Annotated in this window: 54 protein-coding genes, 1 tRNA gene and 1 pseudogene (2 of these 56 running past the window's edge); 23 read left to right on the top strand and 33 right to left on the bottom strand. The window is 31.5% G+C overall.

Annotated elements, in window-relative coordinates; genetic code table 11:
- The 5 genes and pseudogenes from BMX42_RS08605 to BMX42_RS08585 all read right to left on the bottom strand — a co-directional run.
- Nucleotides 1–596, bottom strand: the 5' portion of a protein-coding gene (locus BMX42_RS08605; RefSeq protein WP_091312347.1) for a cation efflux transmembrane domain-containing protein. Its footprint begins 199 nt before the window's first position; 596 of the gene's 795 nt are visible here — the first part of the coding sequence; its start codon is at nucleotides 594–596; its stop codon lies beyond the left edge, outside the window.
- Nucleotides 597–599: 3 nt separating this feature from the next.
- Nucleotides 600–2,762, bottom strand: a complete 2,163-nt coding sequence (locus BMX42_RS08600; RefSeq protein WP_091312344.1) for a TonB-dependent receptor — start codon at nucleotides 2,760–2,762, stop codon at nucleotides 600–602.
- Nucleotides 2,763–2,832: 70 nt separating this feature from the next.
- Nucleotides 2,833–3,147 carry a hypothetical protein gene (locus BMX42_RS08595; protein WP_143055620.1) on the bottom strand — a complete coding sequence of 105 codons (315 nt, stop codon included), beginning with the start codon at nucleotides 3,145–3,147 and terminating at the stop codon, nucleotides 2,833–2,835.
- A 106-nt stretch (nucleotides 3,148–3,253) separates the two neighbouring features.
- Nucleotides 3,254–3,697, bottom strand: a pseudogene (locus tag BMX42_RS08590) (magnesium chelatase domain-containing protein); the annotation flags it as partial.
- A gap of 132 nt (nucleotides 3,698–3,829) precedes the next feature.
- Complete coding sequence (locus BMX42_RS08585) at nucleotides 3,830–4,030, bottom strand: hypothetical protein (protein WP_091312337.1); 201 nt, start codon at nucleotides 4,028–4,030, stop codon at nucleotides 3,830–3,832.
- Nucleotides 4,031–4,267: 237 nt separating this feature from the next.
- On the opposite strand from BMX42_RS08585, the gene BMX42_RS08580 reads away from it, so the two are divergent.
- Nucleotides 4,268–4,744 (top strand): hypothetical protein, encoded by a 477-nt coding sequence (locus tag BMX42_RS08580; RefSeq protein ID WP_091312333.1) that lies wholly within the window; start codon nucleotides 4,268–4,270, stop codon nucleotides 4,742–4,744.
- Nucleotides 4,734–4,934, top strand: a complete 201-nt coding sequence (locus BMX42_RS08575) for a helix-turn-helix transcriptional regulator (RefSeq protein ID WP_091312330.1) — start codon at nucleotides 4,734–4,736, stop codon at nucleotides 4,932–4,934. The genes BMX42_RS08580 and BMX42_RS08575 overlap by 11 nt, the downstream gene beginning before the upstream one ends.
- Before the next feature lie 58 nt (nucleotides 4,935–4,992).
- Here the strand turns inward: BMX42_RS08575 and BMX42_RS08570 are convergent, their stop codons facing one another.
- The 16 genes from BMX42_RS08570 to BMX42_RS08495 all read right to left on the bottom strand — a co-directional run bounded on the left by BMX42_RS08570 (nucleotide 4,993) and on the right by BMX42_RS08495 (nucleotide 24,932).
- A complete protein-coding gene (locus BMX42_RS08570; RefSeq protein ID WP_091312326.1) occupies nucleotides 4,993–7,011 on the bottom strand; it encodes a protein-disulfide reductase DsbD family protein in 2,019 nt (672 codons plus the stop codon).
- Nucleotides 6,995–8,311: a tRNA lysidine(34) synthetase TilS gene (tilS, locus tag BMX42_RS08565; protein ID WP_091312322.1), complete on the bottom strand. Its 1,317-nt coding sequence runs from the start codon at nucleotides 8,309–8,311 to the stop codon at nucleotides 6,995–6,997. Before tilS ends, BMX42_RS08570 begins: the two co-directional genes overlap by 17 nt.
- 12 nt (nucleotides 8,312–8,323) lie before the next feature.
- Nucleotides 8,324–9,628, bottom strand: a complete 1,305-nt coding sequence (locus BMX42_RS08560; protein WP_091312320.1) for a chorismate-binding protein — start codon at nucleotides 9,626–9,628, stop codon at nucleotides 8,324–8,326.
- 3 nt (nucleotides 9,629–9,631) lie between these two features.
- On the bottom strand, nucleotides 9,632–10,045 hold the full coding sequence (locus BMX42_RS08555; protein WP_091312316.1) for a hypothetical protein: 414 nt from the start codon (nucleotides 10,043–10,045) through the stop codon (nucleotides 9,632–9,634).
- 12 nt (nucleotides 10,046–10,057) lie between these two features.
- Nucleotides 10,058–11,002 (bottom strand): NAD(P)H-dependent flavin oxidoreductase, encoded by a 945-nt coding sequence (locus BMX42_RS08550; RefSeq protein ID WP_091312312.1) that lies wholly within the window; start codon nucleotides 11,000–11,002, stop codon nucleotides 10,058–10,060.
- 130 nt (nucleotides 11,003–11,132) lie between these two features.
- Nucleotides 11,133–12,749, bottom strand: a complete 1,617-nt coding sequence (locus BMX42_RS08545; RefSeq protein WP_091312310.1) for a S8 family serine peptidase — start codon at nucleotides 12,747–12,749, stop codon at nucleotides 11,133–11,135.
- A 36-nt stretch (nucleotides 12,750–12,785) separates the two neighbouring features.
- The gene (gene mnmA, locus BMX42_RS08540; RefSeq protein WP_091312306.1) at nucleotides 12,786–13,973 is read right to left on the bottom strand and encodes a tRNA 2-thiouridine(34) synthase MnmA; all 1,188 of its coding nucleotides are present in this window, start codon (nucleotides 13,971–13,973) and stop codon (nucleotides 12,786–12,788) included.
- A 91-nt stretch (nucleotides 13,974–14,064) separates the two neighbouring features.
- On the bottom strand, nucleotides 14,065–14,841 hold the full coding sequence (locus tag BMX42_RS08535; protein WP_091312304.1) for a toxin-antitoxin system YwqK family antitoxin: 777 nt from the start codon (nucleotides 14,839–14,841) through the stop codon (nucleotides 14,065–14,067).
- Between the two features lie 81 nt (nucleotides 14,842–14,922).
- Complete coding sequence (gene proC / locus BMX42_RS08530) at nucleotides 14,923–15,735, bottom strand: pyrroline-5-carboxylate reductase (RefSeq protein WP_091312300.1); 813 nt, start codon at nucleotides 15,733–15,735, stop codon at nucleotides 14,923–14,925.
- Nucleotides 15,736–15,792: 57 nt separating this feature from the next.
- Nucleotides 15,793–17,688, bottom strand: coding sequence for a membrane protein insertase YidC (gene yidC / locus BMX42_RS08525; RefSeq protein WP_091312297.1), 1,896 nt, complete (start codon nucleotides 17,686–17,688; stop codon nucleotides 15,793–15,795).
- A 75-nt stretch (nucleotides 17,689–17,763) separates the two neighbouring features.
- A complete protein-coding gene (locus BMX42_RS08520; protein WP_091312294.1) occupies nucleotides 17,764–19,371 on the bottom strand; it encodes a CTP synthase in 1,608 nt (535 codons plus the stop codon).
- 112 nt (nucleotides 19,372–19,483) lie between these two features.
- The gene (locus tag BMX42_RS08515; protein ID WP_091312290.1) at nucleotides 19,484–19,711 is read right to left on the bottom strand and encodes a DUF3820 family protein; all 228 of its coding nucleotides are present in this window, start codon (nucleotides 19,709–19,711) and stop codon (nucleotides 19,484–19,486) included.
- A 7-nt stretch (nucleotides 19,712–19,718) separates the two neighbouring features.
- Nucleotides 19,719–20,123 carry an OsmC family protein gene (locus BMX42_RS08510; RefSeq protein WP_091312286.1) on the bottom strand — a complete coding sequence of 135 codons (405 nt, stop codon included), beginning with the start codon at nucleotides 20,121–20,123 and terminating at the stop codon, nucleotides 19,719–19,721.
- A complete protein-coding gene (locus tag BMX42_RS08505; RefSeq protein WP_091312283.1) occupies nucleotides 20,123–22,033 on the bottom strand; it encodes a LysM peptidoglycan-binding domain-containing protein in 1,911 nt (636 codons plus the stop codon). The genes BMX42_RS08510 and BMX42_RS08505 overlap by 1 nt, the downstream gene beginning before the upstream one ends.
- Nucleotides 22,034–22,184: 151 nt before the next feature.
- On the bottom strand, nucleotides 22,185–23,717 hold the full coding sequence (gene guaA / locus BMX42_RS08500) for a glutamine-hydrolyzing GMP synthase (RefSeq protein ID WP_091312280.1): 1,533 nt from the start codon (nucleotides 23,715–23,717) through the stop codon (nucleotides 22,185–22,187).
- Nucleotides 23,718–23,753: 36 nt separating this feature from the next.
- Nucleotides 23,754–24,932 (bottom strand): AIR synthase related protein, encoded by a 1,179-nt coding sequence (locus BMX42_RS08495; RefSeq protein WP_091312277.1) that lies wholly within the window; start codon nucleotides 24,930–24,932, stop codon nucleotides 23,754–23,756.
- Between the two features lie 150 nt (nucleotides 24,933–25,082).
- On the opposite strand from BMX42_RS08495, the gene BMX42_RS08490 reads away from it, so the two are divergent.
- On the top strand, nucleotides 25,083–26,537 hold the full coding sequence (locus BMX42_RS08490; protein ID WP_091312274.1) for an FAD-dependent oxidoreductase: 1,455 nt from the start codon (nucleotides 25,083–25,085) through the stop codon (nucleotides 26,535–26,537).
- A gap of 63 nt (nucleotides 26,538–26,600) precedes the next feature.
- On the opposite strand, the gene BMX42_RS08485 is transcribed toward BMX42_RS08490, so the two are convergent.
- From BMX42_RS08485 to BMX42_RS08465, 5 genes are all read right to left on the bottom strand, one after another.
- Nucleotides 26,601–27,461 carry an OmpA family protein gene (locus BMX42_RS08485; protein ID WP_091312271.1) on the bottom strand — a complete coding sequence of 287 codons (861 nt, stop codon included), beginning with the start codon at nucleotides 27,459–27,461 and terminating at the stop codon, nucleotides 26,601–26,603.
- Nucleotides 27,462–27,518: 57 nt separating this feature from the next.
- A complete protein-coding gene (locus tag BMX42_RS08480) occupies nucleotides 27,519–28,298 on the bottom strand; it encodes an OmpA family protein (protein WP_091312268.1) in 780 nt (259 codons plus the stop codon).
- Between the two features lie 41 nt (nucleotides 28,299–28,339).
- Complete coding sequence (locus BMX42_RS08475) at nucleotides 28,340–29,113, bottom strand: OmpA family protein (RefSeq protein WP_091312266.1); 774 nt, start codon at nucleotides 29,111–29,113, stop codon at nucleotides 28,340–28,342.
- 126 nt (nucleotides 29,114–29,239) lie between these two features.
- A complete protein-coding gene (locus BMX42_RS08470; protein ID WP_091312262.1) occupies nucleotides 29,240–30,061 on the bottom strand; it encodes an OmpA family protein in 822 nt (273 codons plus the stop codon).
- A gap of 104 nt (nucleotides 30,062–30,165) precedes the next feature.
- Nucleotides 30,166–32,355 (bottom strand): glutamine synthetase III family protein, encoded by a 2,190-nt coding sequence (locus BMX42_RS08465; protein WP_091312258.1) that lies wholly within the window; start codon nucleotides 32,353–32,355, stop codon nucleotides 30,166–30,168.
- A 259-nt stretch (nucleotides 32,356–32,614) separates the two neighbouring features.
- Here BMX42_RS08465 and BMX42_RS08460 point away from each other — a divergent pair, with 259 nt between their 5' ends.
- The 5 genes from BMX42_RS08460 (at nucleotide 32,615) to BMX42_RS08435 (ending at nucleotide 38,674) form a co-directional block, all read left to right on the top strand.
- Nucleotides 32,615–33,562 carry a TerC family protein gene (locus tag BMX42_RS08460; RefSeq protein WP_091312255.1) on the top strand — a complete coding sequence of 316 codons (948 nt, stop codon included), beginning with the start codon at nucleotides 32,615–32,617 and terminating at the stop codon, nucleotides 33,560–33,562.
- A complete protein-coding gene (locus BMX42_RS08455; RefSeq protein WP_091312251.1) occupies nucleotides 33,562–34,131 on the top strand; it encodes a cob(I)yrinic acid a,c-diamide adenosyltransferase in 570 nt (189 codons plus the stop codon). The genes BMX42_RS08460 and BMX42_RS08455 overlap by 1 nt, the downstream gene beginning before the upstream one ends.
- Before the next feature lie 155 nt (nucleotides 34,132–34,286).
- Complete coding sequence (locus tag BMX42_RS08450; RefSeq protein WP_022828503.1) at nucleotides 34,287–34,508, top strand: DUF2795 domain-containing protein; 222 nt, start codon at nucleotides 34,287–34,289, stop codon at nucleotides 34,506–34,508.
- A gap of 109 nt (nucleotides 34,509–34,617) precedes the next feature.
- Nucleotides 34,618–37,977: a preprotein translocase subunit SecA gene (secA, locus tag BMX42_RS08445; protein ID WP_091312247.1), complete on the top strand. Its 3,360-nt coding sequence runs from the start codon at nucleotides 34,618–34,620 to the stop codon at nucleotides 37,975–37,977.
- Between the two features lie 307 nt (nucleotides 37,978–38,284).
- On the top strand, nucleotides 38,285–38,674 hold the full coding sequence (locus BMX42_RS08435) for a hypothetical protein (protein WP_091312241.1): 390 nt from the start codon (nucleotides 38,285–38,287) through the stop codon (nucleotides 38,672–38,674).
- A gap of 253 nt (nucleotides 38,675–38,927) precedes the next feature.
- On the opposite strand, the gene BMX42_RS08430 is transcribed toward BMX42_RS08435, so the two are convergent.
- A complete protein-coding gene (locus tag BMX42_RS08430) occupies nucleotides 38,928–40,331 on the bottom strand; it encodes an FAD-binding oxidoreductase (RefSeq protein ID WP_091312238.1) in 1,404 nt (467 codons plus the stop codon).
- 214 nt (nucleotides 40,332–40,545) lie between these two features.
- Nucleotides 40,546–40,920, bottom strand: coding sequence for a GxxExxY protein (locus BMX42_RS08425; RefSeq protein WP_091312235.1), 375 nt, complete (start codon nucleotides 40,918–40,920; stop codon nucleotides 40,546–40,548).
- Between the two features lie 185 nt (nucleotides 40,921–41,105).
- On the opposite strand from BMX42_RS08425, the gene meaB reads away from it, so the two are divergent.
- The 12 genes from meaB to BMX42_RS08365 all read left to right on the top strand — a co-directional run bounded on the left by meaB (nucleotide 41,106) and on the right by BMX42_RS08365 (nucleotide 53,116).
- Nucleotides 41,106–42,191, top strand: a complete 1,086-nt coding sequence (meaB, locus tag BMX42_RS08420) for a methylmalonyl Co-A mutase-associated GTPase MeaB (protein ID WP_091312231.1) — start codon at nucleotides 41,106–41,108, stop codon at nucleotides 42,189–42,191.
- Between the two features lie 43 nt (nucleotides 42,192–42,234).
- Nucleotides 42,235–42,660, top strand: coding sequence for a DUF1801 domain-containing protein (locus BMX42_RS08415; protein ID WP_091312229.1), 426 nt, complete (start codon nucleotides 42,235–42,237; stop codon nucleotides 42,658–42,660).
- 125 nt (nucleotides 42,661–42,785) lie between these two features.
- Nucleotides 42,786–44,393 carry a YncE family protein gene (locus tag BMX42_RS08410; protein ID WP_091312225.1) on the top strand — a complete coding sequence of 536 codons (1,608 nt, stop codon included), beginning with the start codon at nucleotides 42,786–42,788 and terminating at the stop codon, nucleotides 44,391–44,393.
- Nucleotides 44,394–44,540: 147 nt separating this feature from the next.
- Entirely contained in the window at nucleotides 44,541–45,929 is a 1,389-nt protein-coding gene (locus BMX42_RS08405; protein WP_091312221.1) for a gluzincin family metallopeptidase, read from the top strand.
- Between the two features lie 71 nt (nucleotides 45,930–46,000).
- Nucleotides 46,001–46,420 (top strand): hypothetical protein, encoded by a 420-nt coding sequence (locus tag BMX42_RS08400; protein WP_091312217.1) that lies wholly within the window; start codon nucleotides 46,001–46,003, stop codon nucleotides 46,418–46,420.
- On the top strand, nucleotides 46,404–46,655 hold the full coding sequence (locus BMX42_RS08395; RefSeq protein WP_143055619.1) for a hypothetical protein: 252 nt from the start codon (nucleotides 46,404–46,406) through the stop codon (nucleotides 46,653–46,655). The genes BMX42_RS08400 and BMX42_RS08395 overlap by 17 nt, the downstream gene beginning before the upstream one ends.
- Before the next feature lie 180 nt (nucleotides 46,656–46,835).
- Nucleotides 46,836–47,588, top strand: a complete 753-nt coding sequence (locus tag BMX42_RS08390; protein ID WP_091312211.1) for a hypothetical protein — start codon at nucleotides 46,836–46,838, stop codon at nucleotides 47,586–47,588.
- A gap of 160 nt (nucleotides 47,589–47,748) precedes the next feature.
- Nucleotides 47,749–48,447, top strand: coding sequence for an HNH endonuclease (locus tag BMX42_RS08385; RefSeq protein WP_091312208.1), 699 nt, complete (start codon nucleotides 47,749–47,751; stop codon nucleotides 48,445–48,447).
- 308 nt (nucleotides 48,448–48,755) lie between these two features.
- Nucleotides 48,756–49,511, top strand: a complete 756-nt coding sequence (locus tag BMX42_RS08380; protein ID WP_091312204.1) for a DUF6602 domain-containing protein — start codon at nucleotides 48,756–48,758, stop codon at nucleotides 49,509–49,511.
- Nucleotides 49,512–49,582: 71 nt separating this feature from the next.
- Complete coding sequence (locus tag BMX42_RS08375; protein ID WP_091312200.1) at nucleotides 49,583–50,563, top strand: DUF3644 domain-containing protein; 981 nt, start codon at nucleotides 49,583–49,585, stop codon at nucleotides 50,561–50,563.
- 162 nt (nucleotides 50,564–50,725) lie between these two features.
- Nucleotides 50,726–52,063: a DUF6602 domain-containing protein gene (locus BMX42_RS08370; protein ID WP_091312196.1), complete on the top strand. Its 1,338-nt coding sequence runs from the start codon at nucleotides 50,726–50,728 to the stop codon at nucleotides 52,061–52,063.
- Nucleotides 52,064–52,333: 270 nt separating this feature from the next.
- On the top strand, nucleotides 52,334–53,116 hold the full coding sequence (locus BMX42_RS08365) for a hypothetical protein (RefSeq protein WP_091312193.1): 783 nt from the start codon (nucleotides 52,334–52,336) through the stop codon (nucleotides 53,114–53,116).
- A 174-nt stretch (nucleotides 53,117–53,290) separates the two neighbouring features.
- On the opposite strand, the gene BMX42_RS08360 is transcribed toward BMX42_RS08365, so the two are convergent.
- Nucleotides 53,291–53,569, bottom strand: coding sequence for a hypothetical protein (locus tag BMX42_RS08360; RefSeq protein ID WP_091312189.1), 279 nt, complete (start codon nucleotides 53,567–53,569; stop codon nucleotides 53,291–53,293).
- 331 nt (nucleotides 53,570–53,900) lie between these two features.
- Here BMX42_RS08360 and BMX42_RS08355 point away from each other — a divergent pair, with 331 nt between their 5' ends.
- On the top strand, nucleotides 53,901–55,382 hold the full coding sequence (locus tag BMX42_RS08355) for a rhomboid family intramembrane serine protease (RefSeq protein WP_091312185.1): 1,482 nt from the start codon (nucleotides 53,901–53,903) through the stop codon (nucleotides 55,380–55,382).
- Nucleotides 55,357–55,842, top strand: coding sequence for a VOC family protein (locus BMX42_RS08350; protein WP_218141445.1), 486 nt, complete (start codon nucleotides 55,357–55,359; stop codon nucleotides 55,840–55,842). Before BMX42_RS08355 ends, BMX42_RS08350 begins: the two co-directional genes overlap by 26 nt.
- Nucleotides 55,843–55,886: 44 nt before the next feature.
- Here BMX42_RS08350 and BMX42_RS08345 read toward each other — a convergent pair.
- Nucleotides 55,887–55,960 (bottom strand) — tRNA-Arg (locus tag BMX42_RS08345).
- Nucleotides 55,961–56,109: 149 nt separating this feature from the next.
- Here BMX42_RS08345 and BMX42_RS08340 point away from each other — a divergent pair.
- On the top strand, nucleotides 56,110–56,622 hold the full coding sequence (locus BMX42_RS08340; RefSeq protein WP_091312178.1) for an adenine phosphoribosyltransferase: 513 nt from the start codon (nucleotides 56,110–56,112) through the stop codon (nucleotides 56,620–56,622).
- On the opposite strand, the gene BMX42_RS08335 is transcribed toward BMX42_RS08340, so the two are convergent.
- From BMX42_RS08335 to BMX42_RS08325, 3 genes are all read right to left on the bottom strand, one after another.
- The gene (locus BMX42_RS08335; protein ID WP_091312174.1) at nucleotides 56,612–56,764 is read right to left on the bottom strand and encodes an SsrA-binding protein; all 153 of its coding nucleotides are present in this window, start codon (nucleotides 56,762–56,764) and stop codon (nucleotides 56,612–56,614) included. The two genes, BMX42_RS08340 and BMX42_RS08335, sit on opposite strands and share 11 nt — an antisense overlap.
- Before the next feature lie 131 nt (nucleotides 56,765–56,895).
- Nucleotides 56,896–57,552, bottom strand: coding sequence for a hypothetical protein (locus BMX42_RS08330; protein WP_091312170.1), 657 nt, complete (start codon nucleotides 57,550–57,552; stop codon nucleotides 56,896–56,898).
- Between the two features lie 13 nt (nucleotides 57,553–57,565).
- Nucleotides 57,566–57,671 carry the final stretch of a hypothetical protein gene (locus tag BMX42_RS08325; protein WP_245748277.1) on the bottom strand. The gene runs 173 nt beyond the window's last position, so only the last 106 of its 279 coding nucleotides appear in the window; the start codon falls outside the window, past its right edge — the gene reads right to left on this strand; it ends in the stop codon at nucleotides 57,566–57,568.

Genomic DNA, 57,671 nt, shown 5'->3' with positions numbered 1-57,671 from the left:
TGCAATAGGTACAAACTTATAGCATTCCCAATAAGCGCAAGCAAAGAAATTAGTATCATGGTTTGGAATGCGGGCACTTCGGTAAAACCTAAAAATCTTCGAAGTACTTCCACAAAGCCTAAAATAGCTAGTGTCAATTGAAAGTAACCACTGATTTTGGCAATGCCATTTTTGCGGGCAACTGCACCACCAACAGCAAATAAAGCGAACGAATAAACAACGCTATCCGCCAACATATCTAAACTATCAGCAACTAATCCCATCGAGTTGGAAACAAAGCCTGTAATCATTTCTAATACGAAGAAAAAAGCATTGATTACTAATACTTGCCAAAGTAATTTTCTTTGTTGAGAATCATCTGAAAATTGGAAGTTCTCTTCTGAAATTTTAGTTTCTAGTAATGCGCTATCAAAGTTTAAACTGTCAATTTTAGCAGTTATTGGTTCTGTATCACCTAAATGAAAAATTTCTAATTTCCTATTTGGAATATCAAAACTAAGATGTTGAATTTGCTCAATACCATTCAACTTCATTCGTATCAATTGTTCCTCACTAGGACAATCCATTTTGGTTATTTTATAAATGCTCTTTTTCATAAGCTATAATTTAATTTTTACTCCAGCATTAATAACAAAACCATCTAATGGAGCGTAAATATCTTTGAATGTTGGATTTGAAATAGTCCCTGTATAGATACTTCCAAATTTTGTTTGTCTTGTATCTGAGAAATTTTCAAAGTTAGCATATATGGAAAAATGTTCCCATAGCTTTTCAATCATTGCTCCGAAAACCCAATAATTCTTACCTATTGAGCCATCATTTAATTTTTGCGGACTATAATAGTAAGCTTCCAAACCAATTTTCCATTTTTCTTCAATTTCATACATCAGAACATTATTAAGGCGGTGTTTTGATGTAAGTGGATTTTGTGATTTAGTACCATTCTGATTAACCACAGCATCGGTAAAAGTATAACCCATGAATAATTTAAAATCTTCATATCCCAACTTAATATTGGTTTCTGTTCCTTTAGTGTCAATATGCCCATCAATATTAACGAACTGAAATGTACTATTTGGAAGCGGTGTTAGTATTAACGAATTATTGATGTAGGTATAAAAAAACAATTGATTGATACTGAATGAAATTTCATCAGTAATATTGGTTTTGTAATTAACATCAAAATTCGCTCCGTAACTTCTTTCTAAACTATTAAAATTGCTATTAATCGGCAATACATCTTTGTATTGAATTCTCTCGCTTTCTTCTGTAAATATAGTTGGCGTTTTATAACCTAAACCCCCACCAATACGTGAAGATAATTTATCTGTTACTTTAAAAAGCGTTGATACTTTTGGCAAGAAAGCAAACCCATAATCAGCAATATAATCACCTCTCAAACCTGTTTCAATATGTAGCCATTCTTTAACTTTTAATGTGTTTTGAGCAAATGCCCCAATAGTAACTTGGTTGTAATCACGTAAAGGAAATGAAGTGGTTGCTTTTTCGGAAAAGTTATCCGTGTAAAGATTTGCTCCTGTTACCCAATCCGAAATTTCGCCATTGTGAGAATAGGTGGCTTCTGAAAAAGTACTGTTCTGTAAGCCATCAAAAGTGTAGCTTGGAATTGATACAATTCGATTAAAATTATTAAAGCTATTACGGAATACCAATTGTTGGTTTTCTTTAAGTTGATGTGTTAATGTTAGCTGAGTACTTATTCTCTTAGTGTCATTCTTTTCAAAATATCCACTTGAATTTTTATCATTTTTAATATAATCTATATCACCACCGATACGGTTTTCAAAAGCAGTATTTAGTCCAAAATCTAGTTTTGTTTTATCGTTAAAATAAATAAACAATTTTGGGTTTATATTGAACCTCTCAAATTTTGGAATAGCAGTCAAATGAATATCGGCTGGGTCATAAGGAGCATTTCTGTTATGAGAAGCAAATAGTGTGAATCCAATTTTGTTAAAGCGTTGCGAATAGAACCCATTAATATCAAGTCCTAATGCCGATGTCCCGTTAATATGAAAACGTAATTCTCTTTCCGTTGTTGGTGTTTTTGAAATTAGATTGACTAATCCTGCAATTGCTCCGCCACCATATAAAGTAGAAGCAGAACCTTTAATGATTTCAACTTGTTTTAAATCCAGTGGTGGTGTTTGTAAAAGTCCTAAACCACTTGATGCACCTGAATACAAGGGAAAACCATCTTTCAGTATTTGTGTATATCTTCCATCTAGTCCCTGTATTCGAATAGAGGAATTGGCTGAAGTTGCTGAAGTTTGTTGTGTTTGAATACCAGTACTTTCGTTTAACAACATTCTGATATCTCCTGGCTTCATGTTGCTTTTTTCTTCTAATTCTTCACCAGCAATAAATTCGACCCTTGTAGGAATGTTTCTAATGGTTCTACTGCTTCTTGTTGAAGTAATTATTACCTCTTCAATTTCTTCCGTTTCGGATTCCAAAAACAGCTCCAAAGTATCATTAGTTGGTAGAGGAAAAACAAATGTTTCGGTTTTACTTTTGTAACCTTCAGAAGAAAACGTTATAACATACTCCCCATTTGGAATATTGGCAAACATTACTAAACCTTCATCATTTGATATGGTACTTGTGTTATTAACTACAGCTGTTACTCCAACAATTGGCTCATTTGTTTGCTCGTCTTTAATAACAGCTTTAAAATTATTCTGTGCTTGCGCTATCCCAACAATGAATATTGCAGAGATTATGAAAAAATATTTTTGCATTATTTAATTACTTAATGTTTATAATCGATTTTATGCAAATAGTTTTACCATTTGCATGAATGAAAAAGCATTAAGTTATTTTTGGTGGTTGCCAGATTTTGCAAAAAAAGGCAGAATAAAAAGGATTTTCGTAAATGTAAGGTTGCATTGAAGTATCGTCAGTCATGAAAATTTTATGAATTGTAAATGATACTGTCACTTCAGAAATAAAACCCGTACATGTGCCACAGGAATAAAATGGAGAACAATTACCATCACAATTATCATCGCATTTACCAGAATGTTCCTCGTGCTGAGTTTCAATTTGATGTTTAGTATCTCCATGACAAGCATAGCATGGCACTACAGAAAGTACCACAACAATAAATGATAATATGCCAACCATTATTTTCATGTTACAAACTTAGTACTTTAAAATTATTTAGATGTAATACATTTGTCTAGATATGTTTTTTTTTTATCATAATTAGAAATTTTATTAGCCACAACTAAATAATAGCCGCTTCTTTAACATTTTGAATCGGTAGAATAATTCCTGTAAATCCTTCTTCTTTTGCTTTTATAGCGATTGATAACGCACCACGAATAGGCTGTAAACCTCCATCTAAGGACATTTCACCCATTATGATATACTTTCCAACTTCTTCCGTATTAATTTGGCCAGAAGCCGCTAAAATTCCGATAGCGAGAGTTAAATCATAGGCAGAACCTTCTTTCCTTAAATCGGCAGGTGCCATATTTATGGTAATTTTCTTTCCAGGAAGATTGTAATTGTTGTTTTTGAGAGCGGCAGCAATTCGATAACTGCTTTCTTTTATGGCAGAATCTGGCAATCCTACCAAGTGGTATCCGATTCCTTTATCGATATTTACTTCTACAGTAATGGTTGTGGCGTCTACACCAAAAACGGCGCTTCCGAAGACTTTTACTAACATGGCTTGTACTTTAAAAATTGGCTTATAAGGTTACAAATATAGAAAAATATTAGAAAATGTAAGTTTTTATTTTTTGCAAAAAAAAACCAAACAGTAAAAGAAATGTTTGGCTTAATTTTTAAATCAATTAAATTAATCTTCTAAAGATTGACGTTTAAATCCTCCGTGTCCATAACACATATCAACTAATTGCTGTTGAGTTGTTCCATTTGGATTTGGACAGTATTGAGTACCATCATTACATGTAACGGTCCAAACTCTCCCACCATTAATACTTTTTAATTCATTTACTGTTAAGATTTTTGTGCCTTTAAGGTTTTTAAAATTTTCCATTTATTTTGGTTTTAATTAAATATTAACACGAATTTACTTAAAAAAACAACATAAAAAAATAATTTATATTATTTTAACGTGCTTTCGACTTTATCTTTGCGAGGACATTTACTCTAATACGGCTGAAATGATAATTTTATTTTCAAAAAAGTAAAACAAATTATACTTTTTGTAAAATTTATTTGTCAATATGTAAAATAAACTTTACATTTGAAAAATAATTTTAAACTTTAATTTATGAAATCACATTTTTTATTTCCAAATCAATTAAAAAAAATAGGTTGGTTATTATTTGTACCAAGTGTTTTAGCAACACTAATCATTTCTGTAATGAATATTTCAACAGACGATTATTTAAATATTACCGTATTTTCAATTTACAACGGAAGCATTGGTGAGGCATCAGGTTTTTTTAAATTTATAAAAAATAGTATTTTAGATGAAATACTAACAATCGGAATTATTGTTGGAGGAATTTTAGTTGGTTTTTCTAAACTAAAAGAAGAAGACGAAATGATCTCTAAAATAAGATATGAAAGTTTAGTTTGGGCAACTTATTTAAATTATGGAATTATACTATTCTTTACATTGTTTTTGTTTGGTTTACCTTATTTGAATGTTTTATTTTATAATATTTTTACCTTGCTTTTATTTTTCATCATACGCTTTCATTACATGATTTATAAATTAAATAATTCTAATCATGACGAATAATATAAAAGTGCTTCGAGCCATAAAAAATATTTCTCAAGAAGATTTAGCGAAGAAAATTCAAGTCAGTAGACAAACCATAAATGCTATGGAAAAGGGAAAATATGTTCCATCAACTGTATTGGCATTAAAACTGGCAATGTTTTTCGAAACACCAGTAGAATCAATTTTCACATTAGAAAGTGATGATTAAAAAAAAGACCTAACAGCAATTACTGTTAGGTTTTTTTTTAAAAATTTTATTTAAAGAATTACTTTTTAGAAGCTTCTGCAATTCCATCTTCTAACCATTTTTTATATTCTTGAATATCGGTTGTATAAGCTATCGGTTTTGATGCGTCTTCACCTTTGTTGTTCAATATTACATATAATGGTTGTGAATTACTTTTGTATCTTGTAATTTGAAAATCAGTCCATTTATTCCCAATTGTTATAATACTGTCTTTAGATACTTTTGAAACAAATTGTTGTTCTTTTGGCAATTCAATTTTTCTATCACAGTATAATGAAATCAAAACTACTTTCTCTTTTAAAATTGGTAAAATAGATTTATCAGACCAAACATTATCTTCCATTTTTCGACAATTCGCACAAGCGTCACCAGTAAAATCTAACAACACTGGTTTACCTACTTTTTTCGCGTAAGCTAATCCAATTTCATAATCTTCAAAAGCTACAATTCCGTGAGGTCCTTTGTGTGCATGCTCTGGTAATTCCGTTGTACTAGAACCACTATTTCCAAAACCAGAAGCACTTTCTGCATAATTCATTGGAGGTGTTAATCCACTTAATATTTTTAATGGTGCACCCCATAATCCTGGAATCATATAAAATGTAAAAGCTGTAACAATCATTCCCATAACTAAACGCCCTACTCCAATTTTATCCGCTTTTTCATAATCGTGAGGTAACATATATTTTCCGAATAAATATAAAGCCCAAGCTGCAAAAATGGCAATCCAAATAGCAATAAATAATTCTCTTTCTAACCAATGTTTTTGTAAAACTAAATCGGCATTAGATAAAAACTTGAATGCAAAGGCTAATTCTAAAAATCCTAATGAAACTTTAATAGTATTCATCCATCCACCTGATTTAGGTAATGAATTTAACCAACCTGGAAACATAGCAAATAACATAAAAGGAATAGCAATTGCTGATGAAAAACCTAACATTCCGATTATAGGTGCAATTCCACCTTTTGATGATGACTCAACTAGTAAAGCACCAACAATTGGTCCTGTACAAGAAAAAGAAACTACGGCTAAGGCTAATGCCATAAAAAAGATACCAACAATTCCGCCTTTATCTGCTTTTGAGTCAATTTTTGTAGCCCAAGAACTTGGTAAAACAATTTCAAAAGCACCTAAAAATGATAAAGCAAAAACAACTAATAATACAAAGAAAATGATATTAAATGTTACACTTGTAGATAATTCATTAAGTACTTTTGGTCCAAAAATTCCAGTAATTAAAGAACCTAACAAAACATAAATAGCAATAATTGCTAAACCATAAATAATAGCATTTTTAATTCCTTCCGTTTTGGTTTTACTTTGTTTTGTAAAGAAACTAACAGTCATTGGAATCATAGGGAAAATACATGGCATTAAAAGCGCTGCAAATCCCCCTAAAAAGGCTAAAAAGAAAATAGTCCACAAACTTTTTCCTTCCTTATTTGAAGGCTTTTCAATGTTTGCATCTTTTACTGGTGCAACTTCAGTTGTTGTTGTATCAGTTGCTGTAGTTGCAGCAACAGTATCTATAGGCTTTGAAACGGAATCAGAAGCAGTTTCTGCTGTTGTTGTTTCTGCAATTTTTAAAACCGGTAATATAAATTTTAAATTTGATGAAGTTGACGTACATCTTCCTTCAATACAAGCTTGTCCGTCTACAAATACATCAATTGTTTTTAATTTTGGGTTCAAAACTTTTACACGTTGAGTAAATTTAGCAGTTCCTGAAAAAAAGTATTCGTCAATTTCAAAAACGTCACTATACACTTTTTTGTATTTTCCTTCTTTAGCTTTACCAACTAATTGGTAATTTCCTTTCTGATTTTTGAAAGTAAAAACTAAAGGATTTACACCACCATCTGGAGTAAATTGCGAATACAAATGCCATTCATCTTCAATATTTGCAGTAATTACTAAATCTAATTCTGTGTCTGAAACTTTTACAACACTAGAACTCCATTTTACGGGTTCTAAAATTTGTGCAGTTCCTAAAAAGGTAATTAATAAGGCTAATAAACTAAATATCTTCTTCATTAAATGCTATTTTTATTGTGGTTTGAGTTGTGTTTTCTGTTTTAAATCGTTCATCGGCTCTATTTCCAATTATCCAAACAATTTGATTGTTACTTTCTAAAATCCAAGTTTCATGTTTTTGAAATAGTGTAAATTTTTCATCTTTAAAATATTTGCTCACTTTCTTTTTTCCTTGCATTCCAGCTGGATAAAAATAATCACCTTCTTTCCACTTTCGTATCGTTAATGGAAATTGTAATTTACTTTCATCCACAAATATAACGCTCTTCAATTGATTTGAAATGTCACTTAGGTTACATAAGGTCAATTTTAACGGAAAATTAGGTTTTTCTGTTATAGAATTTATAATAATTTCTTCAAAATGATCATTCTCTTTTCTAAAAAGAATCAAATAATCTCTATCTTTTAATAAAATATAATTTTCGGAAAAAATTTGTTTTCCCGATTGCGCTACAATTAAACTATAGATATCTTCCCAAGCGGAAAAGCCATATTTATAAAGCCATTGGTACAAATACGCTTTGTAATTTTTATATTCAACTAAGCCCGAAATATCAATTTTTAGTTGTCCGTTTTCTTCAGAAACTATTTTTTCATACACCATTTGAACGGCATCATTTACCAACGACTGTTCTTGATTTAAATGTTCTAAGGTATTTTGAAAAGATTGTAAAAACGAACTATTAATTTCCTTAAAAACGGGAACAATATGATGACGAATTTTGTTTCTCAAATACTTATCTGAAGCATTACTACTATCTTCACGCCATTGCAAGTCATTTTCTGAAACATAATCTTCTATTTCTTTACGAGAGAAAGGCAACATTGGACGAATAATAGTTCCATTTTGCGATGGAATTCCTGTTAAACCATCCAAACCAGTTCCGCGAGAAAGATTAATCATAAAAGTTTCTGCAACATCATCAGCGTGATGTGCCGTGACAATATAATCGAAATTCTCATGTTCTAAAACCTCATTAAACCAATTATAGCGAAGGTTTCTAGCTGCAACTTGTGTCGATAGTTTATGTTCTTGGGAATACTTTTCAGTATCAAATTTTGTTACAAAACAAATGATATTATTAGATTTAGCATATTCTTTTACAAAATTTTCATCACCATCACTTTCCTTTTCACGAAGTTGAAAATTGCAATGTGCTAAAGCAAATTTGAATTGTAATTTTTGAAATAAATGCACCAAAACCATACTGTCCATTCCGCCACTTGTAGCAACAAGCAATTTCTTATCTTGTAAAAAAGAAAAGTTTTTTTGGATATGATTTTGAAAATTAATAAACATGTTCAAAGATAATTAATTAGTCTGAAGAACCTCAAACATTGCCTTTGCTTTCAGTAAGCATTCTTCGTATTCCATTTCAGGAATAGCTTCAGAAGTAATGGCACTTCCGACAGAAAAACTCAAATAGTTATTTTCAGAATTGTACAAAATACTACGAATTACCACATTGAAATCGAAATTTCCTGTTGGTGTGAAATAACCTACTGCTCCGCTATATAAACCGCGTTTGGTTTCTTCTAATTCTTCAATAATTTGCATGGCTGAAATTTTTGGAGCGCCCGTCATGCTTCCCATTGGGAAAGTGGTTCGCAAAATTTCAATCGGAGAAGTCGTGTGTTCCACATTTGAAACAATAGTTGAAATCATTTGGTGAACTTGTTTAAACGAATAAATTTCGCAAAGCTCTTCCACTTCTACCGAACCTCTTGTAGCGGTATGAGACAAATCATTTCGAACTAAATCGACAATCATAATATTTTCTGAACGCTCTTTCGGATTATTTTGAAGATCTATTGTATGTTGTTTGTCTAATGCTACATCCAAATTGCGTTTGGCAGTTCCTTTTATAGGTTGAGAAATTACTTTCTCGTCTTCTTTTTTCAAATAACGTTCTGGCGATGCTGAAAGTAAATAATGCTGATTTTTCTTGAAATAAACTGCAAATGGCGGAGCCGAAATTTGGTTCAATTTCTGATAAATCTCTACAGGTTGAATATTGGCGTCTTCTGCAAAAAATTCCATACAAAAATTAGCTTCATAAATATCACCACGGTGAATATGAGACAACATTTTTTCTGTTTTTTTAATGTAATTTTCTTTAGAAATACGTTGTTTGACTTCGACAAGCTCAGTCTGACATTTTTCTTGCAATAATTGAAATTGTAGAATTTCATCAAAATCAGATTCTACTTCATCATCACACATATTTAAATACTGAATTTCAACTGTATTTCCTTTTAATAAAAAGATTTTCTTGGGTTGAAAAAAGTACAAATCGGGAAATTGTAAACCATCAAAATTTTGAGATTTTAAATGTTCCACATCGTTTTTTAAATCGTAAGATAAATAACCAAATAACCAATCGTTTGCTTTGGATTGGTATTGATATAAATCTTCGAATGCTTTTTCATAATCGGTTTGTATAGAAGTAAAAGCTTCTACTGCCACAACCAAATCGTAGGTTTTATATAGCTGATTTTCATTGCTTTCGATATTACTATCTAAAACAATAACTTCTCTAAACTGATTGCTCCAATACAAAAGTTGCTCTTTAAAAAGAGCAACATTGTGGATATATTTTGAAATATTTGTACGCAAGGATTATTTTTTTTCGCCTAAATAAATTAAATCGTATTCGATAATCATTTCTTCGTTAGCAATGTAAATTTGTTTACTGCTTCCTGCATTTTTTGGAGAAACAATTGTAATCACCGTTTCTAAACCTACATTATCAATACAAAAATATTTGTTTGAAGTTCCTTCAGGAGTTTCTACTTTATCTTCATATTTTACAATACTAAAAAGTTGAATAATTTCAGAATGTATTACAAAACGGTGTTTATCTCTATCTAAATTGATTAACAATTCTGTAGGTTGTGTTTTAGACCATTTAGACCATTGTCCTTTTTCATTTTTTTGAGAAACAGAAAAGTTTACAGTTTTAAATTGATAGGTTTGAGAAAATCCTAATTGTGTACACAAACCAAAAAATAAGATTGCAACTAATTTTTTCATTTTCTTTATTTATTAAAATTGAATTTCGTTAATAGTAACTTTTGCCGAATTAAACTCAGCAATAACATTGCCAATAATGGTTTCAACGGGTAAAATATCATGAATTAATCCTGCAATTTGTCCAATTTCAAGTTCCCCTTCTACTAAATCACCTTCAAACATTCCGCGTTTTGCTCTTGCTCTGCCTAATAATGTTTTCAAGTCTTCTGTCGAAGCACAATTCGCATAAGCTTCCTGCACATCATAGAAAAATTTATTTTTAATTAAACGAACTGGTGCTAATTCTTTCAAAGTTACTAACGTTTCACCTTCTTGCGTTTCTAAAATCGTTTTCTTAAAATCGATATGCGCACTAGATTCAGTTGATGCTGCAAAACGACTTCCCATTTGTACACCATCTGCACCTAAAACCATGGCCGCTAACATTCCTTTTCCAGTAGCAATTCCGCCAGCTGCAATTAATGGAATAGAAATATTTTCTTTAACCATTGGAATTAATGTCAATGTAGTCGTTTCTTCACGACCGTTGTGACCACCCGCTTCAAAACCTTCAGCAACTACAGCATCTACACCAGCTTCTTGTGCTTTCAAGGCAAATTTTGAGCTACTAACTACATGTACAACCGTAATTCCTCTTTCTTTCAAAAAAGACGTCCATGTTTTCGGATTTCCTGCAGAAGTAAAAACAATTTTCACACCTTCATCGACAATAATTTGCATGATTTCTTCGATGTTTGGATATAACATTGGAACGTTAACACCGAAAGGTTTTGTTGTTGCTTTTTTGCATTTTTGAATATGCTCTCTTAACACTTCTGGATACATTGATCCTGCACCAATAAGTCCTAAACCGCCAGCATTACTGACAGCACTTGCTAATTTATATCCACTATTCCAAATCATTCCACCTTGAACAATTGGATATTTTATACCAAATAATTGTGTTATTCTATTCATTCTGGTTTTTACCTTTATCTTTTTTGCGTTAGGGATTGTAGCGGCATCTTTTTAATTGTTTTATTTTACTAAAGAAGAAAAACAATTAAAAAATATAGCGAAAAGCCCGACCCTTGTGGTAACGCCCAATTTATTTTTTAATAATTTTTCCTTTGAATGCTTTATCCGATTCAAAATTATAATAATAAACTCCGTTTGACAAATTTTGAATGTCAATTACATTATTATTTTCTGAAATCTCTTTTATTAGTATATTTTGGCCTAAAACATCATATAAATAAACGATGCCTTTCTGCTTTTTTTCTAATTGAAAGGTAATTTGATTTTCAGCAGGATTTGGATATACCAAAAAACTTTGATTTGGCTCTATTGGTTCTAAACCCAAAGCATTGTTTAAAGCTAATTGAAAATCTGGGATTCCGTATCCTTTTTGATTGGTTGGTGCATTATAATTGTCTGCAGATTGCTTTACAAAATTAACAACTTGTTGTGCGGTTAAAGTTGGCACTGCCGACCAAAATGTAGCTATCATTCCAGCAATAACTGGACTAGAAAATGATGTTCCATTAGAAGTGTAAATTGTACCAGTTGGAGAACTAACTGTTGTTCCTGCTCCTTTTGCACAAACATCTGGTTTTACACGCCCGTCAAATGAAGGTCCGATTGAGCTAAAACTCGCATAAACTTCTGTACTATTAACAGCTCCAATAGTCAATGCACCAATTGCATCACCTGGAGTTGCAATATGAGGTTCTACTGTAGCTCCAGAATTTCCAGCACTAATAACCACCACAATTCCTTTACTAAATGCCATGTTTACTCCGCGTGAAGCAAAAGTTTTATTTCCAATCATGTCGTCATACTGATACGAATAATTGGTATTATCATAATTTAAATACCCTAAAGAAGAATTAATTACATCCACACCATAATAATCTGCTAGTTCAGCGGCCTCAACCCAATAAGATTCTTCTACAGGGTTTTCAGAATTAACGTCTTCTGTAATAAACAAATAATATTGTGAATTTGGCGCAGTTCCTACTAATTGTCCTTCTACAAAACCACCCATTGTTGATAAAACATTTGTTCCGTGATTGTTACGAGAAAAATAATTAGTATTCGCATCAGGGAAATTGTATCCTCCTAAAATTTTATTATTTGTTATTAAATTTTGAAACGGAGCTGCTGTATTTACGCCAGGAAAACCAGCGTCTAAAACGGCAATAATTTTACCCTGACCTGTGAAATTTTGTTGATGCAATAAATGTCCGTTTAACATTTCAATTTGGTTTTGAGAACCACCATAATTGTAGGTTACTTGAGCATCTAAATTTTTATTAACGGCTTGAATTTTATTAGCATTTTGAGAAATCCGTCCGCCTGGATTTAAAGAATGATTGGCGAATTTTACATTATTTACAAAACTCAATGCTGTTAAAGCCTGAATATCTGCTTGTGTACCACGAATATGTAAGGCATTTAACCATTTTGATTTTGCCATAACTGTAATTCCAGTAGCAGCAGTAATTTGAGTGATGTAAGTTTGTTCAACGGGGACATCCGTAATGTCTAATGAAATATTTTGAGCCGTTCTTCTGTCTAAAGAACGTTGCGTTAGCATAGTTAATGGATTCGCTAAAAAAGTTGCCGAACTTGGTTTATCATTAAAATAAACCCAAGCATCTTCAATTTGTGCGTATCCAAAATTGGCTACAACTAAAATTAGTAAAAAGTATAGTTTTTTCATATCAACAAAGTTTTACCAAATATAATAAATTTCTAATTAAGAAATTACGCCACTTCCTTGCAATTCCTCATCGATATACCAAGCTACAAATTGTCCTTCAGTTATAGCAGATTGCGGATTTTCAAATTGGACATACATACCACTTTCAAATTGATGTAAAATCGCTTTTTGTAATGGCTGACGGTATCTAATTCGTGCCATAACTTCAGTTGTTTCACCAACTGCTAATTTTAAATCTTGACGAATCCAATGTACTTCTTCTGATTTTACGAATAACGTATTTTTGAATAATCCCGGATGGTTTGCTCCTTCTCCAACATAAATGATATTGTTTACCACATCGGTTTGAATGACGAATAATCCTTCTTTTGTACCACCAACATTAAGTCCACGACGTTGTCCGTTTGTGAAATAATGCGCACCTTGATGCTTTCCTTTCACAATTCCGTTTGCATCTGAATACTCTTTATTTTGAGATTCGAAAGCCAATTCTGCTTCTAAATTTTCAAAACGCGGTTTTGGGTTATGATATATTGCGTTTGTTGAAGGAATTTCAACTATCAAACCTTCTTTTGGTTGTAATTTTTGTTGTAAAAACTCAGGTAAACGCACTTTTCCGATGAAACATAAACCTTGAGAATCTTTTTTCTCTGCGGTAACCAATTCCATTTTAGTAGCAATTTCTCTTACTTCTGGTTTGGTTAATTCACCAATTGGAAATAAGGATTTTGCTAATTGATCTTGCGATAATTGGCATAAAAAATACGATTGATCTTTGTTATCGTCTTTTCCAGCTAATAATTGATGTACTTCTTTTCCATCAACTTCAATGGTGTTTTTACGACAATAATGTCCGGTTGCTACATAATCCGCACCTAAAGAAATGGCAATTTTCATGAAAACATCGAACTTAATTTCTCTGTTGCATAATACATCAGGATTTGGTGTTCTACCGTTTTCATATTCTTTAAACATATAATCGACGATTCTTTCTTGGTATTGCTCAGATAAATCTACAGTTTGAAAAGGAATTCCTAACTTTTCTGCAACCAATAAAGCATCGTTACTGTCTTCTAACCACGGACATTCGTTTGAAATGGTAACCGAATCATCGTGCCAATTTTTCATAAAAAGCCCAATTACTTCGTAACCTTGTTCTTTTAAAAGATAGGCTGCAACACTCGAATCTACACCACCAGAAAGTCCTACTACTACTCGTTTCATTTATGTTAATTATATTTATTAGAGGTCATAAATGGTATCGCTCTATTTATTGGTTTTGCTTGCGCAAATTTTATTGTAAGCGAGTTCATTATTATTTTTTCTCCTCTACTTTTTTCTCTTCTACAGTTTGAACAACTGGTTTATTTTTTTCAGCTTTTTTAGCTAATTTTTCTTCAAATTTGATTAATTCTTTTGAAAATTTTTCTGCTTTAACTTGTTTTACAACTTTGTCATTTTCATAAAATTTCCATGTACCTATTTTCGAATCATTTTTATATTCTCCTTCGTACAATTTTTTTCCACTTGCATTAAAATAAGTAGCTTTTCCTTCGAAAACATCGTTTACATAGTTATGTTGATCAATTTGTTTTCCGTTTTCTCCAAAAGTTTTACCGACTCCGTTTTTCTTTCCATCTACATAATTAACCTCTTCCGCTAATTCATTTTCTTTGTAAAACACTTTTCTTGGACCGTTTAACTTTCCATTTTTGTAGTTTTCAATGGTCATAATATCTTTTGATTCTTTATGATAATATTTCCATTGTCCTTCAAAAAGTTTATTTTTCACTAAACCTTCACTTACTTTATTATTTTTTTGATCGAAGAAAATTGTATAACAAGAACCATCACCTTTAGAAAAATCACGAGTTGCAATTACAGTTCCTGCTTTTGTATCATCAAAATATTTGAAAGTTCCAGTTTCTTTTCCATGATCGAAAGTTCCCTCATAACGAGGTCGTTTACTTTCATCATGATAGCCTTTCCAAAGTCCGTGACGCAATCCTTTATCATCAAATTGATTTAATTTATCTTGAGCTGAAATAAAATTTGAAATTGCTAAAAACGCAATAAATACTATATTTTTCATATGTTATGTTTGTTTTTTTACCTTAAATCCTTAACGTTAAAACCCTTAAAAAATTGCTTGGTAAAAGTAGATAATAAAATTTTACTTATCAATTACTTTGCCAAGTTCTTTTGCTCTGTCATTCGCCTGCATAATACCTTCGTTAATTTTGGTATTTAAATCGTGAGAATAAAATAATTTTAAAGCTGCTTCTGTTGTTCCACCTTTCGAAGCTACTTTTTCAATCCATTCTAAATTTGATAAATTACTTCTATTTTGAAGTTGAGTTGAACCTAAAAAAGTTTGTTGTACTAAAAATTCTGCTTCCGATTTTGAGAAACCTAAATTTATAGCCGAATCAACCATAGCATTCATGAAATAATACACATAAGCCGGACCACTTCCAGAAATAGCAGTTGCTGCGTTTATCATTTCTTCATTTTCAATAAATAACGATTTTCCTGTTGTATTAATTAGATTCTGAATGATAAATAAATCTTTTCTATCTACCTCTTGAGAAGCTGTAAAAACGGTCATTCCTTGTCCTATTTGCGTAGGAATATTTGGCATCGAACGAATGATTTTTTTGACTTGTAATTTATTGGCAATATTTTGAATCGAAATTCCTGCCATTACGGATAAAATCAAATGATTTTCTGTAATGAAATCTTTAATTTGAAAACATAAATTCTCGAAATCCTGGGGTTTTACAGCAATAATTACGATATCAACTGACAAAAATGATGCGCTGATTTCTGTAAAAAAATTCTCGTTGGGAATATTGTATTGGTTTGAAATTTTAGAAAAATCTCGTGTCAATACAAAAATATCTTCCGATTTAATAAAACCAGAACTGACAAAACTACTTGCGTAAGTTTGTCCCATATTTCCAAAACCAATTATTGCTATTTTCATAAAATTATTTAAATAAAAAAACCTGTTCTCAATAAGAACAGGTTTTTAAAGAATTATTTATTTTTTCTTTTGATTCAGTGCTTTTTGAGCTTCTTGCTGTTCCATTATTTCACGCATTTTCTTTTGAAATTTCGATTCCGTTTTGGGTTTCGTTTTATTCACTTGAATTTGAGCATGGATTTTCTTTTCGTCAACAACGTAGTTTTTAATAACTAACATGATTCCGATAGTAATTAAGTTAGAAATAAAGTTATATAAACTCAATCCAGAACCGTAGTTATTGAAGAAAATTAACATCATAATTGGAGATAAGTAAATCATAATTTTCATGATTTTACCCATATCTGGCATACCTTCTTGTTGTGGCGCTTGCATTGCTTGATCACCAGTTGTCATTTTCATGTAGAAGAAAATAGCAATTGCCGCTAAAATCGGGAATAAACTTACGTGATCACCATAAAATGGAATATTAAATGGTAATTTATAAATTGAATCGTATGAAGATAAATCGTCTGCCCAAAGGAAGCTTTTTTGTCTTAAATCGAATGCAGAAGGGAAAAACTGAAACGAAGCATACATGAATGGTAATTGAATTAATGCTGGAATACAACCCGCCATTGGGTTTACGCCAGCTTTAGAATACAAGGCCATTGTTTCTTGTTGCTTTTTCATTGGGTTGTCTTTGAATTTCTCACCCAATTCTGCAATTTCTGGTTTCAACACTTTCATTTTTGCTTGCGACAAGAATGATTTGTATGTAATTGGAGACATCGCAACTTTGATTATTATCGTAAAAATAATAATTGCAATTCCGTAAGGCATAAAACCTGATAACAATCCGAATAATGGAATGAAAACAAACATATTTATCCAACCAAAAATCCCCCAACCTAATGAAACTAATTCATCTAAGTTTTTATCGTAATGACTTAATGTTTTATAATCCGTTGGACCATAATACATGTTCATATCATAATTTAAAGCTCCATTTTTAAACTCTAATGGCATTTTAGCCGTAAAGTTTTTCGTGAAAACTGTATCGATTTTATCATCATCAACTAAATTATCGGATTTTAATTCAGCCGTTTTAAATGGTGTATTCGTTAATAATACTGAAGTAAAGAAATGTTGTTTGAAAGCTACATAAGTAACTTCATCCGCAGTATCTTCTTTATCAGAAACATTACTTAGGTAATCATCTTTACCTCCTTCAAATTCGTAAATTATTTCTGTATATCTGTTTTCATATGATATACTTTTTTCATTACGATATGCTTTTAAATTCCATTCTAAACTTGGTTGTTTAGACGTATTTAATACATTTTCTAAACCTTGAGTACGGATAGAAAACTCTAACATATGGTCGTTATCTTTCATCACATAACGGTACTCTAAAAACTGATTTTCACCTGTTTTTAATTGCATCGTTAATACTTGATTTTTTCCTTCTTTAGTGAATTTTGGTTCGAAGTATAAATCTTTAGTATTGATAACTTTACCCTCTTTAGTAGTTAAAGTTAAATTGAAGTTCGCATTATTATCTTTAATAATTTGAACCGCTTTTCCAGACCCTTTTTTAAATTGCTCTTCGTTTAAAATGGTTGCTTCAGAAATGTAACCACCTTTATTTGCGATTTTTAAACTTAATAAGTTATTTTTCAATAAAGTTGTTGAATCCTTAGCAGAAGGTAAAGTTCCAGCATAAGCAAATGCGCCTAATTTTGCTAAAGCTTCAGGTGAAACTTTTGCAGTAGAATCAGTACTTTGAACAACTGGAGTTGCAGATTCAGCAACACTTTTAGGTGTTTTTGCTTCTTTTTCAGCTTGTTCTTTTTTTGCTTTTTCGGCTAATTCTTCTTTTGTAGGTTGATTTGAATACATCATCCACATTAAAATTCCGAAGATTAATGTGAAACCAATTAACGACTTAATGTCGAACTTTTTTTCTTCCATTTTTAAGATATGAAACTCCGAAGAGTTGATTTAGTTTGTTTGTATTTGTCTGCTTTTATTATAATTCGTTACGATTTATTTGTTTTTTACAGCAGCAGCAACTAATCCCATAAATAATGGATGCGGATTTAGTACTGTACTTTTATATTCTGGATGGTATTGAACTCCAATAAAGAATGGATGATTTGGTAATTCAACGATTTCCACCAATCCTGTATCTGGATTTAAACCTGAAGCTACTAAACCAGCTGCTTCCATTTCCGCTAAATAATCGCCATTGAATTCAAAACGATGACGATGACGCTCTAAAATACTCGTTTTTCCGTATATTTTATGTGCTAATGTATTTTCTTTGATGGCACATTTCCAAGCACCTAAACGCATTGTTCCACCTTTTTCAGTAACTGTTTTTTGCTCTTCCATCAAACTTATAATTGGATAGCTAGTATTAGCGTTCATTTCAGTTGAATTGGCATCTTTTTTACCTAAAACATTACGAGCAAATTCAATAGAAGCCATTTGCATTCCTAAACAAATTCCTAAAAATGGAATATTGTTTTCACGCACATATTTAATTGCTTCAATTTTACCTTCTATTCCTCTTTCACCAAAACCTGGAGCTACTAAAATCGCATCTAAACCTTTTAATTTATCAGCAGCATTCGATTTATCCAAAAATTCTGAATGAATACTCACCACATTTACTTTCGTTTGTTGTGTAGCTCCAGCATGAATAAAGGCTTCTAAAATTGATTTGTAAGAATCTTGTAATTCTACATATTTCCCAACCAATCCAATGTTTACTTCGTGTTTTGGATGCTCTAATTTATATAAAAACTCGTTCCAAAGTTTTAAGTCTGGAGTCGCTTTTTCTGGTAAGTTTAATTTCTTTAATGCAACTTTATCTAAACCTTCTTCTTGCATTAAGTTTGGCACTTTGTAAATAGTTGAAGCATCAATAGATTGAATAACTGCTTCTTTTTTTACATTGCAGAATAAGGCTAATTTCTGACGTAAATCTTGAGATAATTCATGTTCTGTTCTACAAACTAAAATATCGGCTTTGATACCGCTTTCCATTAATGTTTTAACAGAATGCTGTGTTGGTTTTGTTTTTAATTCACCTGCAGCAGCCAAATATGGTACTAAAGTTAAATGAATTACAATTCCATTATTGTCACCTAATTCCCAAACCAATTGACGAACCGACTCGATATATGGTAACGATTCAATATCACCAACAGTTCCACCAATTTCAGTAATTACAATATCATAATCGCCAGAATTTCCTAGCAATTGCATACGTTCTTTAATTTCGTTAGTAATATGAGGTACAACTTGAACCGTTTTACCTAAAAATTCACCACGACGTTCTTTTTCGATTACCGATAAATAAATTCTACCTGTTGTTACGTTGTTTGCTTGTGAAGTTGGAACATTTAAAAAACGTTCGTAATGTCCTAAATCTAAATCAGTTTCCGCTCCATCATCTGTTACATAACATTCACCGTGTTCGTAAGGATTTAAAGTTCCTGGATCTACGTTAATGTACGGGTCAAATTTTTGAATTGTTGTTCTGTAACCTCTTGCTTGCAATAATTTTGCTAAAGATGCTGCAATGATACCTTTTCCTAAAGAAGAAGTTACACCACCAGTAACGAAAATGTATTTTGTTTGATTCATGTTGTTGTTTTTGTGTGTTGTTTATTGTGTTTAAAAAACGTGCAAAGATAATATTAATTAGTCAATGTGCCAATTAATAAATGTGTCAATTACTCTTAAATTTTTGTAAAATTTAAGGCTTAGGATATTTTCTTTGAATGTTTCGAATTAATTCTTCTAATCCGTTTAGTTTTAATTCGTAAACTAATTTGAGTTGTTCGCCTAAAGTTCCGGCTGGGAAACCTTTATTACTATACCAAACGACATAATATTCAGGTAAATCTATAAGAAAACGCCCTTGGTATTTTCCAAAGGGCATTTTTGTATGTGCTAATTTTATAAGCTGTTCTTGATTGGTCATTTTTAAATTACTTCCAATTAAAAACTACTTCTTTTTTAATATCTGGATGTAAACTATGAAAAACTGGGCAAGTCATGGCAGTTTTTTCTAGAATTGTTTTTTCTTTATCAGAAACAGCAATATTCATATTAAAAGTTACGTGGATTTCAGTAATTCTTCGTGGTTCTGTTCCCATAACCTTAGTTACTTCTGCAGTTGAATTTGAAAAATCAACATCTAAATCGCGGGCTTTAATTCCCATTACTGTAAACATACAACTTGCTAATGCGTTGGCAACAGTATCAGTTGGTGAGAACGCTTCTCCTTTTCCATTATTGTCAATTGGAGCATCAGAAATAATTTCTGAACCCGAAGCTAAATGTATTGATGAAGTGCGTAAATCGCCTAAATAAGTTACTTTAGATGTTGCCATTATTGTGCTTGTTTTATAGTTAAATCGGAATTATAATACATCATATAAACTCCCCAATTGTTGTTATTTGCATAGTTAAATTGACTTTCAATTTGCTCTGAAACTTGGCTTTCTGTTGATTTGATAAAACCATCTTCTTGACACATTCTTAAAATCGCATCGAAAGTGACATCAAAACCACGTGTAGCGTATTGATTAGGTTGTATTTTATTGTCTTTTTTGAATGATTTTGCAAAATTCATCGCTTCAATCGACTCGTTTTCACGAATAGCAGAAGGATACAACATTTGTAAAGCCGCTAAGTTTTTAGACGGAATTTCTTCAAAATCCAACGCATCGTTTCTTTCCACAACCACTAATTGAATATCAAATTCTTTTTTCAACTTTATTAAATTATTGACTACTGAAATTACTTGCATAATTTTATCGGAATCTAAAATCACAAAGTTCTTTTTCCCTTTTTGTAAATTGGTTTTGAAAATAGTGTAATCGAAAAGTCCTTTATCATTAAAACTAGATGATTTCACTTCAGGATAATTGGATGCGAAATACGTACTTAAACTTGTTTTTGCACTGGAATGTATGGCAAAAATCGCATCTGATTTCGATTTCAAATACGACATCAACTTTACTTTCTGAATAGTTTCGTTTGGCATCGCATAGAAAACATTACTTCCACCTTTCCCACCATCATTGGTTAATGGCGAAATTATAGCTGTATTTTTATCTAATAATAATCCGGCCGTTTCTACAAATGAATTGGTAAATGGTCCGATAACGACATCTACATTTGAGAAGTTATTGTTCTTGATAATTGTAGCAACGTTTGAAGAATATTTAGAAGTTTCAGCGTCGTAAACCTTAGCATTAATTGGCAAACCTAACACTTTAGCCGAATCAATTGCCTTTAACGCACCAGCATAAAAATCAAGTGTAATATTTAGGAATTTATCAGTTTTTAAATATTCTAGTTTTGTTTTTGATGAATCTTTTTCAATTCTATTAATATTAAAAGGCATCAGTAAAACAAGGTTTCTTTGTTTGGTTTTATTCGCCGTCCCTAATAAGTTCAATTTTTTTTTTAATCCATCAGCGTCTTCACTCTGAATGGTAGAATTAATTTCTTTTTTCTCAGGGAGTATCAGTTCCATACCAACTGTTAAACCAGTTGAAACTGCTGGGTTCTTTTTAGTAATTTCATCTACAGAGATACCAAATTTTCTTGAAATAGAGAATAATGTTTCACCTTGTTGAACAGCATAAAACATTGTTTTTGTAGTAGCTACTGGTTGAAATTCTGTAGCAGCAATTTTTGGCAAAGCTGTATTTTTGTTTAATCGGATTTGCATTCCAATTTCAAAAACATTTTTAATATGAGGATTCAATTCTTCTAATTCAGGAATTGAAATGCCGTATTTTTTTGAAACACTATATTTTGTTTCTTCCGCTTGAATCGTATGAAGATTGGCGATTTCTTTTTTAACAACAACATCATTTTTAACTACTTGTGTCGTGGTAGAAAAATATTTTTTTGAAGCAAAATAAGTTAACGATTGACCTGCAACAACACCTTCTTTTGAAGCTGGGTTGTTTTTAATCATTTCATCAACAGAAACACCTAATTTTTTAGATATAGCATATAAAGTTTCCCCTTGTTGTACTTCGTAATCGTACTTATTTAAAGTAGTTTTAGTCGCAACCGCTTTAACACCATTCGGTAAAGTTAAAACTGTGTTTTCTTTTACTCCATCTTTAGCATCAGGATTCAATTTTATAATATCATCAGTTTTTATATTGTATTTTTTAGAAATACTATATAACGTTTCACCTTTAACAACAGTGTGTTTGCTTTGCGAATAACCTACAAAACCTACAAAAAACAAGATGATATATAAATGTGCCTTTTTCATATAAAAATATTTATTATTTTAAATTGATTTCTCTACAAGAAACAATTTTAATGCCAAGATATACAATTTCATTTTAAAAATCAATGGCAATGACAAAATTAAAACTTAAAATTGACATTGCCATCGCAATTTGATATTGATTTTTAAAATTTTATTCCCATTCAATAGTTGCTGGTGGTTTTGAACTAATATCGTATACAACACGATTTACACCACGAACATTATTGATAATATCATTTGAAATTTTTTGCAAAAACTCATAAGGTAAATGTACCCAATCCGCCGTCATACCATCTGTAGATTCAACAGCTCTCAACGCTACTACTTTTTCGTAAGTACGTTCATCACCCATTACTCCAACACTGTTTACCGGTAATAAAATTGCACCAGCTTGCCAAACTTTATCGTACAAACCGTGTTCTTTTAATCCGTTAATAAATACAGCATCAACTTCTTGTAAAATGGCTACTTTTTCTGGTGTAATATCTCCTAAAATACGAATGGCTAAACCTGGACCAGGGAAAGGATGACGACCTAATAATTCTGAATCGATTCCTAAAGTAGCTCCAACTCTACGTACTTCGTCTTTAAACAACATACGTAAAGGTTCTACAATTTGCAATTTCATGAAATCTGGTAAACCACCCACATTGTGGTGTGATTTTATAGTCGCAGAAGGACCACCTGTTGCAGAAACTGATTCGATTACATCTGGGTAAATTGTTCCTTGACCTAAGAATTTCACGTCAGTTAACAAATGCGCTTCAGCATCGAAAACTTCAATAAAAGCATTTCCTATAGCTTTACGTTTTGCTTCTGGATCATCTAAACCTGCTAATGCATCATAAAATCTTTGTGAGGCATCAACACCTTTTACGTTTAATCCCATTCCTTTGTATTGATCTAATACATTTTGGAATTCGTTTTTACGTAATAATCCATTATTTACGAAAATACAGTATAAATTATCTCCGATAGCTTTATTTAAAATTACTGCAGCCACTGTAGAATCTACACCACCAGATAAACCTAAAACTACTTTATCGTTTCCGATTTTCGCTTTCATATCCGCAATTACTTCTTCTACGAATGCATTTGGAGTAAACGTTTGTTCAACTTTTGCTATTTTAACCAAAAAGTTTTCTAACATTTGTTTTCCATCTGTAGAATGATAAACTTCTGGATGAAATTGAATAGCATATGTTGTTTCACCTTCAATTTTGTAAGCGGCGTTTTCAACGTCTTTCGTACTAGCGATTTTAACTCCGTTAGTTGGTAAGCTTTTTATCGAATCTGAATGTGACATCCAAACTTGACTATTTTCAGAAACACCTTCTAAAAATGTTTCGTTTTCTTTTATGTAAGCAAGATTCGCTCTTCCGTATTCTCTTGTGTTTGAAGCCGCAACTTCTCCACCAGAAAAATGTGCCAAATATTGTGCACCATAACAAACAGCCAATAAAGGTTTTTTTCCTCTAATTTCAGATAAATCTGGATGTAAAACTTCTTCTGAACGAACTGAAGCAGGACTTCCTCCTAAAATTACAGCTTTGTATGAAGATAAATCGGTTGGGATTTTATCGAAAGGAAAAATTTCGCAGAAAATATTTAATTCTCTTACTCTACGGGCAATTAATTGTGTGTATTGCGAACCGAAATCTAAAATTAATACGTTGTTCATTATGTTGATTTGTTGTGTTTTTATTATTTATGACGGAAATTAATATTCGAAAGTTCCGTATTCAGAATTGATCGTTAATTTCGTGTTTTCAGAAGCTTCTACTCGACCAACAATTTGCGCATCGATATTGAATGACTTCGAAATCTCAATGATTTCATTGGCGATTCCAGCAGGAACATAAATTTCCATACGGTGACCACAATTGAAAACCTGATACATTTCTTTCCAATCCGTTTTAGAATTTTCTTGAATCAATTTGAATAATGGCGGCACTGGAAATAAATTGTCTTTAATTACGTGAACATCTTTTACAAAATGCAACACTTTAGTTTGTGCACCACCACTACAATGCACCATTCCGTGAATTTCTTTTGGTGTATATGTATCTAATATTTTTTTTATAACTGGAGCGTAAGTTCTTGTTGGAGAAAGTACTAATTTACCTGCATCAATTGGACTATTTTCAACAGCATCAGTCAATTTCGTTTGTCCAGAATATACTAATTCGTTAGGAACAGCAGCATCAAAACTTTCAGGATATTTAGTTGCTAAATATTTAGCAAAAACATCATGACGAGCAGAAGTTAAACCGTTACTTCCCATTCCACCATTGTATTCTGTTTCGTAAGAAGCTTGTCCGAAAGAAGCTAAACCAACAATAACATCACCAGCTTGAATATTGGCATTATCGATAACTTTATTTCTTTCCATACGAGCTGTTACTGTAGAATCTACAATAATTGTACGAACTAAATCACCTACATCAGCTGTTTCTCCACCAGTTGAATGAATCGTCACACCGTGTTTTTTTAACTCAGCGATTAATTCTTCTGTTCCGTTGATGATTGCTGAAATTACTTCTGCAGGAATTAGGTTTTTATTACGACCAATAGTTGAAGACAATAAAATATTATCGGTTGCACCAACACATAATAAATCGTCAATATTCATAATTAACGCATCTTGAGCGATTCCTTTCCAAACTGAAATATCACCAGTTTCTTTCCAATACATGTAGGCTAAAGCCGATTTTGTACCAGCTCCATCAGCATGCATAATGATGCAATACTTTTCCTCGTTCGTTAAATAATCTGGGATAATTTTGCAAAACGCTTGAGGAAACAATCCTTTATCGATGTTTTTAATAGCATTATGCACGTCTTCTTTAGAAGCAGAAACTCCTCTAAGATTGTAGCGTTGGCTCGTTTCAGAACTCATTTTTATGATGTTGTTTGTTGTGTGCGGCAAAGATATAAATAATTAGGCAATTAGGCAATTCGAAACAAATCAATTTAGAAACAAATGGAATAACAGAAAATTTTACAACCTTTGCAGATAAATTTTAAAATCGAATCAATAAAACAATAATTGGAAAAGTTAGAAAATTCATCTACCAACTGGACAATTTGTGAAAGTTGCAAAGGTCTAGGTAAAAAAAGCCGGAAGCTCAGTAAGAAAGCGCTACTCCGATACCAATTAGCATGCGATGAATTTGAAAAAACAAAAAAAGATGGAATTCCTCCAGTTAAACCTAAACCTCAACAAAATTCTTGCTTAAATTGTTCTGGATCTGGTTTAGTTCTTTCCAATCATCTTCCAAAAACAGACAATGAAAATTATCCACATATTGCTATTATTGGTGCTGGAATTGGCGGAGTAGCATTGGCTGTAGCCTGCTTGCATCGTGGAATTCCGTTTACATTGTATGAACGTGATGATAGTTTTGATGACAGATCTCAAGGTTACGGACTTACCTTACAACAAGCAAGTAAAGCAATTAAAGCATTAGGATTAATTTCTTTAAAAGAAGGCGTAGTTTCTACAAGGCACTTGGTTCATAACACAGATGGAAAAGTGGTTGGTGAATGGGGAATGAGAAAATGGCTACCATCAGAAACCAAAACAACTTCGAAGCAAACTAATATGCATATTTCAAGGCAAGCTTTACGTTTAGCGTTATTAGAACAACTTGGCGGACATAATAAAGTAAAATGGAGTCATCAATTATTAGATTTTAAAGGAAATAAAAATAATAGTATTGATTTGAATTTTCAAGTTAATGGTGAGATTAAGAACGCTAAAGCAGATTTAATAGTCGGAGCCGATGGTATTCGAAGTTCGGTGCGAAGATTACTTATTGGTGAAGATAAAACTCCATTACGTTATCTAGATTGTATTGTAATTTTAGGTATTTGTCCTTTGAGTACTATCGAAAGTAATGATTCTCCTCTACTCGATTCAGCTACAGTATTTCAAACTGCTAATGGAAATGAGCGAATTTATATGATGCCTTATGATTCTAATTCGATAATGTGGCAACTTAGTTTTCCAATGTCTGAAAAAGAAGCTAAAGAATTAAGTGCAAAAGGCCCGAAAGCTCTAAAAGAAGAAGCTTGCAAAAGAACACAATGGCACAACCCTATTCCACAGATATTAGTGGCAACTTTGGAAGCACAAATTTCTGGTTACCCAGTTTATGATAGAGAATTACTCACATCAGAATTATTATCGAAAGGAGAAAATATAACACTAATTGGCGATGCAGCACATCCTATGAGTCCATTTAAAGGTCAAGGTGCGAATCAAGCGTTGTTGGATGCTTTGAAATTGGCTCGAGAAATCACAAAAAAATGCAAACCTTCTTCCAATTGGAGAAAAATTGGAATACGAAAAAGCGTATTAACTGAGTTTGAATCAGAAATGCTTGAAAGAAGTGCAACTAAAGTTAAAGATTCCGCTGATGCTGCAAAATTTTTGCATTCCGAAATGGCACTACATGAAGGTGATGAACCAAGAGGAAGTGTTATCAAGAGAAAAGGATAATTTTCAATGTGTCAATTATTTATAATTTATTCAATCGGCATATTGAAAAATTGTCGAATTAATCTATTTCTCCAAAATCATTATTTCCACTCGTCTATTCGCAGCAGCTTGTTCTTCAGTCGCTTCAGGAATTGGGAATTTTGGCTTAGTAACACCAAAACCTTTCACTTTCACTCGGCGTTCTAAAATGTAATTCGATAGCAATATACGGCGTACTTGTTTCGCACGCTCTAACGATAATTTTCTAACATCGTTATCTACACAACAAATATGACCTTGAATTTCAATATATAATCTTGGGTTTTCTGTCATAATTCGGATTAATTCAAAAACTTCTCTTTGCGAAGACGGCATAATTCCGAATGAGTTTTTATAGAATTGAATTTCTGGCAAAACGATTAATGTTCCTGGTCGAGACAATTCAATTTTATCAGCTAAAGTCGCACCTTCAGGGAAATGCATATCCACTTCTTCAATTGGTGTTAATCCATTTGTTGGAATATCTTTTGGTTCTTCAACCTTAGGCTTAATTAATTCCGCTTCTTTAGCTAAATCTTTTTCTTGTAAAAAAACTATGATTGCTTTTCTGTTTTCGGCTTTCGTTTTCGATTTTGCTCCTGCTTCTCCAAGTGAAATCGATTTAAAATCTTCTCTTATTTTTACAGATGTTTTCACTTTATTAAAAATATAATCAACACGTTTTTGCGATAAAGTATCGTTATAACCTGTTGAACCTACTTCATCCGTAGAACCAGTTATAGAAAGAATTTTTGATGTTTTATTTGCAGCAATCCATATATTTAATTTAACTAATTCTTTTTGATCTAAAGTTGATTTGTTGTTTTCGAAATAAAACGACACACTTTCCTGACCAAAAAAGAAAAAAGGCAAAAAGCAAAAGGCAAAAGCAAATAAGATTTTCATTATTTAAAACATTTAATGATTTGAGATTTACAAATATAGAATTAAAAACTGTGCCAATTATTTATTGACAATTAAAATTTCTACTCTGCGATTGGCTTTTCGTTCTTCTTCATTTTTTTCCGGAATTGAAAAAATAGGCTTTGTTGAGTCATAACTTTTATAACTTAATCTCGTTTTTTCAATTCCGTTGGAAACCAAGTAATTGTATATTGCAATACATCTTTTTAAGGCAATTTCTTCTTTATCAACCTGATGTGAACAACAAATATGGCCTTGAATTTCAATTTTAAGTTTTGGATTATCTTTTAAAGCATGCAATAATTCTTCTCGAATAGGTTTCGATTCTGGATACAACATATCTGTTCTGTCGTAAAAACTCATGTTTTTCAGCACTAATTTATCACCAATTTTTGAAGCGTTTATATTCGTAGTTAGTTCATCTTGTTTTAGCGTTTCCGATGAAGCATTGGACTCAAATTTATATTCGTAAACAATTTCTACTTTTCTATTTTTAGACAGATCTTTATTTTGAGTAAAATTTTCACCTTTGTTAATCAATTTATATCCTGAAGCATTCACTATTTTCTTTAAAAGATTACCCACAAATTTCGCTCTGTTTTCCGCTAAACTATCATTATGATCGTTAGTGGCTCTTGAATCACAAAAACCTGAAACCGACAAAATATCAACATTTTTATTCTTAAATTCTTTATCTAATCTATTTAATTCCGATGAACTCAATTGATGAGAATTGGTATCAAAATAAACTATAAATGTTTTTTGCGCGTAAAAACTTGTCGCAATGAGTGAAAATAGAATACAAAAAATAGATTTCATGGTTTTATAGATTTGAATTTGGTTCGTAATAGATTAATAGATTATTTATCGACAATTAAAATTTCCACTCTGCGATTGGCTTTTCGTTGTTCTTCATTTTTTTCAGGAATTGGGAAAAGTGGCTGAGTGGCATCGAAACTCTTATAACTTAATCTCGATTTCTCAATTCCATTTATGACTAAATATTCAACGGTTCCAATGCAGCGTTTTTTTGCTATTTCTTCTTCATCTTTACCAAGCGTACAACAAATATGACCTTGGATTTCAATTTTTAGTTTTGGGTTATCTTTTAAAACTTGCAACAATTCTTCTCTAATTTTATAAGATTCCGGATACAAAATATCTGTTCTGTCATAAAAACTCAAGTTTTTTAATACTAATTTATCACCAACTTTAGATTTTTTTACAACATCAGCTAATTCGTTATCTTTCGTAATTTTTATAGCTGTTTGTTTTTCAATTTTAAAATGAATTTCCACTTTTCGGTTTAAATCTAAATTTTTCAATTGATTAAAATTTTCTCCTTTAGATTTTACTTCAAAAACAGAATTAAAAGTTGCTAATCGTAGTAAACTTGCAATAAAATTAGCTCTTGCTAAAGCTAAAGAATCGTTATATTGATTAGACGATCTTAAGTCGCAAAATCCAATAACTTTTAAGATTTTTAAATCTTTTGTTTTCACGAAATTATTAAACTTTTCTAATTCTGTTTTGTTTAATTCACTCGAATTGGTTTCAAAAAAAAGGGTGATTTTTTTCTGTGAAAAAGAATTTAAAAAGAAAATAAAAAATAAACTTACTAATACCGATTTCATAAAACAATTGGTTTTTATTATAACTCAAATCAATAGAAATTATTGCACAAAAAAATGTTTGCTAGGAATAACAAACATTTTTTTGTGCTACAGTATTAGTATAGCGTTTCTATATTTTGTAACAAGTTATTTTTCTAAAATCATAATTTCTACTCTACGATTGGCTTTTCGTTCTTCTTCATTTTTTTCTGGGATTGGAAAAAGTGGTTGAGTCGCATCAAAACCAACATAAGTCATTCTGTCTGGAGAAATTCCGTAATCTACTAAAAAGTCATACACCGCAATACATCTTCTCAACGAAAACTCTTCTTCATCTCTTCCTGGTGTGCAGCAAATATGTCCTTGAATTTCAATTTTAATATTCGGGTTTTTCTCTAAAACTTCATATAAATCTTCCAAGAAAGGAATAGATTCAGGATAAAATTCTGCAGTTCTAACATAGAAATTTAGGTTGTTCAGTAAAATTTTATCTCCAACTTTACTGCTAATAATTTTCTTTTGTAGTGGTGTTGGATATTTATCAATTACCTGAACATTAGAAACTGGTTCTGGTAGTATTTCAATTTTTTTAGTTGGAATAGTTTCAACAATTGGTAGGTTTAATTCGTACTCAATTTCCACTTTTCTATTTAAAGATAAATCTGCTTTTTGTTTGAATTCTTCACCTTTAGAAACTACAGTGATTGAAGATTTATCTGCAATTGGAAGCAAATTTAAAATATGATTCGCACGATTTAATCCTAATTGATAATTGTAAGCATTACTTGCTCTAAAATCACAAAATCCAGAAACTTTATTTACTTTAATATCCTTCTTTTTTAGGAAATTATTAAAAATTTCATTTTGATTTTCATTTAAAACATATTTATCTGTATCGAAATACAAAGTAAAGTTTTCCTGCGAATATGCAGATAATGAGAAAGTTAGCATTAATACGAAATAACGCATAGGTTAATTAATTTAGAACAGCTGAAAAGTATGGTTTTTTATTTTATTAACCAAAAAAAAGCTTACCATTTCTGATAAGCTTTTAACATATTTATAAACAAATGTTATTTAATAAAAAACAATTCTCTGTATTTTGTTAACGTCCACATTTCGTCATCTACTAACAATTCTAATTTATCAGAATGTTCTCTAATGATTTCAAAATACGGTTTTACTTTATTACAGTAAGCCGCAGCCATTTTTTCTGTATCAGTAAGGTTGTTTGCTTTTTTACGTTCTGAAATCATTTCATCAATATTGTGGTGAATTTTTTCAATATGCTCTGAAATTTCTTTGATTAACGCAATTTGTTCTTTTGCAATTTTCTCAAAATCTTTTCCGAAAATTTCTTTTAAACCTCTAACGTTTTCAATTAACGTATTTTGATATTTAATAGATGTTGGAATTACGTGATTACGAGCGATATCTCCTAAAACTCTTCCTTCAATTTGAATTTTCTTAGTGTATTCTTCTAATTCAATTTCGTAACGAGATTCTACTTCAACATGGTTCATTACTCCTAATTCACCAAATAAATCGAATGCTTTTTTAGAAACTTTAGCTTTTAAGGCTTCTGGAGTTGTTTTATGATTGCTTAATCCACGTTTTTTCGCTTCTTTTTCCCAAGCATCGCTATAACCGTCACCTTCAAATAAAATCGCTTTTGTTCCTTTGATGTATTCTCTTAATGTATTGAAAATCGCTTCGTCTTTCTTTAAATCTTTTGTTTCAATTAAATGATCTACTTCTTTTTTGAATTCGATTAATTGTTTTGCAACGATTGAATTTAAAGTTGTCATTGAAACCGCACAATTTGCTGTAGAACCCACTGCTCTGAATTCGAATTTATTTCCTGTAAAGGCAAATGGCGAAGTTCTGTTTCTATCTGTATTATCTAATAAAACGTCTGGCAATTTACCTACTACGTTTAATTTTAAATCTGTTTTTTCTTCTGGAGATAATTTACCTTGAGTAACACCTTCTAATTCCGCTAAAACTTTCGTTAATTGTTGTCCAATAAATACCGAAATAATTGCAGGTGGCGCTTCGTTAGCTCCTAAACGGTGATCGTTACTTGCTGAAGCAATTGATGCTCTTAATAATTCTTCGTAATCATGAACTGCTTTAATCGTATTGATGAAGAAAGTTAAAAACATTAAGTTACTCATTGGCGTTTTCCCTGGAGATAATAAGTTAATTCCAGTATCAGTTGCTAATGACCAGTTGTTGTGTTTACCCGAACCATTTACTCCTTTGAAAGGCTTTTCGTGGAATAACACTTTGAAATCATGTCTTTCCGCTACTTTTTCCATCACATCCATTAATAAAGAGTTGTGGTCAACCGCTAAATTAGTCTCTTCAAAAATTGGAGCTAATTCAAATTGTCCTGGTGCTACTTCATTATGACGTGTTTTTACCGGAATACCTAACAACATACATTCGTATTCTAATTCTCTCATGTATTGTAATACACGAGTTGGAATTGAACCAAAATAATGGTCATCTAATTGTTGCCCTTTAGAAGAAGTATGTCCTAATAATGTTCTTCCTGTTGCTAAAATATCTGGTCTTGAAGCAGCTAATGCGGCGTCAATTAAGAAATATTCTTGTTCCCAACCTAAAGTTGGCGTAATTTTTTTAACGTTTTTATCGAAATATTTTGCTACTTCAGTTGCAGCCGTATCAATAGCACTTAATGCTCTTAATAAAGGTGTTTTATTATCTAAAGCCTCACCAGTATACGATACGAAAACAGTTGGAATACATAAAGTACTCCCAAAAATAAATGCTGGAGATGTAGGATCCCAAGCCGTATAACCACGAGCTTCGAATGTATTTCTAATTCCTCCATTTGGAAAAGAAGAAGCATCTGGTTCTTGTTGTACTAATTGTGTTCCTCCAAATTTTTCAACTGGATCTGAACCATCCATAGATGTTTCAAAGAAAGCATCATGCTTTTCAGCTGTTGTTCCTGTCAAAGGTTGAAACCAGTGTGTATAATGAGTAACGTTTTTAGATAACGCCCATTCTTTCATTCCCATTGCTACATAATCAGCAATTTTACGATCGATTTTAGTTCCTAATTCAATAGCATTTTTAACCGCTTTATAAGCATCTGGAGTTAAAAACTGTCGCATTGCTTTGTCACCAAAGACATTTGAACCAAAAATTTCTGATTTTCTTGCCGTTTCTTCAAAAGAAACTGGTTTTCTACTAGTAGCTTTGTCTAAAGCTTGGAAACGAAGTATAGCCATAAAGTTGTGTTTTAAAAATTATATCCTTAATTTTAAGGTACAAAAATACAAATAAAACACAAATAAAAAAATTTACCCCTAAATTTTTAGGGGTAAATTAAAAACAAATTACTTTTTATTAATTTTTGGTTAACAATTACAGGGTGCGATAGTAAAAAACAAACAAAAAGAACATTAACTTCTTTTTGTTTGAACTTTAACTTTACCCAAGCTTCTAAATTCTGAATTTTAATTTATATTTGCTAAAAAATCAATTATTATGACCGTTTGGATTATTTTTCTAGTCGCTATTTCAATTTTCTTAGCCTTAGATTTAGGTGTTTTTAACAAAAACCCACATATTATTAGTAGTAAAGAAGCCTCAAAATGGACTATTTTATGGGTAACTCTTTCTTTTATTTTTTCTGGAGTAGTATACTTATTATATAGTGGCGGACATATTGCCAATCCAACCAACTTAAAACCAGTTGAAGCTTCTATAAAATACATTACTGGTTATTTAATTGAACTTTCATTAAGTGCCGACAATATATTTGTAATCGCCATTATTTTTGCTTCATTCAAAATTCCACAAAAATTTCAACATAGAGTTTTGTTTTGGGGAATTATCGGAGCAATCGTATTTAGAGGTTTAATGATATTCTTAGGCGTAGCACTTATTAATAGATTTGAATGGATCATATATGTATTTGGAGCATTCTTGATTTTTACAGCAATGAAAATGCTTTTCACTAAGGAAGAAGAAGAATTTGACCCTAAAGATTCTAAAATATACAAACTTATTGGCAAAATATTTCCAGTTCATCATGAAATTGAAGGTCAGAATTTTTTCCTAAAGAAAAATGGAACCAGATATGTTACTCCTTTATTTATTGCATTAATCGTAATTGAAGTAATGGATGTAATTTTTGCATTAGATAGTGTCCCTGCTATTTTAGCCATTACATCAGATCCGTTTTTAGTATTCAGTTCTAATATTTTTGCGATTTTAGGATTACGATCTATGTATTTCTTTTTAGCAAATATGATTGAGAAATTTAGCTATATCGAATACAGTTTAATTGCTATTTTAACTTTCGTAGGTATAAAAATGTTATTGGTTCACCATTTTCCAGAGTTTTTCCCTGAATGGTTATCGTTAGCATTTATTGCTTTATCTATTACACTTGGTGTTGTGGTTTCACTTCATAAAAACAAAGGTAAATAATGAAAGTATATACTAAAACTGGAGATAAAGGTACTACTGCCCTATTTGGAGGAACTCGTGTACCAAAAGATCATATCAGAATCGAAAGTTACGGAACGGTTGACGAATTAAATTCATATATCGGATTAATTCGTGATCAAGATTTTAACCAGCATTATAAAGATGTTTTAATCGAAATTCAAGACAGATTATTTACAGTTGGAGCCATTTTAGCTACACCACCTGAAAAAGAAGTCATGAAGAATGGTGAGAAACGTCTTCAAAACCTTGGAATACTTGAAAGTGATATCGAATTTCTTGAAAAAGAAATCGACACTATGGAAGAAGCTTTACCTCAAATGACGCATTTTGTTTTACCAGGCGGACACACAACTGTGTCATATTGTCATGTTGCGCGATGTGTTTGCAGAAGAGCAGAGCGTTTAGCTGTGCATTTAAGTCATAATGAACCTGTAGCTGACATAGCAATTAAGTATTTAAACCGACTTTCTGACTATTTATTTGTATTGGCACGAAAGTTGTCTCATGATTTGAACGCTGATGAAGTGAAATGGATACCTAGAAAATAGTATTCCGTTTACAGCAAGTAGTGTTCAGTTCCATATTAAACTGAATATTAGCTACTGAAATTAAGTTCTTAAAATTTATTAAAAAATAATTCAAAAAAAACTTGTCTTTTTAAGTAATAAATTTATTTTTGCATTAAACTAAAAATCTAAATAAGATGTATTGGACGTTAGAATTAGCATCATATTTAAGTGATGCACCTTGGCCTGCTACAAAAGACGAATTAATTGACTACGCGATTAGAGCTGGAGCACCATTAGAAGTGGTAGAGAACTTACAGTCTATTGAGGATGAAGGTGAAATTTATGAGTCAATGGAAGAAATTTGGCCTGATTATCCAACAGACGAAGATTATCTTTGGAACGAGGATGAATATTAAAAAATAAATAACCCAATAAAAAGTCTCTTCGGTGAGGCTTTTTTTTTGGTTATCTTTGCATACGAAAAACAAAACCGCAAGGTTTACAACATATATTAAAAAACATATTATGAGTATTATAAATTCGATATTAAAAGTATTTGTAGGTGATAAATCTGCCAATGACATCAAAGCCATTCAGCCTATTGTTAATAAAATCAATTCTTATCAAGAAGCTTTAAAATCAATTTCACACGACGAATTGAGAGCAAAAACAGCTTTCTTTAAAGATAAAATCAATCAAGCTCGTGCTGAAAAAGACAACAAAATTGAAGCCTTAAAAACTGAAGCAGAAAACACTGTTGATGTTGATGCAAGAGAAAATATCTACTCAGAAATTGACAAATTAGAAAAAGAAGCTTACGAAATTTCTGAAAAAACATTAAACGAAATTTTACCTGAAGCTTTTGCTGTATTAAGAGAAACCGCTCGTCGTTTTAAAGAAAATACTTCTATTACAGTTACTGCAACTGCAAAAGACAGAGAACTTTCTGCAGACAGACCTTATATAACACTTGTTGGTGATGAAGTAAACTGGGCAAATTCTTGGGATGCTGCTGGTAAACCAATTACATGGGACATGATTCACTACGATGTTCAGTTAATGGGTGGAATCGTTTTACATCAAGGTAAAATTGCCGAAATGCAAACGGGAGAAGGAAAAACATTAGTAGCAACTTTAGCACTTTACTTAAACGCACTAACAGGAAACGGAGTACACTTAGTAACCGTGAATGACTACTTAGCAAAGCGTGATAGTACTTGGAAAGCTCCTTTATTTGAATTTCATGGTTTAACTGTTGATTGTATTGACAACCACCAACCTAACACAGAAGCAAGAAGAAAAGCATATAACGCTGATATTACTTACGGTACAAATAACGAATTTGGTTTCGATTATTTACGTGATAATATGGCGAATTCTCCAGAAGATTTAGTCCAAAGAAAACATAACTTCGCAATTGTCGATGAGGTCGATTCAGTATTAGTTGATGATGCCAGAACACCATTAATTATTTCTGGACCAGTTGAAGATGGTGACAGACATGAATTTTTAGAATTAAAACCAAAAGTTGAAAACTTATTCAACTTACAAAAAAGAATTGCAACAGATTGTTTAACGGAAGCAAAACGTTTATTAAAAGAAGGAAATACTAAAGATGGTGGTTTCCAATTATTAAGAACTTACCGTGCTTATCCAAAAAACAAAGCATTAATTAAGTTTTTATCTGAAGAAGGTGTAAAACAAATTCTTCAAAAAACGGAAAACGCACACATGCAAGACAATAATAGAGAAATGCCAAAAGTTGATGAGGCGTTATACTTTGTTATCGAAGAAAAAAACAACCAAGTAGAATTAACTGATAACGGAATTAAATACTTATCGCAAGATACAGATGAAACATTCTTCGTTTTACCAGATATTTCTACTGGAATTTCAGCCATTGAAAAACAAAATTTAGATAAAGATGCGGAAGCAGAATTAAAAGAAGATTTATACAGAGAATTCTCTGTGAAATCAGAAAGAATTCACACGCTTACGCAATTATTAAAAGCATATGCCGTATTTGAAAAAGATACAGAATATGTAATCATGGACAACAAAGTAATGATTGTTGATGAGTCAACAGGTCGTATTATGGATGGCCGTCGTTATTCTGACGGGTTACACCAAGCGATTGAGGCAAAAGAAAATGTAAAAATTGAAGCAGCTACTCAAACATTTGCGACAGTTACTTTACAAAACTATTTCCGTATGTACAGCAAATTAGCTGGTATGACGGGAACAGCAATTACAGAAGAAGGAGAATTCAATGAAATCTATAAATTAGACGTTGTTGAAATCCCAACAAATAAAGCCATGTCTCGTATTGACAAAGAAGATTTAATTTACCGTTCGGTACGTGAAAAATTCAATGCAGTAATTGAAGATGTTGTAGAACTTTCAAATGCAGGAAGACCAGTATTAATTGGTACAACTTCTGTAGAAATTTCAGAACTATTAAGTAGAATGCTTAAAATGCGTGGTATCAATCATAATGTATTGAATGCTAAAATGCATAAAAGCGAAGCTGAAATTGTTGCCGAAGCTGGTAAACCAGGTGTCGTAACAATTGCAACGAATATGGCTGGTCGTGGAACGGATATTAAATTATCTCCAGAAGTAAAAGCGGCTGGTGGATTAGCAATCATCGGTACAGAACGTCACGATTCTCGTCGTGTTGACCGTCAGTTACGTGGTCGTGCTGGTCGTCAAGGAGATGTTGGTAGCTCACAATTCTATGTTTCATTGGAAGATAACTTAATGCGTTTATTTGGTTCAGAAAGAGTCGCAAAAGTTATGGACAGAATGGGATTAAAAGAAGGTGAAGTGATTCAGCATTCTATGATGACAAAATCTATCGAACGTGCTCAGAAAAAAGTAGAAGAAAACAACTTTGGAACTCGTAAACGTTTATTAGAATATGATGATGTAATGAATTCACAACGTGAAGTCGTTTACAAACGTCGTCGTCACGCTTTACAAGGTGAAAGATTGAAAGTAGATATCGTAAACATGATTTATGATACTTGCGAAGTAATTGTAGAAAACAACAAAATTGTAAACGATTTCAAAAACTTCGAATTCCAATTAATTAGAACTTTTTCAATTAGTTCTCCTGTTACGGAAGCAGAATTCGCGAAATTAAATCAACAACAAATTGTTGCTCAAGTTTACAAAGCGGCTTACGCCTATTACGAAGAAAAAGTAATTCGTGACGCCAAAGAAGCGTATCCAATTATTAAAGATGTTTACGAAAATAACAACGGTCAATTTGAAAGAATTGTAGTGCCTTTTTCAGACGGAATTAAAACATTAAACGTAGTTACTAATTTAACTAAAGCTTACGAAACAGAAGGAAAAGCGTTAATTACTGACTTCGAAAAAAATATCACTTTAGCCATTGTAGATGAATCTTGGAAGAAACATTTACGTAAAATGGATGAAATGAAACAATCAGTTCAATTAGCTGTTCACGAACAAAAAGATCCTTTATTAATTTACAAGTTCGAAGCGTTTAAATTATTTAAAGCAATGATTGAACAAGTGAATAAAGATGTTATTTCATTCTTATTTAAAGGTGAATTACCAAGACAAAACGCAAACGATATTCATGAAGCGCGTGAAGAAGCTAAAAAAACAAATTATACAGAATCTAAAGACGATGTATTAAATTCTGATGAATTAGCTGAAACAAACAGAGAAGCTGGTAATAATGCTCAACAACGACCTGCTGTAACTGAAACAATTACTCGCGACCAACCAAAAATTAATAGAAACGATAACGTGACTATTAAAAACGTAATGAATGGAAAAAGCGAAACGATGAAATACAAAAAAGCAGAAGCTTTATTAGCATCTGGTGAATTTGTAATCGTAAATGAATAAAACTTCATACTAATCAAAGTTGAAGTACAAAATCCTTAATTAGAAATAATTAGGGATTTTTTGTTTTAAAAGTCTATCTTTACTAAACAAATAATGCGAAGTAATTATAAAACAACACATCATGGCTAAAAGTCAAGACGCAAAAAAGGTTGCCAAAAAAGAACCTTTAAAAACTCCAAAAGAGAAAAAAGAAGAAAAAAGAGATAAGAAAAACAATCCGAAAAGAGATTAAATAATCCGTCCTGAATTAGCAATAATTGAGGACTTTTTATTTGTATACTTTTAGTACTTTTACAAAAAAATTAAAATGATTTACTTAGAACCCATTCACGCCATATTTGAAGCACTAAAAACAAGTTTAGCCAACGGAACATTTGCCAAATTAACCTTAGGTAAAACTATTGGAAAAACAGAATTAACGAATATTTATTTCCGTACGATTGTTGATAATGACGTATTGAAATTCAATGTGACTTTCAGACATTTATCGGAAGAAGTTGTAGAAATAAAACCTATTGAAGATGTAGTAATGATTTTAAGTCAATACATTAACAATCCGTTTTTGACAGTGATTTTATTTACTACAGAAAAAGACATCTTAATCAAACTAAACAAAAAACGTATTGCCACACTTTCAGAAATGGACAACACATTTAAAAATGCCGATCCAGTTTTGTTAGAATACTTGAAGAAATAAAATCAAACTTTTTTAAACATATAAGTCATATAAGCTTTAACTACTAAACTTATATGACTTATTTGTTAATGAGATACTGAAATGAGTTCAGTATGAAAAGATTAATAAAGTAGATTGCGTGAGATGCTTTCAGCATGACAAACTAAGCGCATAACTTATGTGAACTATTTCGAGCGGAGCAACTTTACCCACAATCCAAACTATGTTCCTATGCGTTTTAAACTTATATGACTTATATGTTTAAAATTTAAATCTACAACTCATCAGGAAAAATCTTCCCAGGATTTAAAATATTATTTGGATCGAAAATCGCTTTAATGCGTTCTAATAATTCTAAATGCACTTTGCTAAAAGCAATATCCATATAGTTTTTTTGTACCAAACCAATTCCGTGTTCACCAGATAAAGTTCCTTTTAAAGAAACTGTCAATTCAAAAATTTCTCTAATGCCTTTTGGGACTTCAATTTGCCAATTGTCGTTTTTCATATGGCCTTTAATGATGTTCACGTGTAAGTTTCCATCACCAGCGTGTCCGTAACAAACCGATTGAAATCCGTATTTATTTCCAATATCTTTTATTCCTTTTAATAAAGTTGGCAATTCGTAACGAGGCACAACCGTATCTTCTTCTTTATAAATTGAATTTGATTTCACAGCTTCCGCTACTCCTCTACGCATTTTCCAAAGGGCATTTTTTTGTTCATCTGTATCAGCAAATAAAACCTCATCGATTTCAAATTGCTCCACGACACCCAATATTTTTTCGGCTTCGATCATTAAAACATCAGGATAATTTCCATCCACTTCAATTAACAAATGCGCTTGATGATCAGGTCTAATATCAACAGAAATTCCATCTAAAAATTTTATTGCCCAGTCAATCGCATCACGTTCCATAAATTCCAAAGCACTTGGTACAATTCCGGCTCTAAAAATAGCTGAAACGGCTTCACAAGCTTGCTCTGCTTTATAAAATGGCACTAATAACAACACGTTATGTTTATTTTGCGGAATTAACTTTAAAACAATTTTAGTTATAACACCTAAAGTTCCTTCACTTCCCACCATCAATTGCGTTAAATTATATCCTGTAGAGTTTTTTAAGGTGTTTGCTCCTGTCCAAATGATATCGCCAGTTGGTAAAACTACTTCTAAATTCAACACATAATCTTTCGTTACACCATATTTAACAGCACGAGCACCACCAGAATTTTCAGCAACATTACCACCAATCCAGCAACTTCCCATACTACTTGGGTCGACAGGATAAAACAAACCTTTTTCGGCAACTGCTTCACGTAAAACTTGTGTGATAACGGCTGGTTCTACAACAACTTGTAAATTATTTTCGTCTATTTCTAAGATTTTATTCAAACGTTCTAACGACAAACCAATTCCACCATAAATGGACAAAGCGCCGCCACTCAAACCCGTTCTTGCACCAATTGGTGTAGTTGGGATTTTATATTGATTCGAGATTTTTAAAATTTCGGAAATTTCTTGAGCATTAGCAGGTTTTATTACAACTTGCGGAGGAAAAGATAAATCTTCTGTTTCATCGTGTCCGAAATGCATTAAGGTTTCTGCATCGGTAAAAATATAATTTTCGCCTACAATAGCGGTTAGTTTTTGAAAGGCTTCTTTATTGAAATTCATTGTTATTTTTAATTTTTAGTGAATTTGTTTTTTTTTGCCACGAATTCACGAATTTTCTTTTTTAAACTGGTAATATTTAATTTTTCATCTTCGATGAACAAATTTCACAAATTTTTGACAATTTAAATTCGTTAATTCGTGGCAAAAATTTTTAAAAATATTTTTTGATAATTATTAGTATTATTTGTTTTGCAAATTTCGAATTTTTCTAATTTTACAAAACAATTCTTTTGTATTCTAAAGAATTGTTATTGAAATTTACAATTATTGCTAATTTATTATTTGAAACTTTTAAATAATTCATTGTTTGAGCAATATGTGAATCAGAAATATTGCTACAACATTTTACTTCTAAAATGATTTTATCAAATAATACAAAATCAGCATAAAATTTATGCTTCAAATATATATCTTTATACTTAACACTATATTCTTTTTCTCTTTCGAAAAAAATCAAAGATTTTTCTAATTCGTATTCAATTGCATCTTTATAAACAATTTCAGAAAAACCTTTACCTAAATTTGAATGAATATCAAACATGATACCCATTAATTTATAACTTTCAGATTTGTAAATTATATTTGACATTTACTTTTAATTAGTGAATTCGTGGCTTAAATTTATTTTGTTTTGAAAACGTTTACCCTAGCCCTGATAGTAGCGGCATCCTTTTGTTTTTGATGTTTTTTTGGAACAGCAAAAAGAAAAGATATAGCGGATAGCAGGATTTGGCTTCTGAAAAAAAATTCTTACTTTTACACAAAGCAATTTAATTGAGTAAAATTAATAAAATATCTGCACTTTCCGAAAAAGACGGAGTAAATAAACCTGAAATACTAAGTTCTCAGGTGGCTAAGCATATTCAAGAATTTAGAAAGAAAGAAATTTCTGCTGCTGAATTGATTGAAAAAATTATATCTGGCGATAAAGTCGCTTTGAGTCGTGCCATCACTTTAATTGAAAGTACGAATATCAAACATTTAGAAAAGGCGAACGAAGTTATCAATGGTTGTTTGCCTTATGCGAATAAATCGGTACGAATTGGAATTACTGGTGTGCCTGGCGTTGGAAAAAGTACGTTTATTGAAGCTTTCGGAAAACATTTAACAGGTTTAGGTAAGAAAGTAGCTGTTTTGGCTATCGATCCAAGTAGTACGCTGAGTCACGGAAGTATTTTAGGCGATAAAACCCGAATGGAAGAATTGGTAAAAGATGAAAATGCTTTTATTAGACCAAGTGCTTCTGGCGAAAGTTTAGGCGGTGTGGCGAGAAAAACGCGTGAAGCAATTATTTTATGCGAAGCGTGCGGATTTGATACAATTATTATTGAAACCGTTGGTGTCGGACAAAGTGAAACTGCAGTTCACAGCATGGTGGATTTCTTTTTACTATTAAAAATTGCGGGAGCTGGCGATGAATTACAAGGTATTAAACGCGGAATCATGGAAATGGCGGATGCTGTAGTGATTAACAAAGCGGATGGCGACAACATACAAAAAGCCAAAATGGCAAAAGTAGAATTCAATCGAGCCTTGCATTTTTTCCCTCCGAAAAGCTCTGGTTGGCAACCGAAAGTGACCACTTGTAGTGCCGTAACCACAGACGGAATTGCCGATGTGTACGATTTAATTACCGAATATATTACATTAACCACAACTTCTGGTTATTTTAACGAAAAACGTGAAGAACAAAACCAATATTGGATGTTAGAAACCATCAATGAACAATTGAAAAGTAGTTTTTACAACCATCCTGAAATAATCAAACAATTAGAACTCGTAAAACAACAAGTTTTGAATCATGAAATTTCTCCTTTTACGGGTGCACAGTTTCTGTTGGATGTGTTTAAGAAGGTTTAGAGTTACTACACAAATTTTTTCCTCATAAAAACATATAAGAAACATGGACATTCAAGAACAAATTCAATCGTATATTTCTAGTCAACCAGAATCGAAACGTAATGACTTGCTAGTGTTGCATCTCATCGTTCTGGAACTTAATCCAGCTTGTAAATTATGGTTTTTGGATGGCACAGACAGTGAAGGAAAAATAGTTTCTAATCCGAATATCGGATATGGAACCTACACCATAACCTATGCTGATGGTAAAACCAAAGAGTTTTATCGAATTGGTTTAAGCGCCAACACAACCGGAATCTCTGTATATATTATGGGTATTGAGGATAAAACCTTTTTAGCCAAAACCTATGGCGATAAAATTGGCAAAGCAAGCGTAACTGGCTATTGCATTAAATTTAAGAACCTTAAAGATATCGATATCGACGTCCTTAAAGAAGCCATACAATACCGATTTGAATTGCCAAACTAATAATAAAACATCTTACTCTTATCCACTACTCTAATAATCTATAGTATTTCCAATAAAAACAAACATTAGGAAATAAATAAGTTATAAAGTAAATTTGTCCAACTTTTGAAAAAATCACTTAGCCTATGAAAGCTTATTTCTACTTCATATTAGTACTGTTAATAACTGTCGGATGTAATCCTGAAGATGACGGACCGACAGTACAACAAGTGCAACAAAATATAAATGTTGGTATCGTTCTTCCACTAAAAGACAGAGACTATTCTTTTCATAACTATGGGGATTATGGAGTATACGATATACCAACAAATCAAAAAAATCTCAAAGCAAAAATAGGTTTAACTGGAGACTTAGGTGTTTCTCCTGACGATCTTATAGTAAAGTGGATTAGCGACATAGATGGCGAATTATACGCTGGTCATCCTAATGGTAATTTTGAAAGTACGCTTACTACATCTTTAAGTAAAGGTTTGCATACCATTTCCTTTGAAGTCTATCTTGTAAACAACCCAGAATTACTACAAAAAGACACCATTGTGATTTCTAATATTATCAAATTAGAAGCTACGCCACAACTAGGAAGGTTTATGAGGTTAAACTGGACTAAATATGAAGGTAGTGATTTTGTATCTTATCTAGTATATCGTAATAACAGTCAACCATTAGCAGAAATTACAGATATCAATACACTGCAATTCGACTATACGCAACCTCATTTCGCAACCGAAGAAATTCCATACCAAATTGTAGTCAAAACGAGCAATCCTAATTGGCAATATGAAACGTTAGGGAGTAATATCGTAACAAAGATAACAGGCGATTTTCTTAGCATTCCCTACTACATCAAAAAAATGGTAAAAGATCCAATAAGAAACAAACTATATGCTATTTGTTCACCAAAAGACTTATCGGAAGAGGCAGATAAATACGGAATAATAATTATCAATACCGACACGTTCACTATAGAAAATCATATACTTACAACAAAAAGATTTACAGATATATCCGTGGTACCTGATGGGCAATATATGTATTTAACCCAACGTCATGTAGATTTCATAACAAAAGTTAACCTGAATAACTATTCTTATAATGGTATAGCTACACATACAAGTGGCAATGGTTTTAATAATATAGAAGCTGGTAATAACAATCTTTTGTATGCCAACGTTTATAATGACAATGAACGTTTTCAAATGATTAATGCTACAAACGGAAGCTACACAGAATCTTTTAACGGTTTTAATCTTGGCGAAATGCGTTATAACAGTTCAAACGACAACCTGTATTATGGTAATGCCAATTCAAGCGGGCGTCTTTACAAACTTAATTCTTCAAATATCGGAACAGGAACATATTTAACCTTACCTCAATATCCAGAATTTCCAAGTGGTGTTTCCTATCCGTATCCTGTCGTAACAATTTCAGATAATGGTAACCACATTTTTTGGGACGAATTCCAACTAGACACCAACCTAAATGTTATTCGCCAGTTTAATGACATTCATATCCATGCTTGTAGCCCTTCAAACCAATATATTTCAGATTTATACAAAATATACGATTACAATACGATGAATACCATCATAACTTATCCAAATTTCGGATCGAATGAATATCATGATTCCGATATTTATTTTACAGATGAAAACACCATCTTTACAAATAAAACCTACGATCCAAATGACGGCTCACCATCCTATTCTTATATTTTCAGAATGAAAATTAATTAAACCATATAATGGGGACAACTTGCTCCGTCTAAAAACCTAAAAATCCTGAAACTTCTGTTTTCAGGATTTTTATTTTGTAAGATTTTTTATATATTTGAAAAAAGATACAACGTATCTAATCTTCAAAAAAAAACGCTTCAAAAAAACATGAAAAAATCAAAAATCTCAATCATCTTATTCATTGCCAATCTTCAAATATTATTCGCCCAAATTCCACATCTAACAGGTGAAGTAAAAGTTTCAATTCTTAACGGAACTATAGAAAGCGATTTAGAATATTCCAATTTACCAAGTCTAAAAAACTACAGCATTTTTTTAAATACAGGGTTAAACATCAAATATTTCAGAAATGCAGAGGACAATGCTAATTACGGATTTAAAAAAGAATATAATAACGGTATAAAAAGCGAAGCATTTCAATACTATTTCCCAGCAAATGACAATAAAAGCAAATTTTTGCCGAATAAATTTAAAATCAATTATGTAGGTAAATTTCCAGTTATAAATGATACTTTAAAAAGTAGTAATACTGGCGATTGGAAAGGAAACATAGCATTTAACAGCGAAAGTATAAGAGCAACCGAACAATCTGTTTGGTATCCAATTTTATATGATATTGAAAACGATGTGGAAATCAATAATATCACTTATGATATTACAATTAATTGCATCGACTGTAAAAGTATTTACTTAAATGGTTCAGAGCCAATCCGTGGAAATGTAGCGAATTTCAAATCAGAAAAACCCATTACTATGATGCTTTTTGCGGGTTTATTCGATTTTACAAAAAACAAAAAAACCTATTTTATCAATACCGACTTAAATTCAGAACAAGAAACTGTTTTAGCAAATTGGACCGATAAAATCATAAGCTTTTATGAAAGTAAACTCAAAATTCCCTACGGAAATCCAGTAACGTATTTATACACCACACCTATTTCTAAAAACAATGCTTGGATGTTTGTAACCTATCCTACTATTGCCATCATTGGGCATGAAGAATATAACGTAAAAAGTTATTTCAAACCCAATACAAATGTTCTAAAAAACACTTCTAATATTGAATATTTTTCTCACGAACTCGGACATTACTATTTTGGAACAGTGATGGTTCCAAATTCAGAATTACGATGGGTTTTTCTTGAAGGCTTAACCGAATATTTAGCACTTCAAACCGTGAAAGAAGTTTTAGGAGAAGAAAATTATCAAAAGAAAATAGACAACTACTTAAAAAGCACTAAAGAGTATACGATTAAACCACTTTCAACTATCAAGAATAGTGAAATTGATAACACCTATAGATACAATTATGTTCCCTTACTAATTACAGCTTTAGAAAAAGAAGTTGGAAAAGAAAAAGTTTGGAACTGGCTAAGAACCATTTTAAACTCAGAAAAATTAGTAAAAACAGATTACGATTTCTTTAAAAGTTCCCTACTAAAAAGTGGCGTTAAAGAAACTGAATTTAAAAAATTTGAGGAAAAATATATACTTTCTGAAAACGCAAAAGAAAATGTATTTAAAGTAGTAAAATAGAAACACTAGTACTATTAAGAACTTAATAAAATTGAAATAACCGCACACCAAATACACCAATTTCTAAACACATGCATAAATTAGAACCTGAAAAATTAATAGCGGAAGATTCTTTACGTGGAATTGGAAAAATTTATAGTAGTCGAACTCCACAACAAACAGTTATCGGAGGAAATAATATATTTGAAATTTCTAATGCAATGCATTTTAAATCCTACAAAATTGGAAGAGTTAACATTAAAAACGCATTTGTATTATATGATGAAAAAGACATATTTTACATTTATGTAAATCCAAATTATAAAGATTACCGAAAATTATTTTTAAGATTCATAGATAAAATTCCAGAAGATTATCATATTGATCACATTCTTGCAAAAAACCTTGCTGGACACTACATTTACAATTATGTGTTAGTTTGTATGCTTCCTGGAGTTGTAAATAGAGAACATGGGCGAATTGAAAAGAAAAGAAATGGAATTAATAAATAGCATTCCATCATTATGTTATATGGATGATAGAATTTTTCATAAAGTTCTTTCCCGAAAATCAACCGCAAGACAAAAATTTGAAGCCATAAAAAGTGGTTATTCACCAGAATCGACACCAAATTATGGGTTAACTTTAAAACAGAAGGGGATTTGGAATACAGCTTTCGGGCTTTATAAGTCGAAAATAAAATTCCTATGGCAAAGTCAAATGTTAACCGAAATAGAACCAAACTAGTTATAACACGGTTTAACACGATAGCAACAATTCCATAAACTAGATAACGCGGATTTGTAATCCGTTTCAAAAAAAATCCTAAAACTTCTATTTTGAAGATTTTTATTTTGTAGGATTTTATTGTATGTTTGAGCAGTAAACAACATTTCACATATAACTAGAAACGTTATACCTTATTTTATGGAAAATCGTAATTTAATATTCAGCGGTCTTAGAGACGCCTGTAATACATCATTCTTTTTTAAGAATGGTGACTTTACAGAAATAAAACCAGAATATCTTTTGACAGTATTGGTTGCAAAACAATTCTCTGATTTAAAAATACTTGACAAATACATTGTGAAATTGGAAGATTCAACAGAGGATTTTGCTTCAGCATGTGTTCCAAATATGACATTAAAATGGGAAACTTCTAAAAGACATAATAGTTCAAGAAAAGGACGAATTGATGTAGCCGTTTATAATCCCAAAATGGGAAAAAATTTAAATTACCCTGCCCTTTTTCCAATTGAACTCAAAGGAATTAATCCAGCCAAGCAATTAGTTATTGACGATTTACAGAGAAATCTTGAATACTTTCTTTTGGAAGACGAGATAACTGGTAAGTCACATCTTCAAATATCTTATTTTGCCTGTATTGAAGAGGCAAAAAAATATTTTCACAAAGGTGATGAGTCAAATTTCAAAAACTTTATAAAAAAGAGATATGAAAGTTGGACAATAAATTTAAAAGCCTTAGCAAATCATCATGACCTTGATCTCGATATTTATGTCGATGAAGTTATGTCACAGTTATACGAAAAAGATATGGAGATAGATAAAAGTGAAGGAAATTCTATTAATGATTTTATAGATGACTGGCATTACTATGTCGGGGTAATTGTTGAAATAAAAACAAGGCATGACAGCAATTTTAAGCAAGAAGGAGTTTAAAACTTAACTAAAATTCGGCAGTACCAATTTACAATCTGTACCACAAAAAATCCAAAAATTTTTATTTTCAGTATTTAAAGTTTTTAGGACGTTTTGTATATTGGAGGGAACTAATTTATTGAGTACACCAACAAGTTAGCAGAAATTTTATACCAATCACATGAAAATTGAAAAACTAGATAATTATATTATAGCCAAAGTACTATTTGCATACTTAGTTGAATCTAAAAGTCATCGAGATATCCAAAAAAAAATATTAAGTTTACCAGCACCCCAGAATGGAGGTGGATATGAAACAATGAAAATTCTCCATCATTTTGACTTAAAAAAAGAGTCAAAAGGTATTTTAAAAGATAGTTTAGAAGAAATAGGGAATCTAGATTCAGATGCTCAAGAAATTATAATAAGTTATATAGCAACACTTGATGAAGCAAGAGCTTTAATAGAAAGAAAACCTATTAATCCTAATAATAAAGAAACAGAAAGATTATCAACTGTAAAAACACGAGTATATCAAGATGTCTTAAAAGAATATGTTTCAGAAAATTATAATAATTGTTGTGCTTTTTGTGATAATGACCAATCTGAATTATTAGTTGCTAGTCATATTGTTCCATGGAAAAGTGATAAGAGTAAAAGGTTGGATTTAGATAATTGTATATTACTATGTAATTTTCATGATAAATTATTTGATAAAGGATTTATTACATTAAATGAAGATTACTCAATGTTAATCTCTCAAGAATTAAGTCAAAGTGTAGTAAATCAGATAAAAAGCAAAAAATTTAAAATACCAAAATCAGATAATCCAAATCATGATAATCTGAAATTACACAGAGAATATATTTTTAGATTGTAAAAAAATACAGTTACAAAAAGCCCAGATAGAACGGATTGGTAATCCGTGCCACAAAACCTAAAAAATCCTGAAAGTTTATTTCAGGATTTTTTAGGTTTATAAAACAACTGAAAATTAAATACAAAATATTTGAAAAACAGGTATTTCTACGTATATGTAAGAATTAATATTGTTGTTTATTTGTCATAAATGATTAAAACAAAATTATGTATTTAACACAAAAGTAATTAAGTCTAGAAAAGATATAAAAAATAATCACAAAATAATGCTCATGACGGCTTGTAACCGCAATAACAAATAAAATCACCATGAATACAGTCGAATTTCACAAAACAACAACTAAAGAATTACTTGCAATTAAAGACCGTGTTCGTCTTTTGATATCACATTGGGGTGAAGATGGTAATTACCAAGAGGCTGTTTTGAAAACAATAATTAAAAGATTTTTACCAAAAAATTATTCTATAGCAAGTGGTTTTGTAATTAAACAAAATCAAGAACGTGGTAGCCATGAACCTAGTAAACAAATAGACATCCTTATTTATAATAATAATTTTCCTGTTCTATTTAGTGAAGGTGATTTTGTAATTGTAAGTGCAGATTCTGTTGAAGCAATAATTGAGGTAAAAGCTAATTTAAAAAATCAAAATCCTGAAAAAGTTATACGTAAAGCAAATGAAATTGGACAATTTATTTTCAACGCGAAATCAAATCATTTAAAGCCTTTATTTAACGGCATTTTTTCTTATGTAGGTCATGAAAGGTTAAGAGTTTTAGATAGTGAAAATCTTAGAATTAAAATTAGAAATGCTAACAACACGATAAACGAAGATGAACGAAGTCATCTATTTAAAGTTAATCACATCAGTTTCAATAAGGATATATTCTATAAATTCTGGAATACAAGAGATAATGATAGAAATGGATATTTATATGACATAGAAGACTTGTCTTTTTCGTTTTTTATTTCAAATTTAATTTCGCACCTAAATGAAGAATCAGTCATGTTCAATAACCAACTTTGGTTTCCCATCGACAAAGAACAGCGATCACAAATAATATAGTAACAATTGTTTTAAGGGAATGCAAAATATTTGATTCTCAAAACAATAATTGATAATAATTAAAACTCATAATGACAGTAAAAAGAAATAGAAAAATTGGTTCTTTTAAAGAAGAACTTCTTGTCAAATCGAGAGAAGCAATGCTGAGTGCAGTTCAAATATTTAATAATCCAAATATTCATTTTAAATCTGAAAATTTCATCATTTTAGCAAATATATCATGGATGTATTTACTACACGCTCATTATCGAGATAAGAAAATTGAATATAGATATTTTAGACAAACTGGACAAAGAAAAAAATTTGATAAAACTAAAAAAGGTGCTTTTAAATATTGGGAATTAGAACGATGTCTTGATGATAAAGATTGCCCAATAGATAACATTACAAAAGCCAATCTAAAATTTTTAATTGGGTTACGACATGAAATTGAACACCAAATGACTACAAAAATAGATGAGTATCTGAGTGCCAGATTTCAAGCTTGCTGTTTAAATTACAATGACTTTATAAAACAATTATTTGGCGATTCTTACGGTATAGATAAACATTTATCCTTTTCACTCCAGTTTTCAACTATTAAAGAAGAACATGCAAATCAACTAAGAAAATTTACTGATCTGCCATCAAATATTGCATCATACATAAATGACTTTGATAATGAATTAACTGACCAAGATTATAATAACATAAGGTATTCCTATCGAGTACTTTATGTACCAAAAGCTGTAAATAGAAAAGGTCAAGCAGATAAAGTCATTGAATTTATACCCGCAAATTCACCTGAAGCTGAAGGATTAAATAAAGAATATGTTTTAGTAAAGGAGAGAGAAAAGAAAAAACACTTGCCCGGAGAAATTTATGATTTTATGCAAGCAAACGGCTATCCAAAATTTACAGCTTATCAACATACACTATTATGGAAAGAAAAAGATGCTAAAAATCCATTATTAGGTTATGGAACACAAGTAGCAAAAACGTGGTATTGGTATGATAATTGGCTTAATGAGGTGCAGGAATATTGTCAAAAAAGTGGAGATTTATACAAATAAACTACCCCGCTACAGCGCGAATCCTTTCGAGTGATTTATTATATCAAAAAATCCTGAAAATAGAAACTTTCAGGATTTTTTGGTAGGATTTTTTATAAATTTGAAAAGCTCAACTAAAGTTGAGAATATAAATAAGTTAACGATAATAATTAATTAATAAAAATGGAAAACTATTTTGGACAACATGGTTGGAAAGAATTTAATCAGAATAGAGAAACTATATTATCCGAATTCGATAAAATTATCCAACAAACAAAAAATCGTCCAGTTCAAATTGCACACGGACTTGGAGTAGAAGCTCACATTCGAAAATGGCTATCCGAATTTCTTCCAAAAAAATATGGTGTAACTTCTGGATACATCATCCCGAATCTATATAATGATAATATTAGACTTTATCACTACGATATTATTATATTCAATCAGTTAGAAGCTCCTATTTTATGGACTGAAGGTAACTATGACCAAAGTGAACAAGGAAAATATCGAGCAATTCCAGCGAAGCATGTTGTAGCTGTTTATGAAGTTAAATCTAGATTAACTAAATTAAATGTTTCAAATTCAATAAAAAAACTTAATGAAACCGAAAGCTTTAAAGAACAATTAAATCCACTATATAGTTGTGGTGTAATTTTTATAGATTTAAAAGAAAAAGACAACAACGATGAATCAATCATAAAGGAACTTATGAAAGGTAAAGATGTCTTCGGTTTTACTGGAGGTATGGTTTTAAGATATGAAAATGATTACTCAGCTATTGGAAGAATATCGCTGCTTAATGGTAATCCGATTAAACCAGGTGATAAAATACATTCTAAACCTATTGCAAAACCTATTGACGATTTAAGTATTTATTCTACAGAAGATGGAGAAATAATAACCAGTGAATTCGGAGCAGGTGTAAAACTTTTACAAACTCCAGAAAATACCACTGCAGTAACCAAATGCTATGGTACAATGTATGGTGAAAATTCCAAATCAATTTATTTATATTGGTCGAGAAGTTATTTCGCCGATTTTCACATAGACTTATTAAGTACACTTGAAGGAATAGCACTTAATGACAAAAACAGAACTGTTTTTGGTCAAATTTTTGATATTTTAAAAATAAAAAAAGCTTCCTTACAAAATTCTAAACCAGAAAAAGGAAAGCCTTTTTTGGAAGTCAAATTAAGAGAAGATTTAAATAAAATTGACTACAATTCATCTAAACCTTTACTAAAATTTGTAATATCAATTAAAAATACAGGAAATGTCTCTGTAATTTATACTGGTAACTCTTTTAAAACTAAATCTGAATTACCTGCAGGAGAAACTTCTGAACATAGTATTTCTTTTGAAATGGATTTTACTAGCGATATAAAAAATTTAAAAGAGCATTTAAGAAATGAAAAAATAGAAATTCCAGTTAGAATCGTTTATTATCCAATAAACAATAAAGAGTTCTGTTCTGTTGAAAAAGTTATAAAGATTACCGAAAAAAATATCGAATTTTTATAAACATAAATATAAAATACTATCCCTAATACAACGCAAAATAAAATCCAACGAAGTCAATCCTTTCGAGTGGTCTCGTAAAAACAAAAAAAAGATCATCATTTCCCTGATGCTCTTTTTTATTTCCTCACTTCACTCCCATTCCCTTTTCCCTATTTACTTATCACTTATCCCTCATTTAACAATTTGTAGTAAAAAACTTTCATTTATAACAATTGTTTCCCTATTTTCGCCATCTTAAATTTTTTATTAACCTATTAAACACATTTAATTATGGAGTCAACATCTGGCTTAGCAAGCGCAAACACCACAAAAACAAAACACAAAAGCTCCGTGAGTGAAACCGGGCATGCCAAAAACATTGCTCACTTTCAAGAACTTATTGCATTCGTTACAGGCTACGGAGCAACGTACAACCCATCAAAAGAAGCTTTAAAAATCCCGCAACTCAACGCAATTGTCGCAACTGCAGAAACCAAATTGGCAGATGTAATCACCAAAAACACCGCCTACAACAATGCCGTGAACGACAGAGTAATTGCTTTTTCAGTACTAAAAGGATTATCAACACGTTTAGTAAGTGCATTGCAAACTACAAATGCACCAAAAGAAAAAATCAGCGATGCCAAAGGTTTCAATCGTAAAATGCAAGGTGGAAGAGCAGCAGCAATTCAAACCCCAACCGACCCAAATGCACCTGCACCAAACACAATAAGCACGTCCCAACAATCGTATGATCAATTAATTCAACACTTTGCGGCATTAATCTCTGTACTAGAATCAGAAACCAGCTACCAACCAAATGAAAACGATTTAAAAGTAGCTACTTTAACAGCCAAGCAAGCCGAATTAATTGCAAAAAACAATGCCGTTATCACTGCATACATTAATATCAGCAATTCAAGAATACAACGTAACAAAACATTATACGACACCACTACAGGTTTAGTAGACACCGCATTAGAAGTAAAAAAATACGTAAAATCAGTATACGGAGCCACAAGCCCAGAATACGACCAAATAAAAGGTATTCTTTTTAAAAAAGAAAAGAGATAAGCTAACTACAATATAAAATTTAGCAACCCCATTTTAATATTTACCTTCCGACATTATAAAACTCGCTTCCGACATTATAAAACTACCTTCCGCTATTATAAAACTCGCTTCCGACATTATAAAACTACCTTCCGACATTACAAAACTCGCTTCCGACATTATAAAACTCCCTTCCTACATTCTAAAACTACCTTCCGACGTTATAAAACTCGCTTCCGACATTCTAAAACTACCTTCCGACGTTATAAAACTCCCTTCCGACATTATAAAACTAGCTTCCGACGTTATAAAACTACCTTCCGACGTTGTAAAACTTGCTTCCGACGTTATAAAACTCGCTTCCGACATCATAAAACTACCTTCCGACATTATAAAACTCCCTTCCGACGTTGTAAAACTACCTTCCGCAATTATAAAACTACCTTCCGACGTTGTAAAACTACCTTCCGACATTATAAAACTCGCTTCCGACGTTGTAAAACTTGCTTCCGCTGCTAGATTTACGTAACCTTTCTTAAATAAATTCGCTAAATCCGTGTAATTCGTGGCTAATATTTACCCGCAATCCACATCAAAATTCAAAATTCCAAGTTTAACATTCCAAGTTCAAACTCAGCGCTTCGCAAATCAAAAATCGTAAATCAAAAATCACACATCTCTATAAAGTTTATATTTTGTAAGAAATTTGTATATTTGGAAAGCTCCAACAGAGTTGAGCGTATATAAAAGTTATATACAATTGTAGACCATACAATACAGAACAACTAACAGACAATAGCAAAACATGGCAGTAGGATTTACACCAAAACACCTTGAGAACATTTCTCTTAACGACTTATCACAACAGCAATTTCTTGCATTAGCAAATGAGACAGCAACAAAAATAGATTGGAATGTTAATTACATAAGCGACAACGGACTTATTGCCTATACCGATAATGGAATGTTTTCTTGGAACGCAGAAATTAAAATCAAAATAGAAAACGGAATTGCTACCATTAATAGTGAATCAACTGGAAGCGAAATGGTGGATTGGGGTAAAAACAAGAAAAATGTTACCAATTTCATTAACCATTTAGAAAAACTAAAACCAACCATAACAAAAGAAGAACTTGATATAAAATATCAAGAACTAAAAGAACAACTTGTTCCTCAAGAAGAAGATATTTTGAAATTGCCTCCTGCAACAAAAACGGAACAAATTACAGATTTCTTTTCTATCTTCAAACCAACTCAAGATTATTTTGTTACACCAATTCTATTAGATTTGAATATTATAATTTTCATTTTAATGGTAATTAGTGGCGTAAATATTATGCAACCAGACAATGAAAGTTTATTGAATTGGGGTGCAAACTTCCGACCATTAACTTTAGAAGGTGAATGGTGGCGAATAATAACCAATTGCTTTTTGCATATTGGGGTTTTTCACCTCCTAATGAATATGTATGCCTTGCTTTATATTGGTGTTTTATTAGAACCTCTTTTAGGAAGAACCAGATATATTTCTGCCTACCTACTAACAGGAATTACGGCAAGTATTGCAAGTTTATGGTGGAACGACTTTACCATAAGTGCCGGTGCATCAGGTGCAATATTTGGTATGTATGGTGTTTTTCTTGCTTTGCTTACAACTGATTTAGTTGAGAAAGCAACTCGAAAAACCTTATTAACAAGTATTGCCATTTTTGTTGGTTTCAATTTAATTAATGGACTTAAGGGAGGTATTGACAACGCAGCCCACATTGGCGGTTTACTTGGTGGTTTTGTTATTGGTTATACTTTAATTCCAAGTCTAAAAAAACCTAAAGAAAACAAATTGAAATTTGGAACAATTGGTTTATTGTCAATTCTAATTCTTACTTCTTCTTTTGCTGTTTACAAAAAAATACCAAATGATATTGGAACATACGATGCACAAATGAAAGAATTTGTTTCAATTGAATCAATGGCTTTAGAATTTTATAACTTACCACCAAACACACCAAACGACAAATTACTTTATTCGATTAAAGACGTAGGAATTTACTATTGGAATGAAAACATCAAGCTAATTGATAGTTTTAAAGAATTAGACTTACCTCTTGAAATAAGAAAACGCAATTTAATTTTGAAAGAATATTGTGAACTACGAATTAAGAGCTATGAGTTACTTTACAAAGCAGTTTTGGAAGACACTGATAAATACAATTCACAAATAGAAAATTACGGCATACAAATAAATGCGAAAATGAAAGAACTTGAGAGCCAACAACAGAGTCAATAAAACAAAAGAAACCATGACAAAAAACAATTTACTTCGAATGGACAATGTCGGAATTGTGGTAGCAAACCTTGACGAAACCATTTCTTTTTTTCAAGAACTCGGCTTACAATTAGAAGGAAGAGCCATGATTGAAGGCGAATGGTCTGGTAGAGTAACAGGATTAAAAGATCAATCCGTAGAAATTGCCATGATGGTTACACCAGACGGAAACAGCCGATTAGAGCTATGCAAATACATTCGCCCAGAAGTGATAGAAGATCATCGCAACGCTCCTATAAATGCTTTAGGTTATTTACGAGTGATGTTCGCCGTCGCAGATATAGACAACACATTAGAAAGACTATACAAACACGGTGCACAACTTGTAGAAGAAGTTGTTAACTACCAAGACATCTACAGACTTTGTTACATCCGCAGCCCTGAAGGAATCCTAATCGGAATTGCAGAACAGCTTAAATAAAACAAAAAAAGAGCATCAATTTCTTGATGCTCTTTTCGCTTTTGTGACCTTGTCTGGATTCAAACCAGAAACCTCTTGAGCCGTAATCAAGTGCGCTATTCAGTTGCGCCACAAGGCCATTTTTTGTGAGTGCAAATATAAGAATAAATCTATTCCTTCCAAATGTTTTTCAATAAAAAAGTAAATAAAAAAACATTGGTTCTATCATTCTATTGTAAATCAACATTCTGTATCTTTAACTTTTAAACACAAACGAATTAACAGCCTATGAAAATTGAAGATTTTTTAAGAGATATACCTAATTTCCCTAAGGAAGGGATTCTTTTTAAAGACATTACTCCTCTATTATTAAATCATGAAGCCACAAAATTTTGTTTGAATACTTTGGCTAGTACTCTAAAAGATAGAAAAATTGATAAAGTAGTTGGTGTGGAAAGTCGAGGTTTTTTCTTCGGAACGCTTTTGGCTCAAGAATTAAATGCAGGATTTGTTCCTGTTCGTAAACCCAAAAAATTACCCTATAAAACCATTTCCGCATCTTATGCTTTAGAATATGGAACAGATAGCCTTGAAATACATATTGATGCCATTCAACCTGGCGACAAAGTACTCATTCACGATGATGTATTAGCCACTGGTGGAACCGCTGAAGCAGTTTGCAAATTAATAGAACAATTAGGTGGTGAAATTGTACAAGTAAATTTTCTAATGGAATTGTCTTTTTTAAACGGAAGAAACAAATTAACTGGAAAAGAAATATTTGCTGCGATTACTTATTAGTTTCATCTAAAGCTTTACATGTAATAAAATAGCGCCAAGCAATAATTGCTTTTTGCAATTTTGTAGCTCTCGCTAAATCAAGACGTTGCTTGGAATAACTTGGTAAAACCGCTTTATTAATTTTAGCTAAAATTTTAAACATTCTTTTTTTGTTTGGCGCAAAACTACTAAAAAAAATCCCATATCGTTGTTAAAACAATATGGGATTTTGATATTTTTTAGCTTCGTCAGTTCGAGTGCTCCGATTTTTCATCGGAATGTATCGAGAACCTTCTATTTATCGTCGCTAATATACGTTTTGTTACCATTTTTATTGATGTAGTATCTTCCACCTCTTGGTCCTGTATACACTTTTTTACCGTTATACATTCCAGTTGCTTTGTCTTTTACTTGTTTTTCAGCTGCCTTAGAAGCTGCTGTTTCTTTCACATCTTCTTTAATTTCAGCAGGCGTTTTTTTCTTTACTTTAGATTTAGCTTCTGTTTTGTTAGCTGCTGCCTCTGCTTTATTTCCAGCTGCTTTTGCTTTTCCAGCTGCAGCTTTCGCTGCTCCTGTTGCAGATGCACTACTTTCTTTTGCTTTAGCGGCTTTTGCTTTCGCAGCTGCTTTAGCTTTATCTGATTTTGCTTTATCCGCTTTTATTTTATCTGCCGTTTCTTTAGTTTCTTTGGCTTTTTTATCAGCTACTTTAGCTCTAGCATCCGTTTTTTCTTTAGTTGCTTTCGCTTTTGCTGCTTCTTTTTTAGCTGCTGCTTCTTTTTTCTCTTTAGCTACTTCAGCTTCTTTTTTAGCTTTTGCTTTTTTCTCTTTCGCTACTCGCTCGTTTTTAGCTTTTTCAATTTGAGCTCTTTTTTCTCCTGCAGATGTTTCTTGCGCCATTGCACTTAAAGATAACATCATTGACAAACATAATAAAAGGATTTTCTTCATTTTAAATCAGTTTTTAAATTATTTTATGAATTCTGTTTATAGGTATGATTACTCCTTTTTTCAGAATTACTTCATCTGCCGTAATTCCCCAAACGGTTGTTTCCGTCACTTTTTTAGAA

The organism is Flavobacterium terrigena (assembly GCF_900108955.1).
Classification (GTDB): Bacteria; Bacteroidota; Bacteroidia; order Flavobacteriales; family Flavobacteriaceae; genus Flavobacterium; species Flavobacterium terrigena.
Note: the sequence above shows the minus strand (reverse complement) of the source record. Positions and strands in the feature narration are given on the sequence as shown.

Bases quoted from the DNA above. Each gene is read 5' to 3' on its own strand.
- BMX42_RS08390 (WP_091312211.1), top strand. From the start codon at position 46,836: ATGGAAAATCGTAATTTAATATTCAGCGGTCTTAGAGACGCCTGTAAT.
- BMX42_RS08460 (WP_091312255.1), top strand. From the start codon at position 32,615: ATGACCGTTTGGATTATTTTTCTAGTCGCTATTTCAATTTTCTTAGCC.
- BMX42_RS08585 (WP_091312337.1), bottom strand. From the start codon at position 4,030: ATGGAAAATTTTAAAAACCTTAAAGGCACAAAAATCTTAACAGTAAAT.
- BMX42_RS08375 (WP_091312200.1), top strand. From the start codon at position 49,583: ATGACAGTAAAAAGAAATAGAAAAATTGGTTCTTTTAAAGAAGAACTT.
- BMX42_RS08455 (WP_091312251.1), top strand. From the start codon at position 33,562: ATGAAAGTATATACTAAAACTGGAGATAAAGGTACTACTGCCCTATTT.
- BMX42_RS08485 (WP_091312271.1), bottom strand. From the start codon at position 27,461: ATGAAAATCTTATTTGCTTTTGCCTTTTGCTTTTTGCCTTTTTTCTTT.
- BMX42_RS08600 (WP_091312344.1), bottom strand. From the start codon at position 2,762: ATGCAAAAATATTTTTTCATAATCTCTGCAATATTCATTGTTGGGATA.
- BMX42_RS08550 (WP_091312312.1), bottom strand. From the start codon at position 11,002: ATGAATAGAATAACACAATTATTTGGTATAAAATATCCAATTGTTCAA.
- BMX42_RS08475 (WP_091312266.1), bottom strand. From the start codon at position 29,113: ATGAAATCGGTATTAGTAAGTTTATTTTTTATTTTCTTTTTAAATTCT.
- BMX42_RS08415 (WP_091312229.1), top strand. From the start codon at position 42,235: ATGGACATTCAAGAACAAATTCAATCGTATATTTCTAGTCAACCAGAA.
- BMX42_RS08505 (WP_091312283.1), bottom strand. From the start codon at position 22,033: ATGAAAAAGGCACATTTATATATCATCTTGTTTTTTGTAGGTTTTGTA.
- BMX42_RS08400 (WP_091312217.1), top strand. From the start codon at position 46,001: ATGCATAAATTAGAACCTGAAAAATTAATAGCGGAAGATTCTTTACGT.
- BMX42_RS08360 (WP_091312189.1), bottom strand. From the start codon at position 53,569: ATGTCGGAAGGTAGTTTTACAACGTCGGAAGGTAGTTTTATAATTGCG.
- BMX42_RS08380 (WP_091312204.1), top strand. From the start codon at position 48,756: ATGAATACAGTCGAATTTCACAAAACAACAACTAAAGAATTACTTGCA.
- BMX42_RS08520 (WP_091312294.1), bottom strand. From the start codon at position 19,371: ATGAATCAAACAAAATACATTTTCGTTACTGGTGGTGTAACTTCTTCT.
- BMX42_RS08535 (WP_091312304.1), bottom strand. From the start codon at position 14,841: ATGAAAAATATAGTATTTATTGCGTTTTTAGCAATTTCAAATTTTATT.
- BMX42_RS08395 (WP_143055619.1), top strand. From the start codon at position 46,404: ATGGAATTAATAAATAGCATTCCATCATTATGTTATATGGATGATAGA.
- mnmA (WP_091312306.1), bottom strand. From the start codon at position 13,973: ATGAAACGAGTAGTAGTAGGACTTTCTGGTGGTGTAGATTCGAGTGTT.
- proC (WP_091312300.1), bottom strand. From the start codon at position 15,735: ATGAAAATAGCAATAATTGGTTTTGGAAATATGGGACAAACTTACGCA.
- BMX42_RS08595 (WP_143055620.1), bottom strand. From the start codon at position 3,147: ATGGTTGGCATATTATCATTTATTGTTGTGGTACTTTCTGTAGTGCCA.
- BMX42_RS08330 (WP_091312170.1), bottom strand. From the start codon at position 57,552: ATGAAGAAAATCCTTTTATTATGTTTGTCAATGATGTTATCTTTAAGT.
- yidC (WP_091312297.1), bottom strand. From the start codon at position 17,688: ATGGAAGAAAAAAAGTTCGACATTAAGTCGTTAATTGGTTTCACATTA.
- BMX42_RS08340 (WP_091312178.1), top strand. From the start codon at position 56,110: ATGAAAATTGAAGATTTTTTAAGAGATATACCTAATTTCCCTAAGGAA.
- BMX42_RS08545 (WP_091312310.1), bottom strand. From the start codon at position 12,749: ATGAAAAAACTATACTTTTTACTAATTTTAGTTGTAGCCAATTTTGGA.
- BMX42_RS08335 (WP_091312174.1), bottom strand. From the start codon at position 56,764: ATGTTTAAAATTTTAGCTAAAATTAATAAAGCGGTTTTACCAAGTTAT.
- BMX42_RS08470 (WP_091312262.1), bottom strand. From the start codon at position 30,061: ATGCGTTATTTCGTATTAATGCTAACTTTCTCATTATCTGCATATTCG.
- BMX42_RS08370 (WP_091312196.1), top strand. From the start codon at position 50,726: ATGGAAAACTATTTTGGACAACATGGTTGGAAAGAATTTAATCAGAAT.
- secA (WP_091312247.1), top strand. From the start codon at position 34,618: ATGAGTATTATAAATTCGATATTAAAAGTATTTGTAGGTGATAAATCT.
- BMX42_RS08365 (WP_091312193.1), top strand. From the start codon at position 52,334: ATGGAGTCAACATCTGGCTTAGCAAGCGCAAACACCACAAAAACAAAA.
- BMX42_RS08515 (WP_091312290.1), bottom strand. From the start codon at position 19,711: ATGACCAATCAAGAACAGCTTATAAAATTAGCACATACAAAAATGCCC.
- BMX42_RS08580 (WP_091312333.1), top strand. From the start codon at position 4,268: ATGAAATCACATTTTTTATTTCCAAATCAATTAAAAAAAATAGGTTGG.
- tilS (WP_091312322.1), bottom strand. From the start codon at position 8,311: ATGTTTATTAATTTTCAAAATCATATCCAAAAAAACTTTTCTTTTTTA.
- BMX42_RS08435 (WP_091312241.1), top strand. From the start codon at position 38,285: ATGATTTACTTAGAACCCATTCACGCCATATTTGAAGCACTAAAAACA.
- BMX42_RS08570 (WP_091312326.1), bottom strand. From the start codon at position 7,011: ATGAAGAAGATATTTAGTTTATTAGCCTTATTAATTACCTTTTTAGGA.
- BMX42_RS08450 (WP_022828503.1), top strand. From the start codon at position 34,287: ATGTATTGGACGTTAGAATTAGCATCATATTTAAGTGATGCACCTTGG.
- BMX42_RS08575 (WP_091312330.1), top strand. From the start codon at position 4,734: ATGACGAATAATATAAAAGTGCTTCGAGCCATAAAAAATATTTCTCAA.
- BMX42_RS08355 (WP_091312185.1), top strand. From the start codon at position 53,901: ATGGCAGTAGGATTTACACCAAAACACCTTGAGAACATTTCTCTTAAC.
- BMX42_RS08405 (WP_091312221.1), top strand. From the start codon at position 44,541: ATGAAAAAATCAAAAATCTCAATCATCTTATTCATTGCCAATCTTCAA.
- BMX42_RS08495 (WP_091312277.1), bottom strand. From the start codon at position 24,932: ATGAGTTCTGAAACGAGCCAACGCTACAATCTTAGAGGAGTTTCTGCT.
- BMX42_RS08480 (WP_091312268.1), bottom strand. From the start codon at position 28,298: ATGAAATCTATTTTTTGTATTCTATTTTCACTCATTGCGACAAGTTTT.
- BMX42_RS08410 (WP_091312225.1), top strand. From the start codon at position 42,786: ATGAAAGCTTATTTCTACTTCATATTAGTACTGTTAATAACTGTCGGA.
- BMX42_RS08385 (WP_091312208.1), top strand. From the start codon at position 47,749: ATGAAAATTGAAAAACTAGATAATTATATTATAGCCAAAGTACTATTT.
- BMX42_RS08510 (WP_091312286.1), bottom strand. From the start codon at position 20,123: ATGGCAACATCTAAAGTAACTTATTTAGGCGATTTACGCACTTCATCA.
- BMX42_RS08430 (WP_091312238.1), bottom strand. From the start codon at position 40,331: ATGAATTTCAATAAAGAAGCCTTTCAAAAACTAACCGCTATTGTAGGC.
- BMX42_RS08425 (WP_091312235.1), bottom strand. From the start codon at position 40,920: ATGTCAAATATAATTTACAAATCTGAAAGTTATAAATTAATGGGTATC.
- BMX42_RS08555 (WP_091312316.1), bottom strand. From the start codon at position 10,045: ATGAAAAAATTAGTTGCAATCTTATTTTTTGGTTTGTGTACACAATTA.
- BMX42_RS08465 (WP_091312258.1), bottom strand. From the start codon at position 32,355: ATGGCTATACTTCGTTTCCAAGCTTTAGACAAAGCTACTAGTAGAAAA.